Source organism: Streptomyces sp. NPDC002324, assembly GCF_053593335.1.
This window is the reverse complement of sequence record NZ_JBSFCF010000041.1, coordinates 1-57,431: the sequence shown is the minus strand read 5'-3', so window position 1 is coordinate 57,431 and position 57,431 is coordinate 1. Positions and strand designations below refer to the sequence as shown.

The 57,431-nt window shown below is 72.2% G+C and carries 50 protein-coding genes (1 of these 50 running past the window's edge); 24 read left to right on the top strand and 26 right to left on the bottom strand.

All coding sequences use genetic code 11. From position 1 onward, the window contains the following. On the bottom strand, positions 1-747 hold the 5' portion of the coding sequence (locus tag ACWCRJ_RS36590) for a dihydrolipoyl dehydrogenase family protein (protein WP_450943323.1). It extends 714 nt beyond the left edge of the window; the window shows 747 of its 1,461 coding nt (coding positions 1-747); the start codon lies at positions 745-747; its stop codon lies beyond the left edge, outside the window. A gap of 128 nt (positions 748-875) precedes the next feature. On the opposite strand from ACWCRJ_RS36590, the gene trxA reads away from it, so the two are divergent. Next, positions 876-1,262 (top strand): thioredoxin, encoded by a 387-nt coding sequence (gene trxA, locus ACWCRJ_RS36585; RefSeq protein ID WP_028796869.1) that lies wholly within the window; start codon positions 876-878, stop codon positions 1,260-1,262. Positions 1,263-1,271: 9 nt separating this feature from the next. Here the strand turns inward: trxA and ACWCRJ_RS36580 are convergent, their stop codons facing one another. Then, positions 1,272-2,462, bottom strand: coding sequence for a 4-hydroxybenzoate 3-monooxygenase (locus ACWCRJ_RS36580; RefSeq protein WP_450943322.1), 1,191 nt, complete (start codon positions 2,460-2,462; stop codon positions 1,272-1,274). A gap of 142 nt (positions 2,463-2,604) precedes the next feature. Beyond that, complete coding sequence (locus tag ACWCRJ_RS36575) at positions 2,605-3,639, bottom strand: LacI family DNA-binding transcriptional regulator (RefSeq protein WP_450943321.1); 1,035 nt, start codon at positions 3,637-3,639, stop codon at positions 2,605-2,607. Between the two features lie 699 nt (positions 3,640-4,338). Between ACWCRJ_RS36575 and ACWCRJ_RS36570 the strand changes: the two genes are divergently transcribed. From ACWCRJ_RS36570 to ACWCRJ_RS36545, 6 genes are all read left to right on the top strand, one after another. After that, the gene (locus ACWCRJ_RS36570) at positions 4,339-5,313 is read left to right on the top strand and encodes an alpha/beta hydrolase (RefSeq protein ID WP_450943320.1); all 975 of its coding nucleotides are present in this window, start codon (positions 4,339-4,341) and stop codon (positions 5,311-5,313) included. Positions 5,314-5,443: 130 nt separating this feature from the next. Further along, entirely contained in the window at positions 5,444-6,472 is a 1,029-nt protein-coding gene (locus ACWCRJ_RS36565; protein ID WP_450943319.1) for a helix-turn-helix domain-containing protein, read from the top strand. A 181-nt stretch (positions 6,473-6,653) separates the two neighbouring features. Continuing rightward, positions 6,654-8,078, top strand: a complete 1,425-nt coding sequence (locus ACWCRJ_RS36560; RefSeq protein WP_450943318.1) for an amidase — start codon at positions 6,654-6,656, stop codon at positions 8,076-8,078. 90 nt (positions 8,079-8,168) lie between these two features. Next, entirely contained in the window at positions 8,169-8,393 is a 225-nt protein-coding gene (locus ACWCRJ_RS36555) for a hypothetical protein (RefSeq protein WP_012999015.1), read from the top strand. Between the two features lie 160 nt (positions 8,394-8,553). Next, positions 8,554-9,972, top strand: a complete 1,419-nt coding sequence (locus tag ACWCRJ_RS36550; RefSeq protein WP_450943317.1) for a flotillin family protein — start codon at positions 8,554-8,556, stop codon at positions 9,970-9,972. Between the two features lie 92 nt (positions 9,973-10,064). Continuing rightward, a complete protein-coding gene (locus ACWCRJ_RS36545; RefSeq protein ID WP_450943316.1) occupies positions 10,065-10,511 on the top strand; it encodes a type II toxin-antitoxin system PemK/MazF family toxin in 447 nt (148 codons plus the stop codon). A gap of 8 nt (positions 10,512-10,519) precedes the next feature. On the opposite strand, the gene ACWCRJ_RS36540 is transcribed toward ACWCRJ_RS36545, so the two are convergent. Continuing rightward, positions 10,520-11,359, bottom strand: coding sequence for a TIGR02452 family protein (locus tag ACWCRJ_RS36540; RefSeq protein ID WP_450943315.1), 840 nt, complete (start codon positions 11,357-11,359; stop codon positions 10,520-10,522). After that, a complete protein-coding gene (locus tag ACWCRJ_RS36535) occupies positions 11,356-11,538 on the bottom strand; it encodes a hypothetical protein (RefSeq protein ID WP_450943314.1) in 183 nt (60 codons plus the stop codon). Before ACWCRJ_RS36535 ends, ACWCRJ_RS36540 begins: the two co-directional genes overlap by 4 nt. Positions 11,539-11,662: 124 nt before the next feature. Here ACWCRJ_RS36535 and egtA point away from each other — a divergent pair, with 124 nt between their 5' ends. The 5 genes from egtA (at position 11,663) to ACWCRJ_RS36510 (ending at position 16,472) form a co-directional block, all read left to right on the top strand. Continuing rightward, positions 11,663-12,937 (top strand): ergothioneine biosynthesis glutamate--cysteine ligase EgtA, encoded by a 1,275-nt coding sequence (gene egtA, locus ACWCRJ_RS36530; protein WP_450943313.1) that lies wholly within the window; start codon positions 11,663-11,665, stop codon positions 12,935-12,937. Then, the gene (gene egtB, locus ACWCRJ_RS36525) at positions 12,934-14,280 is read left to right on the top strand and encodes an ergothioneine biosynthesis protein EgtB (protein ID WP_450943312.1); all 1,347 of its coding nucleotides are present in this window, start codon (positions 12,934-12,936) and stop codon (positions 14,278-14,280) included. The genes egtA and egtB overlap by 4 nt, the downstream gene beginning before the upstream one ends. Continuing rightward, positions 14,280-15,092, top strand: coding sequence for an ergothioneine biosynthesis protein EgtC (gene egtC / locus ACWCRJ_RS36520; protein WP_450943311.1), 813 nt, complete (start codon positions 14,280-14,282; stop codon positions 15,090-15,092). Before egtB ends, egtC begins: the two co-directional genes overlap by 1 nt. Further along, complete coding sequence (gene egtD, locus ACWCRJ_RS36515; protein WP_450943310.1) at positions 15,089-16,051, top strand: L-histidine N(alpha)-methyltransferase; 963 nt, start codon at positions 15,089-15,091, stop codon at positions 16,049-16,051. The genes egtC and egtD overlap by 4 nt, the downstream gene beginning before the upstream one ends. 205 nt (positions 16,052-16,256) lie before the next feature. Further along, positions 16,257-16,472, top strand: a complete 216-nt coding sequence (locus tag ACWCRJ_RS36510) for a dodecin (protein ID WP_450943309.1) — start codon at positions 16,257-16,259, stop codon at positions 16,470-16,472. Positions 16,473-16,493: 21 nt separating this feature from the next. Here the strand turns inward: ACWCRJ_RS36510 and ACWCRJ_RS36505 are convergent, their stop codons facing one another. Further along, a complete protein-coding gene (locus ACWCRJ_RS36505) occupies positions 16,494-16,982 on the bottom strand; it encodes a phosphatase domain-containing protein (protein ID WP_450943308.1) in 489 nt (162 codons plus the stop codon). Positions 16,983-17,117: 135 nt separating this feature from the next. Between ACWCRJ_RS36505 and ACWCRJ_RS36500 the strand changes: the two genes are divergently transcribed. Beyond that, positions 17,118-18,221: an NAD(P)/FAD-dependent oxidoreductase gene (locus ACWCRJ_RS36500; RefSeq protein WP_450943307.1), complete on the top strand. Its 1,104-nt coding sequence runs from the start codon at positions 17,118-17,120 to the stop codon at positions 18,219-18,221. Positions 18,222-18,283: 62 nt separating this feature from the next. On the opposite strand, the gene ACWCRJ_RS36495 is transcribed toward ACWCRJ_RS36500, so the two are convergent. Next, positions 18,284-18,778, bottom strand: coding sequence for a MarR family winged helix-turn-helix transcriptional regulator (locus tag ACWCRJ_RS36495; RefSeq protein ID WP_450943306.1), 495 nt, complete (start codon positions 18,776-18,778; stop codon positions 18,284-18,286). Positions 18,779-18,858: 80 nt separating this feature from the next. On the opposite strand from ACWCRJ_RS36495, the gene ACWCRJ_RS36490 reads away from it, so the two are divergent. Continuing rightward, positions 18,859-19,797 carry an alpha/beta hydrolase gene (locus ACWCRJ_RS36490; RefSeq protein ID WP_450943305.1) on the top strand — a complete coding sequence of 313 codons (939 nt, stop codon included), beginning with the start codon at positions 18,859-18,861 and terminating at the stop codon, positions 19,795-19,797. A 59-nt stretch (positions 19,798-19,856) separates the two neighbouring features. Here ACWCRJ_RS36490 and ACWCRJ_RS36485 read toward each other — a convergent pair whose 3' ends face one another. The 7 genes from ACWCRJ_RS36485 to ACWCRJ_RS36455 all read right to left on the bottom strand — a co-directional run bounded on the left by ACWCRJ_RS36485 (position 19,857) and on the right by ACWCRJ_RS36455 (position 28,211). After that, entirely contained in the window at positions 19,857-21,557 is a 1,701-nt protein-coding gene (locus ACWCRJ_RS36485) for a hypothetical protein (protein ID WP_450943304.1), read from the bottom strand. 17 nt (positions 21,558-21,574) lie between these two features. After that, positions 21,575-23,407: a flavin-containing monooxygenase gene (locus ACWCRJ_RS36480; protein WP_450943303.1), complete on the bottom strand. Its 1,833-nt coding sequence runs from the start codon at positions 23,405-23,407 to the stop codon at positions 21,575-21,577. A 250-nt stretch (positions 23,408-23,657) separates the two neighbouring features. Next, a complete protein-coding gene (locus ACWCRJ_RS36475; RefSeq protein WP_450943302.1) occupies positions 23,658-24,854 on the bottom strand; it encodes an NAD(P)/FAD-dependent oxidoreductase in 1,197 nt (398 codons plus the stop codon). Continuing rightward, a complete protein-coding gene (locus ACWCRJ_RS36470; protein ID WP_450943301.1) occupies positions 24,851-25,048 on the bottom strand; it encodes a ferredoxin in 198 nt (65 codons plus the stop codon). Before ACWCRJ_RS36470 ends, ACWCRJ_RS36475 begins: the two co-directional genes overlap by 4 nt. Positions 25,049-25,092: 44 nt before the next feature. After that, positions 25,093-26,334, bottom strand: coding sequence for a cytochrome P450 (locus tag ACWCRJ_RS36465; protein WP_450943300.1), 1,242 nt, complete (start codon positions 26,332-26,334; stop codon positions 25,093-25,095). Between the two features lie 365 nt (positions 26,335-26,699). Continuing rightward, a complete protein-coding gene (locus tag ACWCRJ_RS36460; protein WP_450943341.1) occupies positions 26,700-27,422 on the bottom strand; it encodes a response regulator transcription factor in 723 nt (240 codons plus the stop codon). A 243-nt stretch (positions 27,423-27,665) separates the two neighbouring features. Then, positions 27,666-28,211, bottom strand: a complete 546-nt coding sequence (locus ACWCRJ_RS36455; protein ID WP_450943299.1) for a MarR family winged helix-turn-helix transcriptional regulator — start codon at positions 28,209-28,211, stop codon at positions 27,666-27,668. Positions 28,212-28,626: 415 nt separating this feature from the next. Between ACWCRJ_RS36455 and ACWCRJ_RS36450 the strand changes: the two genes are divergently transcribed. After that, entirely contained in the window at positions 28,627-29,394 is a 768-nt protein-coding gene (locus ACWCRJ_RS36450; RefSeq protein ID WP_450943298.1) for an SDR family NAD(P)-dependent oxidoreductase, read from the top strand. A gap of 115 nt (positions 29,395-29,509) precedes the next feature. On the opposite strand, the gene ACWCRJ_RS36445 is transcribed toward ACWCRJ_RS36450, so the two are convergent. From ACWCRJ_RS36445 to ACWCRJ_RS36430, 4 genes are all read right to left on the bottom strand, one after another. Beyond that, a complete protein-coding gene (locus tag ACWCRJ_RS36445) occupies positions 29,510-30,154 on the bottom strand; it encodes a response regulator transcription factor (RefSeq protein WP_450943297.1) in 645 nt (214 codons plus the stop codon). A 70-nt stretch (positions 30,155-30,224) separates the two neighbouring features. Beyond that, a complete protein-coding gene (locus ACWCRJ_RS36440) occupies positions 30,225-31,430 on the bottom strand; it encodes a histidine kinase (protein ID WP_450943296.1) in 1,206 nt (401 codons plus the stop codon). Between the two features lie 75 nt (positions 31,431-31,505). Beyond that, entirely contained in the window at positions 31,506-33,026 is a 1,521-nt protein-coding gene (locus tag ACWCRJ_RS36435) for a sensor histidine kinase (protein WP_450943295.1), read from the bottom strand. Further along, the gene (locus ACWCRJ_RS36430; RefSeq protein ID WP_450943294.1) at positions 33,023-33,712 is read right to left on the bottom strand and encodes a response regulator transcription factor; all 690 of its coding nucleotides are present in this window, start codon (positions 33,710-33,712) and stop codon (positions 33,023-33,025) included. The genes ACWCRJ_RS36435 and ACWCRJ_RS36430 overlap by 4 nt, the downstream gene beginning before the upstream one ends. A gap of 147 nt (positions 33,713-33,859) precedes the next feature. Here ACWCRJ_RS36430 and ACWCRJ_RS36425 point away from each other — a divergent pair, with 147 nt between their 5' ends. From ACWCRJ_RS36425 to ACWCRJ_RS36400, 6 genes are all read left to right on the top strand, one after another. Beyond that, positions 33,860-35,203: a ferredoxin reductase family protein gene (locus ACWCRJ_RS36425; RefSeq protein ID WP_450943293.1), complete on the top strand. Its 1,344-nt coding sequence runs from the start codon at positions 33,860-33,862 to the stop codon at positions 35,201-35,203. Between the two features lie 16 nt (positions 35,204-35,219). Then, entirely contained in the window at positions 35,220-35,966 is a 747-nt protein-coding gene (locus ACWCRJ_RS36420) for an FMN-binding protein (protein ID WP_450943292.1), read from the top strand. A 4-nt stretch (positions 35,967-35,970) separates the two neighbouring features. Then, entirely contained in the window at positions 35,971-36,750 is a 780-nt protein-coding gene (locus ACWCRJ_RS36415) for an FAD:protein FMN transferase (protein WP_450943291.1), read from the top strand. A gap of 291 nt (positions 36,751-37,041) precedes the next feature. Next, on the top strand, positions 37,042-38,001 hold the full coding sequence (locus ACWCRJ_RS36410) for a GNAT family N-acetyltransferase (protein ID WP_450943290.1): 960 nt from the start codon (positions 37,042-37,044) through the stop codon (positions 37,999-38,001). A 249-nt stretch (positions 38,002-38,250) separates the two neighbouring features. Then, complete coding sequence (locus ACWCRJ_RS36405) at positions 38,251-43,440, top strand: family 43 glycosylhydrolase (protein ID WP_450943289.1); 5,190 nt, start codon at positions 38,251-38,253, stop codon at positions 43,438-43,440. Positions 43,441-43,620: 180 nt separating this feature from the next. Continuing rightward, positions 43,621-44,655, top strand: a complete 1,035-nt coding sequence (locus ACWCRJ_RS36400) for an MsnO8 family LLM class oxidoreductase (RefSeq protein ID WP_450943288.1) — start codon at positions 43,621-43,623, stop codon at positions 44,653-44,655. Here the strand turns inward: ACWCRJ_RS36400 and ACWCRJ_RS36395 are convergent. The 5 genes from ACWCRJ_RS36395 to ACWCRJ_RS36375 all read right to left on the bottom strand — a co-directional run bounded on the left by ACWCRJ_RS36395 (position 44,630) and on the right by ACWCRJ_RS36375 (position 50,062). Further along, a complete protein-coding gene (locus ACWCRJ_RS36395; RefSeq protein ID WP_450943287.1) occupies positions 44,630-45,535 on the bottom strand; it encodes a lysophospholipid acyltransferase family protein in 906 nt (301 codons plus the stop codon). The two genes, ACWCRJ_RS36400 and ACWCRJ_RS36395, sit on opposite strands and share 26 nt — an antisense overlap. A gap of 4 nt (positions 45,536-45,539) precedes the next feature. Continuing rightward, positions 45,540-46,310, bottom strand: coding sequence for a GNAT family N-acetyltransferase (locus ACWCRJ_RS36390; RefSeq protein WP_450943286.1), 771 nt, complete (start codon positions 46,308-46,310; stop codon positions 45,540-45,542). A gap of 419 nt (positions 46,311-46,729) precedes the next feature. Continuing rightward, a complete protein-coding gene (locus tag ACWCRJ_RS36385) occupies positions 46,730-47,479 on the bottom strand; it encodes a succinate dehydrogenase/fumarate reductase iron-sulfur subunit (RefSeq protein ID WP_450943285.1) in 750 nt (249 codons plus the stop codon). After that, positions 47,476-49,434, bottom strand: coding sequence for a fumarate reductase/succinate dehydrogenase flavoprotein subunit (locus tag ACWCRJ_RS36380; RefSeq protein WP_450943284.1), 1,959 nt, complete (start codon positions 49,432-49,434; stop codon positions 47,476-47,478). Before ACWCRJ_RS36380 ends, ACWCRJ_RS36385 begins: the two co-directional genes overlap by 4 nt. A gap of 1 nt (position 49,435) precedes the next feature. Next, complete coding sequence (locus tag ACWCRJ_RS36375) at positions 49,436-50,062, bottom strand: succinate dehydrogenase (protein WP_450943340.1); 627 nt, start codon at positions 50,060-50,062, stop codon at positions 49,436-49,438. Between the two features lie 237 nt (positions 50,063-50,299). Between ACWCRJ_RS36375 and ACWCRJ_RS36370 the strand changes: the two genes are divergently transcribed. Further along, positions 50,300-51,184: a LysR family transcriptional regulator gene (locus ACWCRJ_RS36370; protein ID WP_450943283.1), complete on the top strand. Its 885-nt coding sequence runs from the start codon at positions 50,300-50,302 to the stop codon at positions 51,182-51,184. Between the two features lie 138 nt (positions 51,185-51,322). Here ACWCRJ_RS36370 and ACWCRJ_RS36365 read toward each other — a convergent pair whose 3' ends face one another. The 3 genes from ACWCRJ_RS36365 to ACWCRJ_RS36355 all read right to left on the bottom strand — a co-directional run bounded on the left by ACWCRJ_RS36365 (position 51,323) and on the right by ACWCRJ_RS36355 (position 55,664). Continuing rightward, positions 51,323-53,467 carry a putative bifunctional diguanylate cyclase/phosphodiesterase gene (locus ACWCRJ_RS36365; protein WP_450943282.1) on the bottom strand — a complete coding sequence of 715 codons (2,145 nt, stop codon included), beginning with the start codon at positions 53,465-53,467 and terminating at the stop codon, positions 51,323-51,325. Further along, positions 53,464-54,276 carry an SAM-dependent methyltransferase gene (locus tag ACWCRJ_RS36360; RefSeq protein ID WP_450943281.1) on the bottom strand — a complete coding sequence of 271 codons (813 nt, stop codon included), beginning with the start codon at positions 54,274-54,276 and terminating at the stop codon, positions 53,464-53,466. The genes ACWCRJ_RS36365 and ACWCRJ_RS36360 overlap by 4 nt, the downstream gene beginning before the upstream one ends. A gap of 377 nt (positions 54,277-54,653) precedes the next feature. Next, on the bottom strand, positions 54,654-55,664 hold the full coding sequence (locus ACWCRJ_RS36355) for an SCO0930 family lipoprotein (RefSeq protein WP_450943280.1): 1,011 nt from the start codon (positions 55,662-55,664) through the stop codon (positions 54,654-54,656). A 274-nt stretch (positions 55,665-55,938) separates the two neighbouring features. Here ACWCRJ_RS36355 and ACWCRJ_RS36350 point away from each other — a divergent pair, with 274 nt between their 5' ends. Both ACWCRJ_RS36350 and ACWCRJ_RS36345 read left to right on the top strand, forming a co-directional pair. Next, entirely contained in the window at positions 55,939-56,568 is a 630-nt protein-coding gene (locus ACWCRJ_RS36350; protein WP_450943279.1) for a hypothetical protein, read from the top strand. A gap of 16 nt (positions 56,569-56,584) precedes the next feature. Continuing rightward, positions 56,585-57,349, top strand: a complete 765-nt coding sequence (locus ACWCRJ_RS36345; RefSeq protein ID WP_450943278.1) for a bestrophin-like domain — start codon at positions 56,585-56,587, stop codon at positions 57,347-57,349. Positions 57,350-57,431 lie beyond the last annotated feature (82 nt).

Sequence of the window (57,431 nt, the reverse complement as noted above, 5' to 3'; positions counted from 1 at the left end):
ACCCGTCCGCACGTCGACGCCCGACTCGGCGAGCGCCTCGGCGATCAGTTCACCGGCGAAGGGCTCCATCCGGGGCAGCAGGCCCTTGCCGCGCACCAGGACGGTTACCTCGGAGCCGAGGGACCGCCAGGCGGTGGCCATCTCGACGGCCACGACACCGCCGCCGACGACGATCAGGCGGCCGGGGACCGTCTGCGCGCTGGTGGCCTCGCGACTGGTCCAGGGCTTGACCTGCGCGAGTTGCGGCAGGTCGGGCAGGAGGGCGCGGCTGCCGGTGGCGACGACCACCGCGTGGCGGGCGGTGAGGACCTGACGCCCGCCGTCGGGGGTCTCCACGACGACCCGGCGGGGTCCGGCCAGGCGCGCGTGGCCCCGGTACAGGACAGCCCCGACGCTCTCCAGCCAGCCGACCTGGCCGTCGTCCTTCCAGTGCGCGGTCTCGTAGTCGCGGTGGGCGAGCACCTCGGCGGTGTCCAGCGGGCCCTGGACGAGGTGGCGCAGGCCGGGTACGCGGCGGGCGTCGGCGCGGGCGATCGCGGGGCGCAGGAGGGCCTTGCTCGGCATGCACGCCCAGTACGAGCACTCGCCACCGACCAGTTCGCTCTCCACGATCGCCGTGGACAGGCCGGCCGCGCGGGTGCGGTCGGCGACGTTCTCTCCCACGGGTCCGGCACCGAGCACCACGACGTCGTACTCGGCCGGTGTCGCGTCGCCCGCTGTTCCTTCGGTGTTCTCCGTGTCCGTCATGGGGTCAGTCTGGTTGCTGGTGTGCGCGACGGCCAAACGGGTACGCGCGCGGAATACGCCGCCGCGGGGCGGCGTTGTCGAGTGCGGCTCGCCCCCGAGCACCGAGACCAGGAAGAGGGATGCACGCCATGAGCAGCACCGTGGAGCTGACCAAGGAGAACTTCGACCGGACGGTCACCGAGAACGAGTTCGTTCTGATCGACTTCTGGGCGTCCTGGTGCGGGCCTTGCCGGCAGTTCGCCCCGGTCTACGAGAAGGCCGCCGACGACAACCCGGACCTGGTGTTCGGCAAGGTGGACACCGAGGCCCAGCCGGAGCTGGCGCAGGCCTTCGGCATCCAGTCCATCCCGACGCTGATGATCGTCCGTGACCAGGTCGCCGTGTTCGCGCAGCCGGGCGCGCTGCCCGAGGCCGCGCTGACCGACGTCATCGGGCAGGCCCGGAAGCTGGACATGGACGAGGTCCGCAAGGCCGTCGCCGAGCAGCAGGCGCAGGTCGAGCAGAACGGCCAGTAGCCGGCCGTCTCACCAGGCCGGCGGCAGCCCCGTGTAGTGGGCTGCCAGTTCGGCGGCCGCCTGGCGGGAGGCGGTGATCCGGCGCAGCCCGGCGAGCTGGAGGCGGTGGTCGAAGGCGCCGCCGTCCGGCAGCGTGTGCAGCATCCTGGTCATGTCGTACGAGAAGCGGGTCGTCCGCCAGACCCGGTCGAGGCACACCTGTGAGTAACGGTCCAGGAGTTGTGCCGTTCCGTGGGTGTACAGCTCGACGAGGGCGCGGGCGACGGCGCACACCTCGTACACCCCGAGGTTGAGGCCCTCGGCGCCGGTGGGTGCCACGGTGTGGGCGGCTCCCCCGGCGAGCAGCAGCCGGCCGTGCCGCATCGGCTCGTGGACGTGACTGCGCATCGGGGTCACAGACTTGGCGGTGACCGGTCCGCGTTCCAGGGTCCGGTCGGCGTCGATGGCGAAGCGCGCGGCCAGTTCGTCCCATATACGTTCGTCGGGCCAGTCGGCGGGGTCGGTGCCGCTGGGAACCTGGAGGCAGAACCGGGACACCGACGGTGAGCACACGCTGTGCAGGGCGAACCCGTGGTCACCGCGCGCGTAGATCGACTCCTCGCGGGACGGCGGGACTTCGGCCAGGACGCCGAGCCAGGAGAACGGGTGCTCGTGCTCGTACACCCGGCGGGCCGAGGCCGGGAACACATGGCGGGAGATGCCGTGGAAGCCGTCGCAGCCGACCACCCACTCGCAGGACAGCTCCTCCTGGTACCCGTCGTGGACGAAGTGCACCACCGGCCGCTCGCCGAGCGGGCCCTCGACACCGATCGCCTCCGCCTGGAACAACAGCGTCGGCCCGTCCGCGAGTTGGAGGGCGACGAGGTCGTTCACGATCTCCGCCCGGGGATAGATCGTGACGGTACGGCCGTCGGTGAGGGCCGGGAGGTCGAGGCGGTGCCGTTCGCGGTCGAAGCGCAGTTCGATGCCGTGCTGGACCACACCCTCGCTCTCCAGGCGCGCGGCGGCCCCGCACGCGCGCAGCGCGTCGACGGTGCCCTGCTCCAGCACACCTCCGGCCGACGGCACCACCGGCCGCCGCTCCACGTGCGCGCGGGTCCGGCTCTCCAGGACCACGCAGTCGATGTCCGCCCGGTGCAGCAGCCGGGCGAGGAGGAGCCCGGCGGGGCCCGCTCCGATGATGCCGACCTTCGTGCGCATGACGCGCCTCCCGAGGCGGGCGGTCCGTCCCGCCCTGTCCGCCCAGCCTCGCCCGTTCGGCCCCGCCCGTCCAGCCGTGTCCGTACGGCCGTGTGCGTTCAGCCCTGCCCGCTCGGCCGTGTGTGCGTTCAGCCGTGTGCGTTCAGCTCGATTCGCGGTGGACGATCCTCGCGCCCAGGACGTCGTGGGTGGTGGGGACCGAGGCGGGGTCGCGCACCACGCGGTCGACCAGTTCCGCGAGGTGGCGTCCGGACGGCAGCTCCAGGTGGACGGTGCTCAGGCGGGGCCGCAACAGCCGGCCGAGCATCAGGTCGTCGGCCCCGACCACGGCCGTCTCCCCGGGGATGCCGATGCCTTCGTCCTGGAGGGCCCGCATCACCAGCATCGCGTACTCGTCGTTGTACGCGAACACCGCGTCCAGCCCGAGCGAGCGCCAGTCGCGGGCGAGCCGGGCGGCGGCCGCCTCGTCGTAGGCGAGCGGCAGCTCGGTGACCGTGGCCTCGGTGCCCTGCACCGCGCGTCGTACGCCGGCCAGGCGGGGCTGGGAGAAGACCCCGAAGCCGGGCTCGTCGGGCACCACGACACCGATGCGGCGGCGGCCGCTCTCGACCAGGTGCCGGCCGGCGCTGTGGCCGACGCCCGCGTGGTCCAGGATCAACGCGTGGGCGCCCTCGACGGGTTCGGGGGTGAGGGTGACGACGGCCTTGGCGCCGGAGCGCTTGAGCACGGCCACGCCCTGCGGGCCGAGACCGACGCCGGGCATGATGACCGCGACCGGGCGCAGTTCGGCCCAGGCGCGGGCGGCGTCGTCGCCGCGCAGCCCTAGGCCGCCGTGCTGCACGACGGTGTAGTCGAGTCGGCTGAGGGCCCACTGGATCTCGTTGATGAACTGGCTGTAGAGCGGCCCGATGGGAACGTTCGGGGTGGGCATCAGCACCAGGCGGCTGTGGCCGGCGCGCAGGCTGCGGGCCGCCGCGTGGGGTACGTAGCCGAGTTCCTTGGCGGCCTCGTGGACCCGGCGACGGGTCGGCTCGCTGATGCGGACGGCGCTGGTGTTGTTCAGGACGTAGCTGACCGTCGCACGTGAGACACCCGCGAGACGTGCCACGTCGGCGCTCGTGGGCACGGATCGCTGCAGGGGCGAGGGCGGGGCGGGCTCTTTCGGTATCTGCACCATGAGGAGGGCATCCTTGCAGAAGTGGTGAAGGTCGTTCCGGCCGGGGGACCGTCGGCCGTGCGGGGGCTGGGGGTCGGACCACCGATCTTTGTGGCTGGGCAGTTTGGCGAATGTGTTCGAAATCTGTTCAATCGGGCGGCCATTTCACGCCACCTCCACATGAGTACGTGCGCGGGGACTCCACACGCACGTTTGGCCTGCTTTCCGCACCGGACCGGAGTGCGGGCGGACGGCCCGGGTCCCGTCCCCCGGCGGCCTCGTGACGAGACGTCACATCGGGGTTCCGTCGGTGACGGGGTCCGATCCGCTGTTCGGGGTCGGCGGCGGGTGAGCGGTCGCGTGCCTGGCCAGGCCGTGCGACCGGCTCGCGCGGGGGCACGCGCGCGCAGGTCCCCGCCGTCGGTACGGCGACCGCCCGCCGGGGGCACGGCACGGGGTGCCGACACGCGAAAGCTATGGCGTGAACTGTGTGCTCGACGCGGGTGCGTACGCGGGCGCCGCGCCCGCCGGCCGTGCCGCTCCGGGCGACCAGCGGACCACCCGCCGGATGGCGGACAACCACCGCCGTACGACGGCGTCCGCGCGCTTGCCGCGGCGCTCATCATCGCGGTACGAACCGTTGGCACACGTCGCGGTACGCCCCGTCGGCAACGCGTCGCGGTGCGCGCCGTGGATGCGGAACCCGCACGAGGAGAAGCCATGACCATGACCCCGCCCCCGTTCGATCCGGAGCTCGCGGCGGCCCTGGAGGCGATCAAGGACCTGGTGCCGCGCGGGCTGACCATGGAGGACATCCCGGCGATGCGCCAGGGGCCCGGCATCGCGCTGATGGCCCAGCTGGACCTCACCATGGACGGTTTCTTCGAGGTCGAGGACCGGCTGGTGCCGGGGCCCGAGGGGGAGCCGGAGATCTCGCTGCTCATCTGCCGCCCGGCCGCGCCCGCGACACCGGGTCCGCTGCCGGTGATCTACCACGTCCACGGCGGCGGCATGATCGTCGGCAACAACCGGGTCGGTGTGGACGCGCCTCTGGCCTGGGCTCGGGAGCTGGGCGCGGTCGTGGTGTCCGTGGAGTACCGGCTGGCCCCCGAGCATCCGCATCCGGCGCCCGTCGAGGACGTCTACGCGGGTCTGCTGTGGACCGCCGGGCACGCGGACGAGATCGGGGGCGACGCCGAGCGGATCGTCATCGCGGGGGCGAGTGCGGGTGGCGGACTGACCGCCGCACTGGCCTTGCTCACGCGGGACCGGAAGGGCCCCCGGCCGATCGGGCAGGTGCTGCTGTGCCCGATGCTCGACGACCGCAACGACACGCCGTCCGCCCACCAGATGGCGGGGCGGGGGGTGTGGGACCGGACGGCCAACGAGACGGGGTGGACGGCGTTGCTCGGGGAGCGGCGGGGTGGGGCCGATGTGTCCCCCTACGCGGCGCCGGCGCGGGCGGAGGATCTGAGCGGGTTGCCTCCGGCGTTTCTGGATGTGGGGTCGGCGGAGACGTTCCGGGACGAGGTCGTCGCGTACGCGTCCCGGTTGTGGCAGGCGGGCGGGGTCGCGGAGCTGCATGTGTGGCCCGGGGGGTTCCACGGGTTCGACGGGTTCGCGCCTCAGGCGGCGGTGTCGCGGGAGTGCCGGGAGGCGCATGTGCGGTGGGTTCGGCGGTTGCTCGGGGAGTGAGTGGGCCCGGGAGCGGGGGGGGCGAAGCCCCTGCTCCTCAGGGGCGCGGGGAACTGCGCGGCCGGCCCCCACCGGGCCCGCGGACGAACGCCCCTCCCCGCCGGCGGAGACATGTCGCACTATGAGGGGTATGAAAGAGCTGGCGGGGCGGTTGACCGCGGTGGATCCGGATGCGGGGGCCGCCGTGCGGGTCATCGCGTACTTCGACACGCTGGCCGAGGCGCGGGCCGGTCTGGAGGCGATGGTGCGGGGCGCGGCCGTGCTGGCCGGGTGTCCCGCGCGGCTCGTCGACGCGGAGCGGCACGTGCGGGTGCGGGTGGAGCCCGACGGGCGGCGCCACGACAGCGAGGTTCCGCCGGACCCGGCCTGGCCCTCCGCCGCGCTCGTGCCGGACGGTGTGCCCGCGCTGTGGCTGGAGCGGGCCGGGGGCGGTGAGCCGAGCGTGGTGGACGCCGTCATCCTGGAGCGGGCCGCCGGTGCGCTCCGGGTGGTGCTGGACCGGACCCGGGGCCGGGCGCCCCTCTCCCCCGCCGACGACCCGGCACTCGTGGAGACGGTCCTCGACCCCACCGCCACCGAGCAGGCCCGCCTGCGTGCCGCCCGGCGCCTCGGCCTCGACCCCGACGATCCCACCACCCTGGCGCGAGCCCTCGCCCCGCTGGGCGGCCGGCCCCGCATCCTGCGCGTGCGCGCGGCCCGGGTCGGCGAGGAGGGGCTGCCCGCCGGGCGGGTCGGTGTCGGGCCCGCGGTGTCCGTGCAGGAGCTGCCCGAGTCGTGGGCCGGCGCGCGGACCGCGTTGCGGTTCACCGCCGAGGGCACCGCGCAGGACCCCGGTGAGCGTGTGGTCCACGCCGACGACCTCGGCGCGCTCGCCCTCCTCGCCCAGCTGGTCGCACCGGGGGCGGAACCTCCGCCGGACGTACGGGATCTGGAGCGGGCCGCGGCCGACTCGCCCTGGATGCTCGCCACGCTCCACGCGGTCGCCACGACGGCGAGCCTGCGGGCGGCGGCCACCGGCGTCAACGTCCACCACTCCACCCTCCAGGACCGCCTGACCCACGCGGAGGCCCTCCTCGGCTGGCCCGTCCGCACACCACGGGGCCGGCTACGGCTCCACCTGGCCCTCACGCTGCGGCACCTGGCCCGCGGCGGCGGCTGAGCGGGCCTCGCGCCGCACCACCCCCGACGCACCACCCCCGACGCTCCTCGCCCGCCCGCCCCGCGCCCCCGGCGCGCACGCACGAATCGCCGCCCTCGTCAGGCAAGTCGTCCGCTCTGTACCGTCGCGCCCGCGCGGACGTTACCGTTCGGTAGAAATGCTGCTTCCGGAGGTGTTCCGTATGGGTGTCGACCGTGCGCCGGGTCTCGTGGAGTGTGCTCGCGCGCTGGCCGCCGGGGAGGTGACGTCGCGGGCGCTCGTGGAGCGGACGCTCGCCCGCATCGAGGCGAGCCAGACGACCGTGAACGCGTTCCGGCGGGTGCGGGCCGAGGCGGCGCTCATGGAGGCCGACGCGGCGGACAAGGAGCTGGCGGAGGGCGGACGGCGACCGCTGCTCGGCGTGCCGGTGGCCGTGAAGGACGACATGGACGTGGCGGGCGAACCGACCGCGTTCGGCTGCCGGGGTGAGTTCCCCTCGCTGCCGGAGGACGGCGAGGCCGTACGGCGGCTGCGCGCGGCCGGGGCGATCGTCGTCGGCAAGACCAACACGTGCGAGCTGGGACAGTGGCCGTTCACCGAGGGGCCCGCCTTCGGGGCCACCCGCAACCCCTGGCACCCGGACCACACCCCGGGCGGCTCCTCCGGCGGTTCCGCGGCGGCCGTGGCCGCGGGGATCGTCCCGGCCGCGCTGGGCTCGGACGGCGCCGGATCGGTGCGCATCCCCGCCTCCTGGACGCATCTCATCGGCATCAAGCCCCAGCGCGGCCGTATCTCGACCTGGCCGCACGCGGAGTCCTTCCAGGGCATCACCGTCAACGGCACCCTCGCCCGCACGGTCGCCGACGCCGCCCTCCTGCTGGACGCGGCGAGCGGCAACCACGAGGGCGACCTGCACCGGCCGCCCGCCGTCAACGCCTCCGAGGCCGTCGGCCGGGATCCGGGGCGGCTCCGGATCGCCCTGTCCCTGAAGCCGCCGTTCACCGCGCTGCCCGCGCGGCTCGACCCCCGGGTACGGGAACGGGTGCGGGCCGTGGCGGAGCGGCTCGCCGCGCTCGGGCATGTGGTGGAGGAGGCGGAACCCCGGTACGGGCAGATCGGGCTGACCTTCATCCCGCGCGCCACCGCGGGCATCGCCGAACGGGTCGGCGCCGTCGCCGAGCAGGGCCTCCTCGACCGGCGCACCCTCGACGCCGCCCGCCTCGGCCGGCTGCTCGGCGGGGCGCCCCTGCGGCTGGCACGCCGCGCCGAGGTCCCGCTGCACCGGCGGATCGGTGCGCTGTTCCAGTCGTACGACGTGCTGCTGGCGCCGACGACCGCCGCCCCGCCGCCGCGCATCGGCTCCATGCTGAACCTCGGCGGGCTCGGCACCGACCGCGCGATGATCGCGGCCTGCCCCTATGCGTGGCCGTGGAACGTGCTGGGCTGGCCCGGCGTGAACGTCCCCGCGGGGTTCGTGGACGACGGGCTGCCGGTGGGCGCGCAGTTGCTCGGCCCGGCGAACAGCGAGCCCCTTCTGCTGTCGCTGGCCGCGCAGTTGGAGGCGGACCAGCGCTGGCACGAACAGTGGCCGCCGCGGCGGAGCACCGCGGACTCCCCGGCGGTGTAGGCGGGTTGGGCAGGTCGGGCGCGGGCGGGCGGGTTGGGCAGGTCGGGCGCGGGCGGGCGGGTTCGGCGCCCGCGCTCCGACCCGTACGCTGTGACCATGGACGAAGCGTCGATGGTCGGGCTGATGGGACGGGTGACCGGTGCGGTCGGTCCCGGGCTCGTCGGCGAGGTGATCGTCCGGGTACGGGGCGGCGCCGAGCACTTTCTCGCGTACCCCGCCTCCGCGAAGGACCGGATCGCGCCGGGGACGCTCGTGATGGTGATGGAGTACCTGCCGCCGCGCACGGTGTACGTGTCGGCGGCGTACGACAGTTGACGGCTCGTCGGGTCCTGCGAAGGCTCTGTGTCGGTCTTCGGGAACCGGTTCGCATCAGGACTGCAACAACGGTCCCTCCCTCTCTGTACCACCGCCGGACCACGCGGGACACTCCCGACGTTCGGTGCCGATAGGGCACCTGGCCAAAGGGGGTGGGCCGATGTTCGTCGGCCTCATCGCGGGGGCGGCCGTAGCCGTCGTTGTCGTACTGATCAGTATCTTCAAGCTCATGTGGCGCGTCGCCGAGCCGAACGAGGCTCTGATCATCTCCGGCTCCAAGCACAAGATGGAAGGCCTGACGGAGGGCATGAACTTCCGTATCGTCACCGGGCGCGGCACCCTCGTGCTGCCCGGTATGCAGGCGGTGCGCAAGCTCTCGCTCGATCTGAACCAGACCGAGCTGGCCGTGGAGTGCGTGACCTTCCAGGGCATTCCGCTGAAGATCCGGGGCGTCGTCATCTTCAAGGTGGGCGACGACTTCGTGTCCATCGCCAACGCGGCCCGCCGCTTCCTCGGCCAGCAGAAGCGGGTCTCGGAGCGGGTGCACAACGTGTTCGCCGGTCATCTCCGTTCCATCGTGGGCGGGTTGACGGTCGAGGACATGATCCGCGACCGCGAGAAGCTGACCGGCCAGACCCGGGCCGCGTGCGGGACGGAGATGGAGAAACTGGGTCTGATCGTCGACTCGCTGCAGATCCACGAGATCGAGGACCCGACCGGTTACATCAAGAACATGGCGATGCCGCACGCGGCGGCCGTCCAGCGGGACGCCCGTATCGCGCAGGCCGAGGCCAACCGGCTCGCCACCGAGGCCGAGCAGCAGGCCGCGGCGCGCATGGCGGAGGCCACCCGGGACAGCGAGATCCTCCAGGCCGGCTACCAGGCCGAGCGGGACAACGCCTCGGCGAAGGCCAAGCAGGCCGGCCCCCTCGCGGAGGCCGCCGCCCTGCAGGAGGTCGTCGTGCAGGAGACCCGCGTCGCGGAACTGGCGGCGGCCCGGCGCGAGCAGCAGCTCCAGGCCGACGTCCGCAAGCCTGCCGACGCCAAGGCCTACGAGAAACGGACTCTCGCCGAGGCCGAGCGCGACGCCCGTATCTCCGCCGCGCAGGCCAAGGCCAAGGAGACCGAGCTGGCGGCCGCCGCCGAGGCGACCGCGACCCAGCTGACCGGTGAGGCGGAGGCCGCCGCCCGGCAGGCCAAGGGGATCGCCGCCGCCGAGGCCACGCGCGCGAAGGGGCTCGCCGAGGCCGAGGGCATCAAGGCGCGGGCCGCCGCGCTGGCCGAGAACCAGGAGGCGGTGATCGCGCAGCAACTGGCCGAGCAGTGGCCGGAGATCGTGCAGGCGGGCGCCTCCGCCTTCGGCAACGTCGACAACATGGTGCTGCTCAACGGGGCCGACGGCATGGCGGACATGTTCGCCAAGGCACTCACGATGGGCGGGACCGGGCTGGGGCTGGCCCGGCAGTTGCTGTCCTCGATGAACCAGAACGGGGTGCCCGCCGGCGGCCCGTCCGGGGTCAACGGGGTGCCCGTGGAGAAGCCGGCCGTGGAGAAGGTGCAGGTCGACAGGGAGTCGTAACCCCGGGGCTCTCGTGTGTTCGTGGTCGCCCGCGCCCGTTTCCCGCGCCCCTTTCGGGGTGCGGGAAACGGGCGCGGGCTAGCGTGACCCCCGTGACTTCCTTCGCTGATCAAGAAGTGCCGGGGCGCTACGGGCCCACCGCCACCACCGAGGCCGATCCCCGTGACGTCGGGCGCGTGCGGACCGAGTACTCGCCCGCGTACGACGGGGACCCCGATCCCGGCGAGATCGTCTGGACGTGGGTGCCGTTCGAGGAGAACGACGGGCGGGGGAAGGACCGGCCCGTGCTCGTGGTGGCCCGGGAGGCACCAGGGACGCTGCTCGCCGTGCAGTTGTCCAGCAAGCGGCACGACGGGGACCGGGAGTGGGTGCCGATCGGGAGCGGGCCGTGGGACCGGTCGGGGCGGGATTCCTGGGTGGATGTGGACCGGGTGCTGCGGCTGCACGAGACGGGGATGCGGCGGGAGGCCTGTGCGCTGGACCGGATGCGGTTCAACTCCGTCGTGCACCGGCTGCGCGAGCGGTACGGGTGGCGGTAGGCGGCCCCTCAGGAGCCGGTGGCGAACTCCCGCTCGAAGGCGCCGCGGACCACCGCGCCCTTCGTGCGGTCCAGCACCCCGAACACCACGTGCGCGAAGGTTCCCTCGAACCTGCCGCCGTCCCTGAGCAGGGCCCGGAACGCGGCCGCCACCTGGGCCGGGTCGTTGCCGAACACCCCGCAGCCCCAGGCGCCCAGGACCAGTCGGCGGTAGCCGTGCGCCGCCGCCGTCTCCAGGATACGTTCCGCGCGGGTGGCAAGGGCTTGGGGCAGCTCGGCGGCGCGCTCCGGGGCCGTACGCAGGACGACGGAGGCGTTCGGGGCCGCGGAGGTCAGGAAGCCGGTGGTGTACGGGGCGTCGAGGAGGGTGCCGCGGTCGTCCCGGAAGACGGGTACGGCGGGTGAGTGGATGACGCGGTCCGTGTAGAACGGGTCGCGGTGGGCGCGGTGGTGGGCGTAGAAGGCGGGAGCCTCGCGGACGCAGGTGTAGAGCGCGGAGGCCCGGCAGAGGGCTTCCTCCTGGGCCTGGGCGCCGTTCAGATAGCCGCCGCCGGGGTTGCGGGCGGAGGAGAAGTTGAGGACGGCCACCGGGGCGGTGTCGGCCGCCGTCAGCCGGTGGGCGGCTTCCAGGCTACTCTCGCCCGTGACCTCGACGGTGGCCCCGACGGCCGAGCGCACCGGGCCGGCCCGCGGTGTGCTCACCGGGCCGGGGCCGTACAGGCGGGTCGCGGCCCGTGCGGCCGCCACCTCGTCCGCGATGGACACCCGGCGGCCGGAGGGCGCGCGATAGTGCCCGGCCGCGACGATGTCCTCGGTCTCGCGTGCGATTCCCCGCAGGCGGGCGCTCACGCCGCCACCCCCGCGTGCGGCGCGGACGCCCACTTTTCCCCCGTCGTGCTCATGGGCGCATCCTGGGCGATGCTGGTGAAGCGCCGCAACGGAATTTCCTCGTGTGAATGGCCCGGTACCGGAAAGGGAAGGGGTTCCTGAAGATCCCGGAAACGGAGATCGCCGATCCGCATTGCCACGATGTGCCCCCTTGTGCGAAAGCGGCGGGAGGGTTTTGGGTGGGACGAGCGCCATCGGTCCCACTCCATCGGGTGCGGATCGGGGGCTCGGCCGACGAGATTGGCATATCAGGAGGATCCCGACATGTCAGATGCGCTGAGTGACTGTACGGAGCGACGCTCCCCGGTCACCGAGGCGGAGGTGGAAGCCCTGGTACGGGGCATCTGCTTCAAGACCGGTCCACCCCGGACCCTAGGTGTCGAACTGGAATGGCACGTCCACGAGCTGCGTGATCCGCGGCTCCCCGCAACACCCGCACGACTCGAAGCGGCCTACGCCGCACTGCGGACCCTGACCCTGGACTCACCGCTGACCGTCGAACCCGGCGGCCAGCTGGAGCTCAGCTCGGCGCCTGCCGGCTCCCTGATGGAGTGCGTCGGGTCCGTCTCGGCCGACCTCGCCGCCGTACGCGCCACCCTGCGCGAGGCGGATCTCGGCATCAGCGGCTACGGCCACGAACCCTGGAACCCCCCGACCCGCTACCTCCACGAGCCCCGGTACGACGCGATGGAGGTCTACCTCGACCGCTTCGGACCCGAGGGGCGGGCCATGATGTGCTCCACCGCCTCGGTACAGGTGTGCCTCGACGCCGGGTACGAGGAGCCGGGCCCCCTCGGCCACCGGCGGCGCTGGTGGCTGGCCCACCAGCTCGGCGCCGTGCTGGTGGCCTCGTTCGCGCACTCCCCGCTGGCGCGGGGCCGGGCGACGGGCCTGCGTTCGACGCGCCAGGCGCTGTGGGCGGCGATGGACCCCGGCCGGACGAACGCGCCTGCCCTCGACGGCGACCCGCGCGAGGAGTGGGCGCGGCTGGTGCTGGACGCACCGGTGATGTGTGTCCGGGCCGACGAGGGCCCCTGGGGTGTGCCCGGGGCCAGGACGTTCCGGGAGTGGACGCGATCCGACACCCCGCCGAGCCGCGCCGACCTCGACTACCACCTGACGACCCTGTTCCCGCCGGCGCGTCCGCGCGGCCATCTGGAGCTGCGCATGATCGACGCCCAGCCCGGCGAGGACGGGTGGATCGTGCCGCTCGCCGTGACGACGGCGCTGTTCGACGACCCGGAGGCCGCGGAGATCGCGTACCGGACCGTCAAGCCGCTCGCGGAGCGGGCGGGTTCGCGACCGCCACCGCGCAATCCGCTGTGGGAGGCGGCCGTGCGCGACGGTCTGACCGATGCCGAACTGCGGGAGGCCGCGACCGTCTGCTTCGCCGCGGCGGCCGAGGCCCTGCCCCGGCTCGGCGCGAGCACCGAGGTGCTCGACGCGGTCGCGGCGTACACCGACCGCTATGTGGCCCGGGGGCGCTGCCCCGCCGACGATCTGCTCGACGTGTTCCACGGGAAGGACGACCCCGCATGACCGCACCCCGGACGCCGGCCCCGACGGCCGACGCCGACCCCGACATACTCCGGGAGCGCGCGCTGGCGGCGCTGACCACGGCCCGGGCCCGCACCGCACTCCTGACGACCGCCGTCGACGAACCCGATCTCACCGCGCAGCACTCGCCGCTGATGTCCCCGCTGGTGTGGGACCTCGCCCACATCGGCAACCAGGAGGAGCTGTGGCTGCTGCGCAACGTCGCCGGGCGGGAGGCGATGCGGCCCGAGATCGACGGTCTGTACGACGCCTTCGAGCATCCGCGTGCCGCGCGGCCCTCGCTGCCGCTGCTCGCACCGGAGGAGGCCCGGCAGTATCTGCGCGAGGTGCGCGGCCGGGCCCTGGACGTGCTGGAGAGCGCCGACTTCCACGGCACCCGGCTCACCGACGCGGGCTTCGCCTTCGGCATGGTCGCCCAGCACGAACAGCAGCACGACGAGACGATGCTGATCACCCATCAGCTGCGCCAGGGCCCCGCCGTGCTGTCGGCGCCGGATCCCGAGCCCGTCCCGCTGTTCACGGGCCCGTCCGAAGTCCTGGTGCCCGGCGGTGAGTTCACGATGGGCACCTCGACCGAGCCCTGGGCGCTGGACAACGAGCGGCCCGCGCACCGGCGGTTCGTCCCGCCGTTCCACATCGACACCACGCCGGTGACGAACGGCGCGTACCAGGCGTTCATCGCGGACGGCGGCTACGACGACGCCCGCTGGTGGACGGCCGAGGGCTGGGACCACATCCGCGCGCACGGCATCCACGCGCCCCTGTTCTGGCGGCGCGACGGCCGGCAGTGGCTGCGGCGGCGCTTCGGTGTCACCGAGGTCGTGCCGGCCGAGGAGCCGGTGCTGCACGTGTGCTGGTACGAGGCGGACGCGTACGCCCGCTGGGCGGGGCGCCGGCTGCCCACCGAGGCCGAGTGGGAGAAGGCCGCCCGGCACGACCCGGTCACCGGCCGCTCGACCCGCTACCCGTGGGGCGACGCCGATCCGGCGCCCGAGCACGCCAACCTCGGGCAGCGGCATCTGCGCCCGGCACCGGCCGGCAGCCATCCGGCGGGGGAATCGCCGCTGGGCGTACGGCAGTTGATCGGTGACGTGTGGGAGTGGACGTCGAGCGACTTCCTGCCCTATCCGGGGTTCTCGGCGTTCCCGTACAAGGAGTACTCGGAGGTGTTCTTCGGCCCCGAGCACAAGGTGCTGCGCGGCGGTTCGTTCGCCGTGGACCAGGTGGCGTGCCGGGGGACGTTCCGCAACTGGGACTATCCGATCCGGCGGCAGATCTTCAGCGGGTTCCGCACGGCCCGCGACGCCTCCCCGGAGGTCGTCTGATGTGTCGCCACCTCGCTTGTCTCGGCACCGATGTGCCGCTGGGCAGGGTCCTGGTGGACCCGCCGCACAGTCTGTTCCGCCAGTCGTGGGCACCTCGACGGCAGCGGTACGGGACGGTCAACGCCGATGGTTTCGGGGTCGGTTGGTACGCCGAGGGCGATCCGGTTCCGGGGCGGTACCGGCGGGCCGGGCCGATCTGGGGCGACCAGTCCTTCGCGGACCTCGCCCGGGTGGTCCGCACCGGGGCGCTGCTGGCCGCCGTACGGGACGCGACGGTGGCGGGCGCGGACGACGAGGCCGCGGCCGCGCCGTTCTCGGCCGGGCCCTGGCTGTTCAGCCACAACGGGGCGGTCGCCGGATGGCCCGGCTCCCTGGCGCCGCTCGCCGCCGAACTGCCCGCCGTCGAGGTGCTGTCGATGGAGGCCCGCAACGACTCGGCGCTCGTGTGGGCCCTGGTCCTGAACCGGCTGCGGGCAGGCGACACGGAGGGCCAGGCGCTCGCCGACACGGTCCTGGAGGTCGCCCGGGCGGCTCCCGGGTCGCGGCTCAACCTGCTGCTCACCGACGGCGAGACGATCGCCGCGACGGCCTGGGGCGACACGCTCTGGTATCTCACCGAGCCCGGCCGCGGCACGGTCGTGGCGTCCGAGCCGTACGACGACGATCCGCAGTGGGTGGAGGTCCCGGACCGCACGCTGCTCGCGGCGAGCCGTACGGACGTCCTGCTCACCCCGCTCAAGGAGCCGGAGGAAGCCTCCCGCCCGCACGACGACGACCCGTCACCCGCACTGCCGAAGGAGCCCCCCGCGTGAGCCCGTTCCTTCTCACCCGCACCCTGCCGGAGGACGCCACGGAGGCCGCGCTGCGCGCCGACGTCCTGGAGGGTCTGACCCGTACGCCGAAGACGCTGCCGCCCAAGTGGTTCTACGACGCGCGCGGCAGCGAACTGTTCGAGCGGATCACCGAGTTGCCCGAGTACTACCCGACCCGTGCCGAGCGCGAGATCCTCGTCGGCCGGGCGGGCGAGATCGCCGCGGCGAGCGGCGCGCGGACCCTGGTCGAGCTGGGGTCCGGCTCGTCCGACAAGACCCGGCACCTGCTGGACGCGATGCCGGGCCTGCACACGTACGTGCCGGTCGACGTCAGCGAGAGCGCGCTGCGGCAGGCGGGCGAGGCGCTGGCCGCCGAGCGGCCGGGGCTGAACGTGCACGCCCTGATCGCCGACTTCACCGCCGGGCTGGAGCTGCCCGAGACTCCGGGTCCTCGTCTGGTGGCGTTCCTGGGCGGCACGATCGGCAATCTGGTGCCCGGGGAGCGTGCCGCGTTCCTGGCCGCCGTCCGCGCGCTGCTGAGCCCCGGTGACGCGCTGTTGCTGGGCACGGACCTGGTCAAGGACGAGGCGGTGCTGGTCGCCGCGTACGACGACGCGTCCGGGGTGACCGCCGAGTTCAACAAGAACGTGCTGAACGTGATGGACCGGGAGCTGGGGGCGGACTTCGACCCCGACGCCTTCGACCATGTCGCCCTCTGGAACGCCGAGTGCGAGTGGATCGAAATGCGGCTGCGGTCCCGTACGGCCCAGACCGTGAAGGTTCCCGCGCTCGATCTGGCGGTGGACTTCGCGGCCGGGGAGGAGGTGCGGACGGAGGTGTCCGCGAAGTTCAGGAAGGAGGGGGTGCGGGCCGAACTGGGGTCCTCGGGGCTGGAGCTGTCCCACTGGTGGACGGATGCGGAGGGCCGCTTCGCGCTGTCGCTGAGCCGGGTGGGGTAGCGGGGGACCTGGCGGCCTGGAAGGCAAGGGGCGCAGCCCCTGCTTTCCAGGGGCGCGGGGAACAGCGCGACCAGCCCCCACCGAACCCGCGCCCGACGACGCACCCCTCCGCCCCGCATCTCTCGCGAACCGGCGGAGCCTGAGGCACCGTGGAATGGCGTGTGGCGCACCGGCCACGGCGGAGCACGTGACAAGGAGAACCCGTATGACCGACCACGTTTACCGGGTCACCGAGATCGTCGGCAGTTCGGACGAGAGCGTCGACCACGCCATCCGCAACGGCGTCGCCCGCGCCGCCCAGACCCTGCGCAACCTGGACTGGTTCGAGGTGACGCAGGTCCGCGGACACATCGAGGACGGGCAGATCGCGCACTACCAGGTCGGCCTGAAGGTGGGTTTCCGGCTGGACGACACGGACTGACCGGCCGGTTCGGGCCCGCGCTCAGGTCCGCCCCTCCCGCTCCTGCGCCGTCTTCAGTGCGGCGGAGGCGGCGGCCCAGCGCGCCCGTACGACCGTGAAGCCCGCCCGTTCCGCGTCCTCGCAGACGAGTTCGTCGTCGTCCACGAGGACGCGGATCTCGCGGGTCCGGGCGAGGTCACGGAGGATCTCCAGCTTGGTGCGGCGGGCGGGCCTGCGGTCGTTGTCGCGGCGCATCCGGATCCGCCCCTCGGGCAGACCGTGTGCGGCGAGCCAGTCGACGGTGTCGCGGCGGCAGCGCTCGGGCCGCCCCGTCAGGTACAGCACCTCGCACTCCCGTGCGCTCTCCCGCGCCAGCGCGACCCCTTCGGCCAGTGGCGGATCCTGCGGGGCAGCGGCGAAGAACGCGTCCCAGTCACGCGGCTTCCGTTCCAGGTACCGCTGCCGGTGCGCGGTGTCGGCGAGGGTGTTGTCCAGGTCGAAAACGGCGAGGGGCCGGTGGTTGTCGGTCACGGCCCCAGCCTAGGCAGCAGATGACTCGTGTCGTCCGTTGTCGCTTCACACAACAAACACGAACTCCGCCAGCAACTTGATGTTTCAAACGTTACGCTCGTCGCCTCTCCCCCCACACAGCACAGGAGAATCGGCGTGCCTGACGGCGAAATCATCGTGATCGGCGGCGGATACGGGGGCATCCGCCTCGCCAAACAGCTGGACGAGGTCGCACGGGTCACCCTCGTGGACCGCAAGGAGGTCTTCTTCCACCGCATCGCCGCACTGCGCGCGGGCGTGCACGAGGCCTGGACGACGACACCCTTCATCCCGTACGACAGGCTGCTGCGCAACGGCCGTGTCGTGACGGGCAAGGCGGTCGGCATCGACACCGGCGAGCGGCAGGTGGCCCTCTCGACGGGTGAGCGGCTGCCGTACGACGTGGTGGTGATCGCGACCGGGGCGGACTACCCGGAGCCGGCCCGCTTCCTGGGCACCACCACCGAGGAGGCGGGCAAGACGTTCACCGCGCACCAGGAGAGCGTGGCCGCCGCCGAGCACGTCCTGATCGTCGGCGGCGGGCCGGGCGGCGTGGAACTCGCCGCCGAGATCCGGCTGGCCCGGCCGGACGCGCGGGTCACCCTCGCGCACGCCGGGTCCGAACTGCTCAGCTCCACCGGCAGCAAGTGGGCCGGACGGCGGGCCCTGGCGTGGCTGGAGGCACACGACGTGGAGGTGCGGCTCGACTCGTTCGTCTCGCCCGGGCCCGACTTCGGCACCTACCGGGACGGGCGGGGCAACCTCATCGAGGCCGACCTGTCGTTCTGGGCCAACGGAACCACGCCGAACACGCTCTGGCTACGGCTGGCCGGGCACGGGGACTGGCTCAACCCGGCGGGGCAGGTCAAGGTGGACCGGACGCTCCGCGTCGAGGGGCGCCTCGACGTGTTCGCGGTCGGTGACGTGAACGACGCCAGCGAGCTGAAGGTGTCCCCCGTCGCGTTCGCCCAGGCGGACATCGCCGCGCACAACATCCGTGCGTATCTGGGGAGTTCGGGCAGGCATCGCAAGGAGCCGCGGCTGTACCGGCCGATCCGGCGGACTCCGATGATCGTGCCGCTCGGTCCGGCCGACGGAATCACGCTCCTGCCGGTGCCGGGGGGTGAGACGGCGGTGCTCGGGGGCCGTACGTCCACGCTGGCGAAGGCGAAGACGCTGATGACGCCGTACATCAGGAAGCAGCTCGGTTACGCCGGTTGAGTGCCGGGTGCGGGCCCGCGGAGAATCAGAAGCCCCCATCGGACCCGCACCCGAACACCCCGTCAGTCCCCCTGAACCACGTCATTGGCGTGGGTGAGGAAGTCGTCCACCATCCGGTGGAAGAGTCCCGCCAACTGCCGAAGCTCCTCGGGCGACCACTCGGACAGCGCCATCTGCATCCCGCGCACACCCGCCTCGCGGATACGGCCGATCGCCTGCCTGCCGACCGCCGTCAGCTCGATGCGCTGGGCGCGCCGGTCGTCCGGGTCGGGTACGCGGGTGACGTAACCGGCCTTCAGAAGCTGCTGGACCTGGCGGGTGACGTGCGAGGCCTCGACCCCGAGGCGGTTGGCCAGCTCCCCCGGCCGCAACGGCTCGGAATCGGCGATCTGCCGCAGCAGGGCCACGGCGGCGCGGTCGAGCGGCACCCCGGCCAGGCTCATCAGACGCTCGTGCGCCCGGGCCCGGGTGCTGAGGTAGGTGATGCGCGTGAGGGCTCGCTCGATCTCGATCACTTCCGGGGAAGCGGGGTCGGAGGGTGGCGGTGAGGGGGACATGAGCCCTACTTTACCATCTTGTTGCCTAACTCAAGTAAATTGATCGCCCGGGTAGCCCCCGTGTTCCGAACGGAGTCCCCATGTCCCTTCTCGCCCGTCCGGCGGTGGCCGCCCTCGCGGCCAAGGCGATGCAACGTCTCGCGGGTGTGGCAGCCCGCCGGGCCGCCGGGCCCGGGTCCCGTGCCGCCTGGCTCGCCCGACTGCCCGAGTACGCCTGCGCCACCCGCGAGTTGACGATACCGACCGCGTACGGCCCGGCCCGCGCCGTGCTGTACGCACCCGCCGGTGCCGAGGGCGCCCCTCCCCCGCCGGTCCACGTCAACTTCCACGGCGGCGGATACGTCATGCCGCAGATCGAGCTGGACGACGCGCTGTGCCGGTGTCTGGCCGCCGAGGCGGGTGTGGCCGTGCTCAACGTGGACTACGTGGTCGCTCCCCAGCACCCGTTCCCGGCGGCGCCCCGCCAGGCGTTCGAGGTGGTCCGGTGGGCCGCCGGGCACGGGGGCGAGCACGGCTGGGACGGCCGCCGGCTCTCCGTGGGCGGCCAGAGCGCGGGCGGCGGCCTCGCGGCGGCGGTGGCCCGCCAGGCGCTGGAGGAGGGCGGCCCCGCGATCGCCCTCCAGGTCCTGCACTATCCGCCGCTCGACCTCGCGACCGCCGCCCGCGACAAGCGGGCCGCCATCGCCAAACCCCTGCTGCGCCCGTGGATGGCGGACGTGTTCGACAGCTCGTACATCCCGGACCCCACGATGCGCGCCGACCGTCTGGTCTCGCCCGCGCACCCCTCGGACACCGCCGACCTCCGGGGCATCGCGCCGGCCTTCGTCGTCACCGCCGAGTACGACCTCCTCAAGGCCGAGGGCGTGGCCTACGCGGACCGGCTGCGCACGGCCGGGTCCCTCGTGGGCCACCACGACGTGACCGGCGCCGACCACGGCTACGACACCAGCGACGAGGCCAGGGCCCGCGAGGTGTATCCACTGATCGCGGAACAGGTGCGGCGGGCGTTCTCCCTCTGATTCCTCCCTTGATTCCTCCCCTGACAGCGGGCGGTGGGGGCGCGTGGGGACGACGGTGCCTATCCCTCGGGCCGGTCCTCCTGCCTCGGTGTCAGCCGCAGGACCGTGCCCTCGCCATCGGCCGACAGCAGGAGGGTGCCGTCCGGGGCGGTCGCGAGGCCCGCGAAGCGGCGGGCCACGCCGGGCATGATGTCCGCGAACAGGGCCGGTTCCGTGCGGGGGACGACGCCCGGGGGCGGCCCGACGGGCAGTTCCTCCAGCTCGATCCGCGACTCCCCCGTGGTGAGACGGACCGACCGCAGCCTGCGGTGCCCGGTCTCCACCACGAACAGTTCCGCGCCGAGGACCGTCAGGCCCTGCGGGGCGCCGAGCCCGTCCACCACGACGGCCGTCCCGCCGTCCGCCCCGACCCGGAGCACCGCGCCGAGCCGTTCCTCGCTGACGTAGAGCCGGCCCTCCGCGTCGAGGACCACGTCCGTGGGCTGGTCGAGACCCTCCGCGAGGACAGTCACCGAGCCGGCGCCGGATCCGTCCTCGTCCCCGATGACGAGGACCCGGCCCGCGCCCGTCTCCGCGACCACGAGCGCACCGTCGGGCCGGACCGCGATACCGAGGGGACGGTTCAGCCCCCGTGCCCGTTCCCGGATCTCCCCCGTGGTGGTGTCGTAGGTCCGCACCGTGCCGAACTGCGAGGTGTGGTGCAGCAGTTCGCCGTCGGCGGTGATGCCGTGGGCGAAGGGGAGCAGGAGGTGGGTCCGCACTCCGCCCGGCCCCGCCTGCGGGGACGGGCCGAGCGGCTCGCCCTCGTCGGCGGTCGCCGGGCTCGCCAGGCGGTAGTGGTCGGCGGCGTGGACCGTACCGCCGAGGTCGACCGTCACGCCGTAGGGGCCGTCGAAGCCCCGGCGCACGATCTCCCGGGTGCGGCCGTCGGGATGCAGCTCCGTGATGCCGCCGCTGGCGTAGCTGGAGACGAACATGCGGTTCTCGGTGTCGAAGGCCGCGTTGTCGAGGCCTTTCAGCCCGCTGGTGACGCGTGTGCGACCGCCGCCGCCGTGCAGGTCGACGCGGGTGACGATGCCCTCGACGCCCCGGGAGAGGACGTGCAGGACACCGCCCCGGTCGAAGCGGACGGCGACCGGCTCGTGCACGTCCTCGGCGACCACCTCGGGCGTCCCGCCGTCCGGCGGGATCCGCCAGACCTGACCGGTGAGCATGTGCGGGTAGTACAGGTGTCCGTCCGGGCCGAGCTGCATCGCGTTGCCCAGGGCCAGACCGTCCGTGAGGACGACCGGGTCGCCGCCGTCCGGGAACAGCTCCATCAGCCGGCCGCCCGGCTTCATCTCGTTGACGAAGAGACGGTCGCCGACACAGGTGATGCCGTTGGGGTTCGTGACGTCCTCGGAGACGAGGTGGTACTCCCCCGCCGGGCTCCGGCGCCACACCCGGCCCGGCACCAGGTCGGCTATGTACATCGAGCCGTCCGTGCCGAAGGCGAGATCGTCCGGCGACTGCACCGGACCGTCCATCGGGACGACGACGTCCACGTCCCCCGTGGCCGGGTCGACGGCGCCGATCTGCCCGGCGAGGAACTGCGCGACGTACAGCCGCCCGTCGGGGCCGAAGGCGACCCCGTTGGAACCCCACAGCGGGTTGGGCGGGTTGAGCCGCCGCGCCCGCCACCGGGGGCCGGTGGTACGGAGTGCGCCGCTCTCGTCGTACCGGTTGGGCCCCGCGCCCGGTTCCGTTCCCGGAGCCGTCATGTCCTCGTGGGCCCTTCTCACTCGGCACCCACGAGCACGTCGTCCATGCCGCCGTCGGCGCGCCAGCGGCGGAGCAGTTCGTGGAAGGCGACCGGTCCGTCGCCGTACGACTCGCTGCGCTGCCGGGGCCGGCCCTCGTTGTTGTAGTAGCCGGGGGTGCACTCCGCCTGGAACCGGTACAGGTCGGCGGCCTTCTCGCGGATGGTGGCGACCCAGGCGGTCTCGGCCTCGGCGGTCGGTTCGACGTACCGGACTCCGCGCCTGCGGGCCTCGGCGACGACCTCGCCGACGTGGATCGACTGCTGGTCGAGGATGTGGACGTAGTTGACGGCGCTGGCGTTCTGCAGGGGGCCGAGCTGGAAGAGGTTGGGGAAGCCGTGGCTGTAGAAGCCGTGGAGGGTCCTGGGCCCGGCCGTCGTCCAGGTCTCCAGCAGACCGACGCCGCCCCGGCCGTACGCCGGGAGCCGACCGGACAGCAGGCCCGAGACACCGACCTCGAAACCGGTGGCGAAGATGACGCAGTCCACCTCGTACTCGACCCCGCCGACCACCACGGCCCGTTCGGTGATCCGCTCGACCCCGTGGGTGTCGGCCGTGTCGACGAGGGTGACGTTGGGCCGGTTGAAGGTCTGCAGGTACTGGTCGCTGAAGGTGGGCCGCTTGCACATGTAGCGGTACCAGGGCTTCAGCTTCTCGGCGGTCTCCGGGTCCTCGACGATCGCCGCCACACGGTCGCGCAGCTCGTTCATCTTCTGGAAGTCGGCGATCTCGTACGCCCGTTCACGCTCCTCCGCCGGTACGTCCGCGTACGCGTCGGTCGGGATGAGCTTCTCCTGGAGGCGGGCGCTGCTGGTCCAGGCGTCGTTCACCAGGTCCATCCCGGCCCGGACGCCGGTGACGGTCCTGAGGAAGTTGTCCCTGCGCCGCCCCTGCCAGCCGGGGGTGAGCGTCTTCACCCACTCCGGGTCCGTGGGGCCGTTTCCGCGTACGTCGACGGTGGAGGGGGTGCGCTGGAAGACGTACACGTGCGCCGCGTCGGCCCCGAGGTGGGGGACGACCTGGATGGCGGTGGCGCCGGTGCCGATGACGGCCACCCGCTTGTCGGCGAGCCCGGTCAGGCCACCGTTCGCGTCGCCGCCGGTGTAGTCGTAGTCCCAGCGGCTGGTGTGGAAGGTGTGGCCCTGGAAGGTCTCGATGCCGGGGATGCCGGGCAGCTTCGGCTGGCTGAGCGTGCCGCTGGAGACGACGACGTAGCGGGCCCGGACGCGGTCGCCGCGGTCGGTGGCCACGATCCACTCCAACTCGGTGTCGTCCCAGCGCAGTTCGGTGGCGACCGTCTGGAAGCAGGCGTCGCGGTAGAGGTCGAAGTGGCGGCCGATGGCGCGGGTGTGCCGGCGGATCCCCTCGCCCGGCGCGTACTTCCACCTCGGGACGTAGCCCAGCTCTTCGAGCAGCGGCAGATAGATGTACGACTCGATGTCGCAGTGGATGCCGGGGTAGCGGTTCCAGTACCAGGTGCCGCCGAAGTCGCCGCCCTTCTCGATGATCCGGATCGACTCGACGCCCGCCTGCCGCAGCCGGGCCCCGGCGAGCAGCCCGCCGAAGCCGCCGCCGACGACGACCGCCTCGACCCGGTCGTGCAGCGGGTCACGGGTGAACTCCTGGTCGGCGTACGGGTCGTCGTCGTAGGAGACGAACTCGCCGGCGATCCGCTGGTACTGCGCGCCGCCGTCGGGCCGGATGCGGCGTTCGCGCTCGGCCCGGTAGCGGGCGCGGAGGGCTTCGGGGTCGAAGCCCAGCTCCCGCGGGTCGAGGGAGAGGGGGTCGGACGGGGTGTGGGGGGTGGACATCGGTGTCCTCTCTGCGGTCCTGGTGCGTCAGAGGTGGGTGCGCGTCGCTGCGGTGGGGCGAGTGGGCGGAGATGTCGGGCCGGGCGGTGGCGCCCGGGCCGGGCGGCCTGTCCGCCGTCGACGAGAAGGTCCGTGCCGTTGATGTAACGCGCTTCGGGGCCGGCTGGGAATGCCGCGGCAGCGGCCGTCTCCGCCGGTACGGCCCGCGCCGCTCGCCTCCGGTGACGACGTCACGCCTTCGGTGACGACGTCACGCCGTCGGTGGAGCCGCCGCTGCCGGACGCGCGTCGGGCAGCGCCGTGTGCCACGGCGCGCCGGAGGCGACGGCCTGCCGCCACCGCCGGATCGCCTTGGGCGGCATGCCGACCGCGAGGGCGCCGGTGACCCGGTCGCCGGTGCGGTAGACGGCCACGAACCGCCGTTCGGCCAGGTCCCCTTCCACGACCGCGACCTCGTCGTGGCCGCGCGGACGGCCGTAGGCCTGGACCTTCATGTCGTACTGGTCGGACCAGAAGTACGGCACCGGCGCGAAGGGCCGGCGCTCCTCGGGCCGGAGCAGGTTGCGGGCGGCCGCCATGCCCTGCTCGGCGGCGTTCGTACGGTGCTCGACGCGCATCGAGGTGCCGAACAGCGGGTTGTGCCAGCGGGCCACGTCACCGGCCGCGTACACGTTCGGCGCGGCCTCGCAGTACCGGTCGCACAGCACGCCGTCGCCGACGGCCAGGCCGCTGTCCGCGAGCCACTCGGTGTTGGGCAGCGAGCCGATCGCGACCAGCACCTCGTCGGCCTCGACCGTCGCGCCGTCCGCGAGCCGCACCCCGTCCTCGGTCACCTCGGTGACGGTGACCCCGGTGCGCAGGTCCACGCCGTGGTCGAGGTGGGCCCGGGACAGCACCGCGCCGACCTCCCCGCCAACCACGTGCGCCAGTGGCACCGGCGCCGGTTCCAGCAGGGTGACCTGCACACCGAGCCGCCCGGCGACGGCGGCGGCCTCCGCGCCGAGGAACCCGGCGCCGACCACGACCAGCCGCGTCCCCGGTGTCAGCCGCTCCCGCAGGGTCAGCGCGTCGTCCAGGGTGCGCAGCACGTGCGCGTCCGCACCGGGCAGCCGCCGCGGCCGTACGCCGGTGGCGATGACCAGACCGTCGTACGGCACCGTGTCGCCGTCGGCGAGCCGTACCCGGCGCTCCTCCAGGTCGAGGCCGGTCGCGGCGGTCCCGAGGCGCAGGTCCAGGTCGAGCCCGTCGAGGTGGGCCGGGGGGCGCAGGGCCAGCCGGTCGGTGTCCCACTCCGCCGCGAGGAGCTGTTTGGACAACGGGGGCCGGTCGTAGGGGGCGTGGGGTTCGTCGCCGACGAGGGTGAGCGTGCCGTCGTAGCCCTCGCGGCGCAACGTCTCGGCCGCCGCGAGTCCGGCGGCCGAGGCGCCCACGACCACCGTCCGCCTCACAGGTCCACCAGGCGGAGGGCGGCGGCGGGGCAGATGGCGACGGCCTCCCGCACGCCGTCCATGAGGTCGTCGGCGGGGTGCTCCACCAGCAGGATCGCGACACCGTCGTCGTCCCGCTGGTCGAACACCTCGGGGGAGGCCATCACGCACTGGCCGGAGGCCACGCACTTCGGCTCGTCGAGTTCCACACGCATGGGTCGCTCCTCTGTCTCTGGTGCTGGTGCGGGCATGGGGGGTGTCACCAGGCGACCGGCAGGCACTTCACGCCGTACGTGGTGCCGGTGTGGTTGAAGGCCAGCTGCTCCATCGGGGCGGCCGGGCGGAGGGTGGGGACGCGGCGGTAGAGGGTGCCGTAGACGACCTGGAGTTCGAGGCGGGCCAGGTTCTGGCCGAGGCACTGGTGGGGGCCGTAGCCGAAGGCGTTGTGCTGACGGGCGGGGCGGGCGAGGTCGAGTCGGTCGGCCTCGGGGAAGGCGGCCGGGTCCCAGTTGGCGGTCTGGAGGTCGAAGAGGATGCCGTCGCCCTTGCGGATGACCTGGCCGCCGATCTCGATGTCGTCCTTGGCGACCCGGCGCAGGCCCGAGTGGACGATGGACAGATAGCGCAGCAGTTCGTCGACGGCGCCCGCGACGACCTTCGGGTCCTCGGTGTCCCGCAGCACGGCCAGCTGGTCCGGGTGCTCGAACAGGGCGAGCGTGCCGAGGCTGATCATCGTGGCCGTGGTCTCGTGCCCGGCGATCAGCATGGCCACGCCCATGCTGACGGCCTCCTGACGGGTCATCTCCCCCGTCTTGACGCGGGCGCCCATCTCGGACAGCACGTCGTCGCCCGGCTGTTCGAGCTTGGTGCGGAACAGGGCGTCCAGATAGCCGGCGAGGGCACGGCTGGACTCCTGGGCCTCCTCGGCGGTGAGGGAGTTGTCGAGGACGCGGTTGCTGTGCTCCTGGAAGAAGTGGTGGTCCTCGTAGGGCACGCCGAGCAGTTCGGCGATGACCAGTGAGGGCACCGGCAGGGCCAGGGCGGTGAGCAGGTCGGCCGGGTTGGGACCGGCCAGCATGGCGTCGATCAGGTCGTCGACGATTCTCTGCACGGCCGGGCGCATCGCCTCGATCCGCTTGACCAGGAAGGGCGCGTTGACCGAGCGGCGCAGTCGGGTGTGTTCCGGCGCGTCCGTGTTGGTGATCAGCTTCGGGGTGTGCGGGGCGATCGCCGCCCGGTGGGCGTTGACGTGGGGGAAGTCGGGCTCGTGGTCGTCGTTGCTGACACGCGGGTCCGTGAGCAGGGTCCGCTGGTCGGCGTGGCGGGTGATCAGCCACGGGGTGCTGCCGTTCCAGATCCGCACCCGGGTGATCGGCCGGTCGCCGCGCAGCCCGGCCGCTGCCGGGGGCGGTGCGAGGGGGCAGGCCGACGCCCTGGGCATCGGGTGGTCGGGAAGCTGCCCGTGCGGGCCGGACGCGGCGTCGGTCAGTGTGTCGGCCATGGTCTCTCCTCGGTGGTGGGGGCTCCGGTGGGGCGGAGCGCCGGGGGATGCTTCGAGGCCTCGATGAGCACATGCAAACAGAGTGGTCTGACGGCTCGCCGTCAGTTGCCTGACAGGAAGCTGACGTGGCCCGGATCACATCGCGCGCCGCGCCGGCGGACCGTCTGGACCCGGGGTGTGACTCCAAACAGCTTGTCTCGTAGACCAGTTGACGTAGACACAGGAAGCGGGGCGCGCCTGCCGGGAACACGCAAGGGCGACGCCGGAGAGGTCCGGCGTCGCCCTTGTGGCGATGGTGTGGAGTGTCGGATCTTCCGACGCGGTGAGGGTGCGTTTGCTTCTCGGGATGCCCATGAAGGCTTCGTTCAGCACTCCCGGCCATGCGCGCCGCCCAGCCAGTAGCCGAAGCCCCGGCGGGTGTGGATCAGGGGCGGGCCCGCCCCGTCCACCTTGCGACGGAGACGGGAGACGAGCTGCTCGATGGCGTTGTCGCCGTGGAAGTCGCCCCACACATAGCGGCCGATCTGCTCCTTCGACAGCACTGTGTGGGCGTTCACCAGGAGGTGGCGCAGCAAGCGGTACTCCGCCGGGGTGAGGTTCAACGCCCGCCCCGCGCGCAGGGCCTGACAGGCGGGATCGTCCAGGACCAGGTCGCCGTACGACAGTTCATCGTCCCGGCGGACGGGTTCGCGGCCGCGCAACAGGACTTGGGCACGGGCCAGCACCTCGGCGATACGGAAGGGTTTGGTGACGTAGTCCTGGTCCCCCAGCCCGACTTCGGGGAGAAGTCTGCCGAGGGAGTCGTACTGCGTCAGGAACAGCACGGGTGGGCGGTGGGCGACGGGGCGGCGTTCCCTGCCGAGACCCTCCAGGTCCGGGAGCGCCAGGTCGAGCACGACGAGGTCGAAGCGCCGGCCGTTGAGCCGGTGCACGGCATCGGCGCCGGTGTGCGCCGTATGGATCCGGTATCCCGCCAACTCCATGGTCGTGGACAGGAGTTCGGCCGCGTCCGGGTCGTGCACGACGACGAGGACGTGCTGGCCGGCACCTCGGGGGAGCGACGGTTTGTCACTGGCACTGCCGTGCATGGTCGAGACCATCCGTGTCGGGCTCTTTCGTGGGGAGGGCGTGCTCCGGGAGGGGGCGACCGCCTGCTCGCCGTCCGCCTGCCCGCCTCATCGCCGTCAGGGTGTCGCTGTGCGGGCGGAGCGTTGTTCGTCGTGGTTGTTCGGGCGGAGCGTTGTTCGTCGTGGCTGTGCGGGCGGAGCGTCGTTCGTCGTGGCTGTTCGCGCGGTCCCGACGGCCTCTTGGGGCGCGGAGGGCGAGGCATGTCACCGTGACACGGCCCGGGAATCACCGGCGGCGGGGGCCGGCGATCCCGTGCCGGGGCCGTGGCCCTCGTCGACGGGGTGGGTCAGGAACGCGTCGACCAGGCGGTTGACGAGTGCGGCGAGTTGACGGATCTGGTCCGGGGGCCAGTCGGCGAGGGCCAGACACATGCCGATCGCGCCGGCCTCGCGAATGCGGTCGACGGCCTGCCGGCCGGCGGGGGTCAGGCGGACGCGCAGGGCGCGACGATCGCCGGGATCGGCGACACGGGTCAGGTGGCCGGACCTCTCCAACCGCTGCACCTGGCGGGTGACATGGGAGGCCTCGACGTCGAGCCGGTCCGCCAGCTCCCCCGGGCGCAGCGGTTCGGAGTCGGCCACCTGCCGCAGCAGGGCGACGGCGGCCCGGTCCAGCGGCACTCCGGCGAGGGCCATCAGTCGCTCGTGCCGGCGGGCCCTGGTGCTCAGATAGGTGATCCGCGTCAGAGCCCGTTCGATCTCGATCACTTCCGGGGAGGCGGAACCGGCCGTCGGCGGCGATGAGGACATGGGCCCCACCTTACCCCTCTCGTTGCCTAACTCAAGCAATCCCGCCATGCTCGATCGATTGACTCAAGCGAGCCGCATATGCTTGCCTAACTCAAGCAAGACGACGCCGAGCCGGGCGTCGTTCACAGGATGTCGCCCGAGGCTTCCCGGCCGCGGGCGACCTGGGGCCGGGCCCGTTCGAGCGGATCGGACCCGGCGCGCCGCACCCGTGGGGACGGGGCCCGGCGCCGTCCCCGGGCCCGGTCGCCGATCACCTCCCCCCGAACGGCGCCGGGTCCGGGGACGCTCGCTCGCGCCTCCGCGTCCCGCACGCGCGCGGGACGCGACGAGCCACCGGACCACTGATCGTGGGCCGTTCGCGGGGCGGACATCCCCCGCCCGGCAAGCGGCCCGCCCGACGAAAGAGGAACAGTTCATGAGCGACAACGGTCTGGACGGCCGCGGTGTCGTCGTCACGGGTGCCGGTTCCGGCATCGGCCGGGCCGCGGCCCTGAAGTTCGCCGCGGCGGGCGCGAAGGTACTGGTCGCCGACCTCGACGAGGGGGCCGCCGAGGAGACCGTCGCGACGATCGGGACAGCCGGCGGCACCGCCCTCCCGGTGGTCGGCGATCTCAGCGAGCAAACGGTCGTGGACGAGGTCGTCACGCGGGCCGTCAGGGCCTTCGGCGGGCTGGACGTCCTGGTGAACAACGCCGGGATCATGGACCGGATGTCGGCCCTCGCGGACGTCACCGACGCCGAGTGGGAGCGGGTCGTCCGGGTCAACCTGACCGCGCCGTTCCTGCTCACCCGGGCCGCCCTGCCGCACATGCTGGAGGCGGGGCGCGGAGCGATCGTCTTCACCGCCTCCGAGGCCGGACTGCGCGGCAGCGCGGCCGGTGCCGCCTACACCGCGTCCAAGCACGGAGTCGTCGGCCTGGTGAAAAACCTGTCGGTGATGTACCGCAAGCAGGGCATCCGGGCCAACGCGATAGCCCCCGGCCCCACGATGACCAACATCCACGTGGACGCCGACCGGCAGGCCCACGGGCCCTCCGTCATCGGCGGGCTGATCGGCGCGAACATCGGCCGGCTCGGCACGGCCGAGGAACAGGCCGACGCCATCCTCTTCCTCGCCTCCGACGCGGCCGCCTTCGTCAACGGCGTGGTCCTGCCGGTGGACGACGCCTGGGCCGCCGTCTGACGAGCCACGCCCCGGCCGGGACCGTCGGCCGACGCCGGCCGGGTCGTCGTTCCCGGGGCCCTCCGGGGCCGGGCCCGACCGGCGCTCCCTCTCCCCCGCCCGCCTCGGGGGCCGGCTACCTGTGGTTCAGGTACGCCAGCACGGCCAGAACCCTGCGATGACCGGTGTCGCCCGTCGGGAGGCCGAGCTTCAGGAAGACGTTGCCGATGTGCTTGCTGACGGCGCGTTCGGTGACGACCAGGGTCCTGGCGATGGTGGCGTTGTCGTGTCCCTCGGCCATCAGCGTCAGCACCTCCCGCTCGCGCGGGGTGAGCGAGTCGAGCGGCGAGTCCCGGCGGCGGGTCAGCAGTTCGGTCACCACCTCGGGGTCGAGCGCGGTGCCGCCGGCCGCGACCCGGTCCAGGGCGTCCAGGAACTCGTCGACCCGGCCGACCCGGTCCTTGAGCAGATAGCCGACCCCGCCCGCGCCCCCGCCGAGCAGTTCGACGGCGTACGACTCCTCCACGTACTGCGAGAGGACCAGCACCGGCAGGCCGGGGAGCGCCCGGCGGGCCTCCAGGGCGGCGCGCAGTCCCTCGTCGCGGAAGCCGGGCGGCATCCGGACGTCCAGGACGGCGACGTCCGGGCGGTGTTCCAGCAGCGCGGGCAGGACCTCGGGGCCGCTGCCCGCGACGGCCGCCACCTCGTGCCCGGCCGAGGTCAGGAGCAGGACCAGGCCTTCTCTCAGCAGGGCGTTGTCCTCGGCGATCACCACGCGCACGGCAGCTGCACCTCTGTCCCCGGCCGCCGCGCAACCTCTGTCGTCGGGCAGGCCGATCATTCCGTTTCGCTCACCATACGCAGGGCAGCTCGACCTCGATCACGGTGGGACCGCCGACAGGGCTGGTCACGGACGTGTGCCCGTCCAGGGCGGCGACCCGCCGCCGCATCCCGAGCAGTCCGGATCCGCCCACCACCCGCACGCCCTCGGCCGGCGCCTGCGGGCGATCCGGAGGGGAAGCCGTGTCGGCGCCGCCCCGGCCGTCGTCGCGCACCAGGACCCGGACGCCCCGGGCCGTGCGGGCGAGGCGGACCTCGGCGTGGTCGCCGCCGCTGTGCTTGGCCGCGTTGGTGAGGGCCTCGGCGACGACGAAGTAGGCGGCCGCCTCCACGGCGGCGGGCGGGCGCGGCCCGTCGGCGTCCTCCAGCCCGTGCACGTCCACGGTGACGTCGAGCCCGCTGCTCGCCGCCAGGGCGCGCACGGCCCCGGCGAGTCCCCGGTCGGTGAGGATCGGCGGGTGGATGCCGCGCACGACGTGCCGCAGTTCGGCCAGCGCGGCCTCGGCCTGTTCCTGCGCGTCGAGCAGGAGCCGACGCGCGGCTTCCGGGTCGCGGTCGTACGCCCGCTGGGCCAGCCCGATCCGCAGGGACAGCGAGACCAGACGGGCCTGGGCACCGTCGTGCAGGTCGCGTTCGATACGGCGGAGTTCGGCGGCGTGGGCGGCGATCGCGTCGGCGCGGGTCGCCGCCAGCGCCTCCACCCTCTCCGCCAGGCGGGCCCTGGGTGAAGGCCTGAGGAGGACCTCGGACCAGTGGGCGTCCAGGTCGGCGAGACGGCTGATCAACGGCAGCACGAGAGGGGCACGGCGGAGCAGCCCGCACCACACGCCGTCGACGACCAGCCCCAGCGGCCACAGGGGTACGGCGAGGGCGAGGAGGGCTCCGTAGACGTAGTACGCGAGCATCCAGCGGGCGTCGGTGCGGGTGCCGGGGTCGCGGACGGAGATGCGCAGGCGTTCGCGGAGGGTGCCCTCGATGGGCTGGTAGGCCTCGGGGACGGGCCGGCCGGTCCAGGCGGCGGCCTGATGGCGTTTCGCGCCGGCGATCCGGCGGATCAGCGTCACGGTCTCGGGCAGCATCCAGGCGCCCACCACGGCCAGCGTGGCGACCGCGGTGATCAGCAGCACCGTGACGAAGAGGTACAGGCCGAAGGCCATCGCGGCGGCGACGACCAGGTGGAGCGTGGCTCGCGCGGCCTGCCGCAGCGTCTTGCCCATGCCGGTCAGCGTAGGCGACGGGGCGGGGCGGGGCAGGAGCGGCCCGAGCCGGCCGCTCTCCTCGGTCAACGCCCCCTACGCCTTGGCCTTGCCCTTGGCCTTGCCCGCGCCGGCGCCGTCGCCGCTTTCGGCTGTGCCTGCGCCTGCGCCTGCCGCGTCTGCGTCCCCCGTCGGCAGGCTCACCGTGAACGTCGTCGTGCCCGGTTCGCCGGCCAGGGTGATGGTGCCGCCGTGGGCGCGGACCAGGGAGCGGGCCACGGCGAGGCCGAGGCCGCTGCCGCCCCGGTCACGGCTGCGGGCCTTGTCGACGCGGTAGAAGCGGTCGAAGATCCGCTCCTGGTCGTCGGCCGGGATACCGGGCCCGAAGTCGGTGATCCGCACCTCGGCCGTACCGGACCCGACGCGCACCTCCAGACGGACCTTCGTGCCGCGCGGGGTGTGCACGGCGGCGTTGGTGAGCAGGTTGTCGAGGACCTGACGCAGTCGCAGGGGGTCCAGGCGCAGGCGTACGGGGTCGGAGCCGGTCGTCACGGTCAGCGGGTGGCCGGGGTGGCCCGCGCGGAAGGCGTCCGCCGCCTGGAGCGCCAGCTGTACCAGGTCGGCCTCCTCCAGCCGCAGCGGCGTCTCCACGTCGGCGGCGTCGAGGCGGGCGAGCATCAGCAGGTCGTCCAGCAGGTACCCCATGCGGGCTGCCTCGGCGCGCAGCCGGGCCAGGTGCTTGTCACGTTCCTCGGGGCTGTGGGCGGCGGCGTACTGGAAGAGGTCGGCGTAGCCGCGTACCGACATCAGCGGGGTGCGCAGTTCGTGGGAGGCGTCGGCGACGAAGCGGCGCAGCCGCTGTTCGGCCTCGGTGCGGACGGCGAGCGCGTCGTCGATGTGCTCCAGCATGGTGTTGAAGGCGGTGCGCAGTTCCTCCACCTCGAAGCCGCCGTCGCGGCTGTCGTGGCGGACCGGCAGCCGCGCCGAGTCCGTCAGGTCGTGCGAGGTGATGCCGCGGGCGGTGTGCGCCATGTCGCTCAGCGGTTTCAGCCCGCGCCGCAGCATGGCCCGGCCGAACACCACCAGCGCCAGCAGGGCGAGGGCGAACGTGACGACCTGGACCGTGATCAGCCGGGCCACTGTGTCGTCGATGTCCTCCATCGGCGCGGCGCTGACGAGGACCACGCCGGGTTCGACCTCGCAGGCCCGCAACCGGTACTGGCCCGCGCCCCTGAGGTGCTCGGTGCGGGTGACCTCCGTGCCCTCGACGGTGAGCGCCTTGGCCACGAGGGTGAAGTCCTCGATGTCCTTGGGGAGGTCGGCGGGGTCCTCGGGCTTGCGGAGCACCGGGGTGCCGCCCGAGGTGTCGTACACCGCGTAGTACCAGCCCCAGTACTTCTTGCCCTTGAGCGTGCCGTCGTCCGCGATGCTCTTGGACTGGGCGATCTGGGCGATCCTCAGCTGTTCGGTGAGCTGTGCGGAGAGGTAGTCGCGCATGTACATGGTCAGCGCGTTGCCGACGACGGCGAACACGACGAGCGCCAGGGCACCGAGGCCGAGGGCCAGCCGGGTGCCGAGGCGCGTGGAGCGGTAACTCTGCCTGAGCCGGGCGATCACTCCGTGGCCTGCCGCAGTACGTAGCCGAAGCCCCGGACGGTGTGGATGAGGGGTTCGCCGGTGTCGTCGAGCTTGCGGCGCAGCCGGCTGACGACCAGTTCCACGACGTTGGAGCGGCCGCCGAAGCCGTATTCCCAGACGTGGTCGAGGATCTGTGCCTTGGTGAGGACGGTCGGGGACTTGCGCATGAGGTAGCGCAGGACCTCGTACTCGGTGGGGGTGAGCGTCAGCAGCTTGTCGCCGCGCCGGACCTCGCGGGTGTCCTCGTCCATCGACAGGTCCGCGACGAGGAGCACGGACCGCTGGAAGGCGGGCCCGGCGCTGCGGCGCAGCACGGTGCGCAGCCGGGCCATGAGTTCCTCCACGGCGAAGGGCTTGACCAGGTAGTCGTCGCCGCCCCGGGTGAGGCCGGCCACGCGGTCGGCGACGCCGTCGCGGGCGGTCAGGAACACCACGGGCACCATCGTGCCGGACTGGCGCAGCCGGTCGAGCACGCCGAATCCGTCCACGCCCGGCAGCATCAGGTCCAGGACCACGATGTCGGGACGGAACGCGGCCGCCTGTCTGAGCGCCTCCTCACCGGAGTGTGCCGTGACCGCGTCCCAGCCCTCGTAGCGGGCGACGGTCGCCACCAGGTCAGCGATCGGCGGGTCGTCGTCCACCACGAGAAGTCGCACTTTTTCCACGCCCTCATACTGCGGCACCGATCGCTTCACGCCATAGCCGCTCACGGTTTGGAAGCCGATCGATAAAAACTTGAAAGTTGTCCGACAGGAAAACGACAGCGCGGACCGGCGAAGCTCGTATCCCCACCTGATCAAGGAGCTGTCCCCGTGACCACTGTCCAGCAACCCCCCGCGGCGGTCGGCCGCTCGGGAGCACGCCCCAAGGTGGTCGCCCGCACCGGTCTGTACACGGTGCTGGCGGCGAACGTGGCCCTGGTGACCTTCTTCTTCGTCCAGGGGGGCTTCGCCTCGAACGCCCTCATCGTGCTGGGCCGCCTCACCGGTCTGTACGGCGCGCTGCTGATGGCCTTCCAGCTGCTGCTGGTGGCCCGGCTGCCGTGGTTCGACCGGCGTATCGGCATGGACCGGCTGACCTCCTGGCACCGCTGGACCGGGTTCTCGGTGCTCTGGCTGCTGGTCGCGCACGGCACGTTCATCAGCTTCGGGTACGCCCAGTCCTCGGACATGGACCCGGTCAGCCAGCTGGTCGACCTCGCCGAGACCGTCGAGGGCGTACTGCGCGCGATCGTCGCGCTCGGCATCATCATGGTGATCGGCGTCGTCTCGGCCCGCTTCGCCCGCCGCAGGCTGGCCTACGAGACCTGGCACTTCATCCACCTCTACACCTACGTCGCGGTGGTGCTGGCCTTCACGCACCAGGTCACGGCGGGTACGTCCTTCGCCTCGTCGAAGACCGCGACGGCCTACTGGTACGTGCTGTGGGGCGTGGCCCTTGCCTCCGTGTTCCTGGGCCGGCTGGTGCTGCCGCTGTGGCGCAACTGGCGTCACCAGCTCCGGGTCACCGCCGTCGTCCCCGAGGCGGACAACGTCGTGTCGATCTACATGAGCGGCCGTGATCTGGACCGGATGCCCGCGCGGGCCGGCCAGTTCTTCCTGTGGCGCTTCCTGACCCGGGACCGCTGGTGGCAGGCCAACCCCTTCTCGCTGTCGGCCGCGCCCGACGGCAAGCAGTTGCGGCTGACCGCGAAGGCGGCCGGCGAGGGCTCCGCCTCCCTGCGCCACGTGAAGGTCGGCACCCGCGTCTTCGCCGAGGGCCCGTACGGCGCCTTCACCGCGATGCACCGCACCCGGCCGGAGTCCGTCCTCATCGCCGGCGGCGTCGGCGTCACCCCCATCCGGGCCCTGCTGGAGGAGATCGAGGGCCACGCCGTGGTCATCTACCGGGTGGGCGCGAAGCAGGACGCGGTCCTCTACGGCGAGCTCCAGCAGCTCGCGTTCGACAAGGGCGCCGAACTGCACCTGCTCTCCGGCCCGGTCAGTCCCGACCTGCTGACGCCGGGCGAGCTGCGGCGCATGGTGCCGGACATCACCGACCGGGACGTGTTCCTGTGCGGGCCCCCGCCGATGATGAACGCGGTGCTGGGCAGCCTGCGCGAACTGGACGTACCCAAGCCGCAGATCCACTTCGAACGCTTCAGCCTGGCCGGCTGAGGGACAGGAACGCACTGTGAAACGAGTCATCCCCGCCCTGGTCCTGAGCGCCGCCGCCCTGGTGCCCGTCTGGCGTTACTCCCCCTCGACCGCGACGACCACGACGGTGACCGCCGAGCCCGCTCCGTCCGCGTCCGCCGCGGCGGGCTCCACCGTGGTCAAGGGCCCGACCGTCGACACGGAGAAGGGTCCCGTGCAGGTCCAGGCGACCTTCCGGGGCGAGAAGATCACGGCCGTGAGCATGCTCCAGCAGCCGAACCACCCGCAGACGGAAGCGGCGGTTCCGGTGCTGATCGAGGAGACGCTGGAGGCGCAGAGCGCCGACATCGACACCGTCTCCGGCGCCACCATCACCAGCGACGCCTACCGGGAGTCCCTCCAGGCGACGATCGACGAGAACGGGAAGTCGGCGTCCTCGACCGACTCCGGCTCCGGCTCCGATTCCGCCTCCGACTCCGCGGCGGGCTCCGCTTCGGAGGACTCGGAGGCGTCCGGGGAGACCACGAACCGGACCGTCGCCGGACCGACCGTCGGGACCTCCAAGGGTGACGTCCAGGTCCAGGTGACCTTCGAGGGCGACGCGATCGCCTCGGTGAAGATGCTGAAGCAGCCGAACCACCCCCAGACCGAGGCGGCCGTCCCGGTACTGATCAAGGAGACGCTGGCGGCACAGAACGCCGACATCGACACCGTCTCCGGCGCCACGATCACCAGTGACGGCTACCGGGAGTCCCTCCAGGCCGCCCTCGACGCGAAGGCCTGATCCGGTGCGCCGCGTCGAACACATCATGGGGTTCCCGATCTCGCTGCTCGTCGAGGACGGCGAGCACGAGGCCGGGAACGGCGGAACGGACACGGGCGGGAACGTCGGCCGCGAGGGGCCGGTGACCGCCGAGTCCGTGGAGCCGGCGTTCGCCTGGCTGCGCGAGGTCGACGCCCGGTTCAGCCCGTTCCGCGAGGACAGCGAGGTCTCGCGGCTGGACCGGGGCGAACTGGCACCGGACGAGGTCAGCCAGGACCTGGCCGAGGTGCTGGCCCTCTGCGAGGAGTACCGGGTGGCGACCGGCGGCGCGTTCGACGTACGGCTGCCGGGGCGCGGGCTCGACCCCTGCGCGATGGTGAAGGGGTGGGCCGTGCAGCGGGCGGCGGAGCTGCTGACGGGCCTGGGCGCGCGGCGGCTCTGCCTCAACGCCGGTGGTGACGTGGCGGCGACCGGCGGTCCGTGGAGGGTGGGCGTACGCCATCCCGAGCGGGCCGACCGCCTCTGCACGGTCCTGTCCGTCACCGACGGCGCGGTAGCCACCTCCGCCCGCTACGAGCGCGGCGACCACATCCTCGACGGCCGCACCGGCCGCCCCGCGACGGGCCTGCTGAGCCTCACGGTCGTGGCCCCGTCCCTCACCGAGGCCGACGCGACCGCGACGGCTGCCTTCGCGATGGGCGCGGAGGGCATCGAGTGGGCCGCGTCCCGGGAGGGCTGCGAGGTGTTCGCGGTCGACGCGGAGCGACGGGTCTTCCGCACCCCGGGGCTGCCGGTGGCGGCGTGACGGGCCGTACGGGACGCACGTACCGCGGGTGATCGGCCCCGTGTCTTTCCGGCCCGCAGGTCCTGATGCTTCCAGGGGCGCGCGGAACTGCGCGACCAGCCCCCAGCGGCCCCGCACCGGGCAACGCACGTCAGGCGCGGCGGAAGCAACCCCTGCTCTTCAGGCGCGGGGAACCGCGCGAGAAGCCCACCGGGCCCGCAGCCGACGAACGCACGCCGCCGCACCGTCCCCACCCCCGCCGCCCCCGAAATCCCGTTGCGGCACACGCCCCCGCCCCCCGACAGTGACCCCATGACGACGACGCACCCCACCCCCCTGCCGCCCGGCCTGACCGTGCGCCCGGCGACGCTCGACGACGCGGAGGCGGTGTGCGCGCTGCTCAACGAGATCGACGTGCTGGAGATCGGCCGCGCCGAGACCGAGCTGGGCGAGGTACGGGCCGACCTGAAGCATCCCGAGGCGGACCTGGCGCGTGACTCCTGGCTGCTGTTCGACGGCGACCGGCTGGTGGCGTACGGGCTGCAGTGGGACGAGTCCGGCGGCGAGCGCATCGACATGGACCACTACACGCTGCCGGACCAACAGCTCGGCGCGCTGCACCTGTTCGACCTGATGGAGACCCGCGCGGCGGAGCGCGCGGCGGCCAACGGCGCGGACCGGGCCGTCGTGCACATGCACCTCAACATCGCGCCCACGATGGACCTGGACGCCCTGCGCGAGCGCGGCTGGCGTGCGGTCCGCCGCTACAACGTCCTGGCCCGCCCGCTGTCCCCCACCGAGCCGCCGGCGACACCCCCGCCCGGCGTCACCCTGCGCGCCTGTGCCGCCGAGCCGGACCGCAGGAAGGCCCACGAGCTGCTGCAGGCGTCCTTCGCCGACCACTTCGACTTCCAGCCGCGTACCTACGAGCAGTGGCTCGACGACATCGACGCCGAGCACGTCGACTGGTCCCTGATCTGGATCGCGCACGTCGACGGTCTCGGTGACGTGGCGGCCGTGCGGTGCCGCAACGACCGTTCCGCCATGGCCTGGATCACCAGTCTCGGCGTCCTGCGCGAGGCCCGGGGCCGTGGGCTCGGCAGTCTGCTGCTCGGCCACGCCTTCGGTCACTTCGCGGCGCTGGGCCGCGACCGTATCGGCCTGGGCGTCGACACCGACAACAGCACCGGTGCCCTCGCCCTCTACGAACGGCACGGCATGAAGCTGGACTTCGCGGTCGACACCTGGGAACTGATACGCCCCGTCAGGTAGGCGCGGTACCCACAGCCCCCGTTCTCCCCGGAGAACGGGGGCTTTCTGTTCGGCCTGTCGGACGTTGTTCGAAACCTCTTGACGCCCCACCACACTCCGATTGACACTCTCGCAACACGACGTCACATGGTCGAAACAGCGGGAAGCCCGGGGCGAGGGCTCCCGCCCCTTCCCGACCCCGTTCCCCTTGCGTTCCCCTTGCCTTCGCCACCCCTTCATCAGCCGTGCTCTCAGCAGGGATAACTCGATATGACGTACATCGAACGTCTGCGCGGCCGCGCCAGACGCTGGGCGGGTCCGCTCGCCGGACTGACGGCCGCGTCACTCCTCCTGGGCCTGGCCGGGCCCGCCGCCCCGGCCGCCGCGGACGACGCCGACCTCACCGACGGGCTGGCCCTCTGGTACAAGCTCGACGCCACCTCCGGCACCACGGCCGTCGACGCCTCCGGCCACGGCCGCAACGGCACGGTGAACGGCACGGCCGGCTGGACGGGTGACGGCCAGGGCCTCTCCTTCAACGGATCGGACACCTACATCAAGGTGCCGAACGACATCATGAAGGGCATGAACTCCATCAGCGTCTCCATGGACGTGCTGATGGACGAGTCGCAGGTCGGCCCGTACTTCATCTACGGCTTCGGCAACACCAGCAGCGGCACGGGCAACGGCTATCTCTTCGCCACCGGCAACTCGCTGCGCACGGCCATCGCGTCGGGCAACTGGTCGACCGAGCAGAACACCCGGCCCGGCGACTCGCACAACCTGAGCCGTTCGGTGTGGAAGCAGCTCACCTACACCCAGACCGGCACCACGGGCGTGCTGTACGAGGACGGTGTGGAGGTCGGCCGCAACACCTCGGTCACCACCACTCCCGGTTCCATCGGCTCGGGCACCACGACCGCCAACTACATAGGCAAGTCGGTCTACACGAGCGACAAGCTCTTCAAGGGCAAGATCCGTGACTTCCGGGTCTACGACCGCGCCCTCGCCGGCTCCGAGGTCGAGCAGCTCTCGCTCCCCATCGCCGAACAGGGCCTCGCCGCCGACAAGGCCGCCCTCACCCTGGGCGACACCAGCGCGGTCACCACCGACCTGGACCTGCCGAAGACCGGTACGGCCGGTGGCTCCTCGATCACCTGGAAGAGCGACAACACCGGCGTGGTCTCCGACTCCGGCGCGGTGACCCGTCCCGCCGCCGGTGAGCCGAACGGCCACGCCACGCTGACGGCGACCCTCAAGAAGGGTCCCGCGAGCGCCACCAAGTCCTTCGAGGTCACGGTCCTGCCGACCTTCGACGACACCACCGCCGTCAAGCAGGCCGCCGAGGCGCTGACGGTGCACAACCTCGACGACGTCCGCGGCAACCTGACGCTCCCGGGCAGCGGCGACTTCGGCACCAAGGTCTCCTGGGCGTCGGCGAACGCCGCCGTCGTCTCCGCCGAGGGCGAGGTCCACCGTCCCGCGCACGGCGACGGCACCACGACCGTCGCGCTGACCGCGACGGTCACCAAGGGCGACGCGAAGACCACCCGCGCCTTCACGGCGAAGGTGCCGGAACTGCCCAAGAAGGAAGCCCTCAAGGGCTACATGTTCAGCTACTTCACCGGCGAGGGCACCTCGGACGGCGAGCAGCTGTACGCGGCGCTCAGCAAGGGCAACGACCCGCTGAAGTGGCGGGAGCTGAACGACGGCAAGCCCGTCCTGACCTCGACGCTCGGTGAGAAGGGCCTGCGCGACCCGTTCATCATCCGCTCCCCCGAGGGCGACAAGTTCTACCAGATCGCCACGGACCTCAGGATCTACGGCAACGGCGACTGGGACGCCTCGCAGCGCACCGGCAGCAAGTCCATCATGGTCTGGGAGTCCACCGACCTGGTGCACTGGACCAACCAGCGCCTGGTGAAGGTCTCCCCCGACTCGGCCGGCAACACCTGGGCCCCGGAGGCGTACTACGACGACCAGCTCGGCGAGTACGTCGTGTTCTGGGCGTCGAAGCTGTACGACAACGAGGCCCACTCCGGCGACACGTACAACCGCATGATGTACGCGACGACCCGTGACTTCTACACGTTCAGCGAGCCCAAGGTCTGGGTCGACCGCGGCTACTCCGTCATCGACTCCACCGTCATCCAGCACGACGGCGAGTACTACCGCCTCTCCAAGGACGAGCGGAACAACTCCTCCTCCACGCCCAACAGCAAGTTCATCTTCGAGGAGAAGAGCGACTCGCTGCGCAACCTCTCCTGGACGTCCGTCGCCGAGGGCATCGGCAAGGGCGCGATGAACGCCGCCGAGGGACCGCTGGTGTTCAAGTCGAACACCGAGGAGAAGTGGTACGCGTTCCTCGACGAGTTCGGCGGCCGCGGCTACATCCCCTTCGAGACGAAGGACCTGGATTCCGGCGTCTGGACCCCGTCCACCGGCTACGACCTGCCGTCCAAGCCCCGGCACGGCACCGTGCTCCCGGTCACCCAGGACGAGTACGACCGGCTGCTGAAGACCTACCAGCCCGACGGGATCGTCACGAGCGTCGAGGACGTCAAGGTCAAGACGCGCGTCGGTGACGCCCCGGTCCTGCCGGCCACCGTCATCGCGGAGTTCGCCGACGGCGCCGAGCGGCCCGTCGCCGTCACCTGGGAGGACGTGGACGCCTCGAAGTACGCGCAGGCCGGCACCTTCACGGTGAAGGGCGACCTGCCCGGCGACTCGGCGATCCAGGTCACCGCCGAGGTCACGGTCTCCACCGAGGGCCCGGACGTCCCGGCCGACCTGCTCGTGCACTACGGCTTCGACGAGAGCGGCGGCAACATCGCCCGTGACTCCAGCGGCCACGGCTACCACGGCACCTATGTCCGCACGCCCGACTTCGCCACCGGCGTCGACGGCGGCTCCTTCAAGATGTCCGGCGGCGACAGCGGCTCCAGCTCGCCGTACGTCAAGATCCCGAACGGCGTGCTGAAGGGCGCCGACAGCGTCACCGTCTCCACGTACGCGAAGTGGAAGGGCGGCGACAACTGGCAGTGGCTGTTCGGCCTCGGCCCGGACAGCAACAAGTACCTGTTCGCCAGCCCCTCCAACGGCTCCTCGTCCCTCTACTCGGCCATCACGGCGGCGAGTTGGGGTGCGGAGAAGAAGCTGTCCGGCGCCCGGCTCACCCCCGGCAAGTGGCAGCACGTCACCGTCACCGTCGACGGCGGCGCCAAGACGGCGATCCTCTACGCCGACGGCGTCGAGGTCTCCCGCGCCACCGACGTCACCGTCAAGCCGTCCGACCTGTACGACGCGAACAAGGACTACAGCGGCTACATCGGCCGGTCCATGTACTCCCCCGACCCGTACTTCGGCGGTGAGGTCGACGACTTCCGGATCTACGACCGGGCCCTGACGCCCGCCGAGGTCCTGGAGATCAGCGGCAACACCACGGGCATCGCCAAGGTGACCCACCCGGCGCAGAAGACGGACGCCGTCATCGACGACGCCGACAGCCGCGTCACGCTGCCGATGAAGCCGGGTACCGATCTCACCAAGCTGGCACCGGAGTTCACCCTCGCCCACGGCGCGACGATCAGCCCCGCCTCCGGCAGTGTGCAGAACTTCAGCAAGCCGGTGAAGTACGAGGTCACCGGTTCCGACGGCAAGAAGCGCACCTGGACGGTGTCGGCACGCGAGCTCAAGAGCCCCGTGCTGCCCGGCCTCAACGCGGACCCGAACATCGTGCGCTTCGGCGACACCTTCTACATCTACCCGACCACCGACGGCTTCGAGGGCTGGAGCGGTACGCAGTTCAAGGCGTACTCCTCCAAGGACCTGGTCCACTGGAAGGACCACGGCGTCATCCTGGACCTCGGTCCGGACGTCTCCTGGGCGGACAGCAGGGCCTGGGCGCCGGCGATGGAGGAGCGGAACGGCAAGTACTACTTCTACTTCTGCGCCGACGCGAACATCGGTGTCGCGGTCTCCGACTCGCCCACCGGCCCGTTCAAGGACGCGCTCGGCAAGCCGCTGCTGAAGGCCGGTACCCTCCCGGGCCAGATGATCGACCCGGCGGTCTTCACCGACGACGACGGCACCTCGTACCTGTACTGGGGCAACGGCCGTGCCTACGTGGTCCCGCTGAAGGACGACATGGTGTCGTTCGACGCGGCCAAGGTCACGGACATCACCCCGAGCGGCTACAACGAGGGCACCTTCGTCATCAAGCGCAAGGGCACCTACTACTTCATGTGGTCGGAGAACGACACACGTGACGAGAACTACCGGGTCGCCTACGCCACCGGCTCCTCGCCCACCGGTCCCTGGACCAAGCGGGGCGTCATCCTGGAGAAGGACCTCTCGCTCGGCATCAAGGGCCCCGGCCACCACTCCGTGGTCCACGTCCCCGGCACCGACGACTGGTACATCGCCTACCACCGCTTCGCCATCCCCGGCGGAGACGGCACCCACCGCGAAACCACCATCGACAAGCTGGAGTTCGACGCCGACGGCCTGATCAAGAAGGTCGTCCCCACCCTGGAGAGCATCGACCCGGTCACCATCGCCCGGGCCGGCGCGGACGTCTCCGGCAAGGAAGGCGCCAAGATCCAGCTGAACGGCACGGTCTCCGGCGCGGGCACCGCCAAGTGGACGGCCGAGAAGGGCGCGCCCTGCGTCTTCGCCGACGCGGGCTCCGCGAGGACCACGCTCACCTGCGCCGACAACGGCACCTTCGAGGTCACCCTCACCGGTGGCCGCAGCTCGGACACGGTCACCGTCACCGTCGGCAACGCGGCCCCGGAGATCACCTCGGTGACCAGCAAGAAGACCTCGGAGACGGGCAAGGTCACCAGGGTCCGGGTCAAGTTCACCGACGCGGGCACCCGTGACACCCACACCTGCAGCATCGACTGGAAGGACGGCGGCAAGCCGGCGGCCGGCAAGGTCACGGCAGGCAGCTGCAAGGCGGAGCACACCTACCGCACGGCCGGCATCTTCGCCCCGGTGATCACCGTCACCGACGACGACGGCGCCTCGGCGAGCAGCACGATCGACGAGCTGGTCGTCTTCGACCGCAAGGCCGGTTCCGCGACCGGTGACGGCGGCTTCACCTCCCCCGCCGGGGCGTACCCGGCAGGCCCGAAGCTGACCGGCAAGGCGGACTTCTCCTTCACCGCCACGTACGGCAAGAGCGACACCAAGCCGTCGGGGAAGGTCGCGTTCGACTTCGCCGGGGCCAAGCTGAAGTTCCGCTCCACCAGCATCGAATGGCTCGTGGTCAGCGGCTCCGAGGCGGTCCTCCAGGGCTACGGCACCGTCAACGGCAAGGGCGGCTACCTCTTCCGCGTCACGGCCGGCGACAGCCCGGACACCTTCAAGATCAAGATCTGGAAGAAGTCCACCGGCACGGTCGTCTACGAGAACAAGACGGCCGCGACGAAGGGCATCACCATCGGCCGCAAGTAGCACCACCGCACGACCCCAACCAGACCGAGCCGCGCCCGGATTCATCCGGGCGCGGCTCGGCGCTTTCAGGGGCGCGGCCCCGTGACCTTCAGGGGCGCGGGGAACCGCGCGAGCGACCACGACGAACCCGCGGCCCGCGACGTCAGGGAATCCCCCCACCCCCAGAACGTTGAACATCATGTGACCCCCGAGACCTCCGTACTCTCCGCCACCCGCTTCTCCGTCCTCGACCGCTCCCGCACCCGCGAGGGCCACAGCGCCCCCGAAGCCCTGCGGGACACCGTGCGCCTGGCCCGGTACGCGGAGCACCTCGGCTTCCACCGCTTCTGGGTGTCGGAGCACCACGGCGTGCCCGGGGTGGCCAGCTCGGCCCCCACCGTCCTGGCCGCGGCCGTCGCCGCGGCCACGCACACCATTCGGGTGGGCACCGGCGGGATGATGCTGCCCAACCACCGCCCGCTGGTCGTGGCCGAGCAGTTCGGTGTACTGGAGTCGCTGTTCCCGGGGCGGATCGACATGGGGCTCGGCCGTTCCGTCGGCTTCACGGACGGCGTACGCACAGCGCTGGGCCGGGACAAGGACGCCGCCGACACCGCGGACTTCGCCGAGCAGCTCGACGAACTGCTCGGCTGGTTCGCGGGCACCTCCCCGACCGGGGTGCACGCGCGCCCTCCGGAGGGTTTGGCCGTGCCCCCGTTCGTGCTCGCGATGGGCGAGGGCGCCGAGATCGCGGCGCGGGCGGGCCTGCCGATGGTGATCGGCGACCTCCGCGACCGCGACAGGATACGGCGCGGCATCGACCGCTACCGCGCCGGGTTCCGCCCGTCCGCATGGGCCGAGGAGCCGTACGTCGTCGTCTCCGGCACGATCGCCGTCGCCGACACCCCGGAGAACGCGCACCGCGTCCTCCTCCCGGAGGCCTGGGCCATGGCGTACTCCCGCACCCACGGCACGTTCCCGCCGCTGTCCCCGGCGGCGGAGGTCGAACGGCGGACGATGACGGCCAGGGAGCGGGGCCTGTACGAGTCCGGGCTGATGGGCCAGGTGTACGGCACCGAGGAGCAGGTCGCGCACGAACTGGAGTCGGTGATCAAGGAGACCGGTGCCCAGGAGGTCCTGGTCACGACGAGCACGTACGACCGGCAGGCCCTGTTCGACTCGTACCGCCGGCTGTCCCGGATCGCGGGTCTCAGCGGCCTCCCGGCCGAAGGCTGACCCCACCTCTCCGCAGAAGCTTCAGCGGGTCACCGGTCGCGGGCCTCGGCCCGGCTCCCCGGCGGCCGCCGCGCGCCCGCGGCGTGTGCTCGACCATCGCCGCCACGTCGATCACCGCCATCTGCGCGGCCTGCGCCAGGGCTCGCCGGTCGAGGGGGCCGGCCGGGGCGATGACGGGCCGCACGTCCACCTCGGCGACGACGTCACGCGCCGACACCACCCGCCACACCGACGCGAGCAGCGAGTCGTCCCCGACGTAGGCGGGCGCGGTGCTCGCCCCGCCGCCGGTGAAGCGGTAGCGGACGCGCACCGGCTGCACGGGGACGCCCGCGTCGAGCGCGGCCTGGAACACGGCCCGCCGGAAGCGGCCCTGCGCCCGGCCGCACCAGGTGCTCCCCTCCGGGAAGGCCACGACGGCCGCACCGCCCCGCAGGGTGTCGGCGATACGGGCGACCGTCTCCGGCAGGGCGCGGATCCGGTCCCGTTCGATGAACAGCACGCCGCTCCGCGCGACGAGCGCGCCCGCCACCGGCCACGTCCGGATGTCCGCCTTGGCCAGCATCCGCGCCGGACGGACCGCTCCGAGCAGCGGTATGTCCAGCCAGGAGACGTGGTTGGCGACGAGCAGCAGTCCGCCGGTGGGCGGGGCGGTGCCGGCGATCCGTACCCGTACCCCCGAGGCCCGTACGACCCACCGGCACCAGCGCCGCACGACGTCGGCCGGGAGTCGCAGGCCGACGGCACTCACCAGGACCCCGGCCGCGACCAGGGCCACGACCGCCGCGAACCGGGCGGCGGCCCGGGGGACGGTGACGGCCGGCCCGGCCGCCTCCACGCACGCCCGGGGGCTGCAGGGCGCGCTGGGCAGCCACACGCTCATCGGTTCACGCCGCCGGGACGAGGGAGAGGAAGTGGCGCAGGTACCGGGCGTCGACCCGGCGCATCGACAGCAGCACGTACAGGTCCGCGACCCCGAAGTCCGGGTCGTGCGCGGGCTCGCCGCACACCCAGGCGCCGAGCCGCAGATAGCCGCGCAGCAGCGGCGGCAGCTCGGTACGGCTCTGCGCCGCCCCCTCCTTCGGCACCCACGGCAGCAGCGGACGTACCCGGAACTCCTCCGGCGCCAGGTTCCTGCCCCGGACCCGGTCCCAGGTGCCCGTGGCGAGGGCGCCGCCGTCGGCCAGCGGAATGGAGCAGCAGCCGGCCAGCCACTCGTGGCCGCCCTGGACCATGTAGCGGGCGATCCCGGCCCAGATCAGGCCGATCACCGTGCCGTCGCGGTGGTCGGGGTGCACGCAGGACCGGCCGACCTCGACCAGCGAGGGGCGGAGCGCGTCGAGCGCGCCGAGGTCGAACTCGCTCTCCGAGTACAGCCGCCCGGCGACCGCGGCCCGCTCGGGCGGCAGCAGCCGGTAGGTGCCGACGACCTCGCCGGTGCGTGTGTCCCGCACGAGCAGGTGGTCGCAGTAGGCGTCGAAGGGATCGGCGTCCAGCCCCGGCTGCGGACCGGCCAGCAGGGCACCCATCTCCCCGGCGAACACGTCGTGGCGCAGCCGCTGGGCGGCACGGACGTCCTCCTCGCTGCGGGCCAGGGTGACGGTGTAGCGGGTGGGGGCCGTCGACTGGGGCGGGCTGTCGAGGGTGGAGGCGGTCATGGCATCTCCTGGTCACGGGCCGACTCGGCGGCGTCAGGGCGGACCTGGGGACGTGCGGCCCGCCGCCCTAGTTCTGCCGACGCCGGCTGACACTGGCGTGACCGGTCGCGAGAGCCCGGATGTGGGGAGGTTGAACGGCTCGGACCAGGTGGCCGGTGTGTCCGACTCCGTCGACCGGCGGGTGTCGCGACGGTGACCGGCGCACGGCGACGACCGGCGGCGCTCCCGAACGAGTCGTTCCGCGCTCGATCGACGCGGCACCGACCGGAGAAACCTTGGCGGGGCCGGGATCGAGCACCACACCCGGCCCCGCCCGTTCGCACCTCTCGGCGAACGTCCTGTGCCCCTACAGGGGCGCGGGGAGCCGAGCGGCCGGGCCCGCTCCGGCCCGCACCCGTTCGATCAGGCCCCGCACGGGGCTACCGCTTCCCGCCCTTCCGCGTGGCCCGCAGCCATTCCTTGTTCATGCTGGTGATGGACATCAGCGGGATCCCCTTGGGGCACGCGGTCGCGCACTCACCCGCCAGCGTGCACCCCCCGAATCCCTCCTCGTCCATCCGCTCCACCATGTCCAGCACCCGCGTCTCCCGCTCGGGCGCCCCCTGCGGCAGCACGTTCAGATGGTTGATCTTGGCCGAGGTGAAGAGCATCGCCGCCCCGTTGGGACACGCGGCCACACAGGCCCCGCACCCGATGCATTCCGCGTGCTCGAACGCGAGGTCGGCGTCCGGCTTCGGGACGGCCGTGGCGTGTGCCTCCGGCGCGGCGCCGGTCGGCGCGGTGATGTACCCGCCGGCCTGGATGATCCGGTCGAACGCCGTCCGGTCCACCACCAGGTCCTTGATCACCGGGAAGGCCGACGCACGCCAGGGTTCCACGTCGATCGTGTCGCCGTCCGCGAACGACCGCATGTGCAGCTGGCAGGTCGTGGTCCGCTCCGGTCCGTGCGCGTCCCCGTTGATGACCAGCGAGCACGCCCCGCAGATGCCCTCACGGCAGTCGTGGTCGAAGGCCACCGGGTCGTCACCGCGCAGGATGAGGTCCTCGTTGAGCGTGTCGAGCATCTCCAGGAAGGACATGTCGGGCGAGATCCCGTCCACCTCGTACGTGGACATGGCGCCGTCGGCGTCGGCGGCCCGCTGCCGCCATACGCGCAGGGTGAGCTTCATGCGTAGCTCCGCTGGGTGGGGTGGACGTACTCGAAGACGAGGTCTTCCTTGTGCAGGACGGGCGCCGTGCCGGTCCTCGTGAACTCCCAGGCGGCGGCGTACGAGAACTCCTCGTCCCGGCGCTCCGCCTCGCCGTCGGCCGTCTGGGACTCCTCGCGGAAGTGACCGCCGCAGGACTCGGCGCGGTGCAGCGCGTCGAGGCACATCAGCTCGGCCAGTTCGAGGTAGTCGACGACCCGGTTGGCCTTCTCCAGGGACTGGTTGAACTCCTCGCCCGTCCCCGGCACCCTGATCCGCCGCCAGAACTCCTCCCGGATCTGCGGAATCCGCTCCAGGGCCTTCCGCAGCCCGCTGTCGGTGCGGGCCATGCCGCAGAACTCCCACATCAGCTCGCCGAGTTCGCGGTGGAAGGAGTCGGGCGTACGGTCCCCGTCGACGGCGAGCAGCAGGTTCAGCCGGTCCTCGGTCTCGGCCAGCACCTCCTGGACGACGGGGTGGTCGCGGCCGATCCCGTCCTGCCTCGGATGCCGGGCGAGGTAGTCGTTGATGGTGGCCGGCAGCACGAAGTACCCGTCGGCGAGCCCCTGCATCAGCGCGGACGCGCCGAGCCGGTTGGCCCCGTGGTCGGAGAAGTTGGCCTCGCCGATCGCGAACAGGCCGGGGACGGTGGTCTGCAGGTCGTAGTCCACCCACAGCCCGCCCATCGTGTAGTGCACGGCGGGATAGATGCGCATCGGCACCTCGTACGGATCCTCGTCGGTGATCCGCTGGTACATGTCGAAGAGGTTGCCGTACCTGGCCTCGACGGCCTCCCGCCCCATGCGCGCGATGGCGTCGGCGAAGTCCAGGTAGACGCCCTGCCCGCCGGGCCCGACTCCCCGGCCCTCGTCGCAGACGTTCTTCGCGGCGCGGGAGGCGATGTCACGGGGGACGAGGTTGCCGAAGGAGGGGTAGATCCGCTCCAGGTAGTAGTCGCGCTCGTCCTCGGGGATCTGGTTCGCCGGGCGCCGGTCGCCGCGCGCCCTGGGCACCCAGATCCGGCCGTCGTTGCGCAGCGACTCGCTCATCAGCGTCAGCTTGGACTGGTGGTCACCCGTGCGCGGGATGCACGTGGGATGGATCTGGGTGAAGCAGGGGTTCGCGAACAGCGCGCCCCGCCGGTGCGCCCGCCATACGGCCGTCGCGTTCGAGTTCATGGCGTTGGTCGAGAGGTAGAAGACGTTGCCGTACCCACCGCTCGCCAGCACCACGGCATCCGCGAAGTACGTGTCGATCTTCCCCGTGATCAGATCCCGCGCCACGATCCCGCGCGCCCGCCCGTCGACCACGATCAGGTCGAGCATCTCGGTGCGCGGGTGCATCTCCACGTTCCCGGCCGCGATCTGCCTGCTGAGGGCCTGGTAGGCCCCCAGGAGCAGTTGCTGCCCCGTCTGCCCCCGGGCGTAGAACGTCCGTGACACCTGGACGCCGCCGAAGGAGCGGGTGTCGAGCAGACCGCCGTACTCCCGGGCGAAGGGCACGCCCTGGGCGACGCACTGGTCGATGATCTCGACGGAGATCTGCGCGAGCCGGTGGACGTTCGACTCCCGCGCCCGGAAGTCGCCGCCCTTGACGGTGTCGTAGAACAGCCGGTGGACGGAGTCGCCGTCGTTGCGGTAGTTCTTCGCGGCGTTGATGCCGCCCTGGGCGGCGATCGAGTGGGCGCGGCGGGGGGAGTCCTGGTAGCAGAACTGGACCACGTGGTAGCCCTGTTCGGCGAGTGTGGCGCCCGCCGAGCCGCCCGCGAGTCCCGTGCCGACGACGATCACCGTGTGCTTGCGGCGGTTGGCGGGGTTGACCAGCCTGGCCTCGAAACGGCGCTTGTCCCAGCGCTCGGCGACCGGGCCGCCGGGTGCCTTGCCGTCGACGACCGGTTCACCGGTCGCGTATTCCGTGTAGGCGGAGGACGTAGTCATGTCAGCTCACCACTCCGGTCATGACGGCGAGGGGTACGGAGACGAAACCCAGGGTCAGTACCAGGGCGAGGACGTTCGCGGTGACCTTCAGGGCGCGGTCGCGGGTGCGGCTGCCGGCGCCGAGGGTCTGGGCGGCGCTCCAGAAGCCGTGCCGGACGTGCAGGCCGAGCGCGAGCATCGCGACGAGGTAGACGGTGTTTCCGTACCAGGTGGAGAAGGTGTCGATCACGTTCTGGTACGGGTGTCCGGCCTGGAAGCCGCCCGGATGGACGGTACCGGTCGTCAGGTCGAGGATGTGCCAGACGATGAACAGGCCGAGGATGACGCCACCCCAGCGCATGGTGCGGGTCGCGTAGCTCGCCCGGCGCTTCTTGTGGACGTACTTGTCCGGCCGGGCCCGGAGGTCCCGGCGGCTGAGCTGGTAGGCGGCGGTGGCGTGGGCGACGACCGCGGCGACGAGGACCACGCGGATGATCCACAGCGCCCACTCGTGGTGAAGGAAGGGCTCACCGAGGGTGCGCAGCCAGTGGGCGTAGCCGTTGAACTCGTCCGAGCCGAAGAAGATCTTGAGGTTGCCGAGCATGTGGACGACCAGGTACGCCAGCATGATCAGTCCGCTGACGGCCATCACCGTCTTCTTGCCGAGGGAGCTGTCCCACACCGAGCGCACCCGGGACGGTTTCCGTCCCGACCGTCCCGGTCGTCCCGTCCGTTTCGAACGTTCCGCCGGTCCCGGACCTTTCGCCCGTTCCGTCCGCGTTGCCAGAGCCATACCCACGACGGTAGAGCGGCATCACCCCATCGGTCCAAGACATGGAACAGCTCGATTCGATAGCCGGAAGCTATCGTCCCGTATCGTGGAGGGATGCAGTTCCAGCAGCTCCAGTACTTCGTCGCGGTGGCCGAGACCCGGCATTTCACCCGGGCCGCCGAGCTGGTCCACGTGGCGCAGCCCTCGCTCTCGCAGCAGATCAAGGCGCTGGAGCGGGAGCTGGGGGCGGACCTCTTCCGGCGGGCGCGAGGCAACATCACGCTGACGGACGCCGGTGAGGCGCTGCTGCCGCTGGCCCGGCGCATCCTCGCCGACACCGACACCGCCCGGCACGAGGTGCAGGAGCTGGTCCAGCTGCGCCGGGGCCGGGTCCGGCTCGGCGCGACCCCGAGCCTGTGCACGGGGCTGCTGCCCGACGTGCTGCGCGCCTTCCACGACCGCTACCCCGGCATCCGGCTGCTGATCGAGGAGGGCGGCTCCCACGACCTGGTCCGCCAGCTCGCGCGCGGCGCCCTGGACCTGGCTCTGGTGGTCCTGCCGCTCCCCACGCCCTCCCCGGCCCTGACCACGGCGGAGCTGCTGCGGGAGGATCTGGTCGTGGTCTCCTCGCCGGACGCGCCGAGGCCCGGCGACGGTCGCCGTACCGTCCGTGTGTCCGACCTGGAGGGCGAGCGTCTGGTCATGTTCCGTCACGGCTACGACCTGCGGGAACTCACCGTCGCCGCGTGTCGCTCCGCGGGGTTCGAGCCGGATTTCGCGGTGGAGGGCGGAGAGATGGACGCGGTCCTGGGGTTCGTCCGGGCGGGGCTGGGTGTGGCCGTGGTCCCGCGGATGGTCGCGACGCGCTCGGGGCGGGGCCTACGGGTCACCCCCTTGGCCCGCCCCGGTCTGCACCGGACCATCGCGCTGGCTCACCGCAGCGATGTGGCTCCGCCTCGGGCCGCGCGGGAGTTGCAGCGGATGCTGGTCGAGCGGTGAGGGTGGGCCGGCGAGTCCGTTCGCTCCGTCGGCGGGGAGCGTCGTCGCGGTCCGCGGGCTCGTCGTGGCTGATCGCGCAGTTCCCCGCGCCCCGGGAGGGGCGCGCTGCACGCGCCGGCGGCTGGGAAGGAACCTCTCCTACCCCGTCGCGTCCACCAGCGCCAGTTCGTGGAGCCGCTCCGGCGGCCCCGGACGGGCGTAGTACCAGCCCTGGGCCGTGTCGCAACCGAGAATCCGCAACTGTTCGGCCTGGGCGCCCGTCTCCACACCCTCGACCGTGACCGCCAGATCGAGGCTGTGGGCCAGGGAGACGATCCCCTCGACGATCTTCAGGTCGACGGGGTCGGCCGGGAAGCGCTGCATGCTCTGGGTGAAGGACCGGTCCAGCTTCAGGACACGGACCGGCAGCCGACGGAGGTTGGCGAGGTTGGAGTAGCCGGTGCCGAAGTCGTCGAGGGCGATGTCGACGCCCATCTCGGAGAGCCTGCGCAGCGGTTTGAGCAGGTCGTCGTCGGCGCCGATCAGGGCGGACTCGGTGACCTCCAGGCAGAGGGCGTCCGGTTCGAGGCCGGCGCGCTCCAGGATGTCCACCGTGTCCTGGACCAGCCCGGGGTGGGTCAGCTGGCACGGGGAGAGGTTGACGTTGACGCGCAGCGGTTCGCTCGCCCCCGTCCCGCCGTTGCGTTCCTGCCATGCGCGGGCCTGACGCACCGACTGCTCCAGGACCCAGCGGCCGAGCGGCACGATCAGGCCGGTGCGCTCGGCGAGCGGGATGAAGCGGTCGGGGCCGAGGACGCCGTGCTGCGGATGCAGCCAGCGGACCAGGGCCTCCGCGCCGCGCACGGTGCCGTCGCCGAGGTGGACCAGGGGCTGGTACTCGATGAAGAACTCGCCCCGGTCCAGGGCCGCGGGCAGCGCCGTCGTCAGCCCGTGCCGGGTGATGGCGCGGGCGTCGGCCTCCGCGTCGGCGACCTCGTAGCGGTTGCCGCCCGCCGACTTGGCCCGGTACATCGTGATGTCGGCGCTGCGCAGCACCTCCGCCGGGCCCCGCTCCCCCGCCGGGCCCTCGACGATGCCGATACTGCCGCGGACCAGCAGTTCCCGGCCCTCGATGCGCACCGGGGTGACCAGCGCGTTCATGATGCGGTCGGCGAGTTCGTCGACCTCGTGCTCCGTGTCGGTGCCGGTGGTCAGCGCCACGAACTCGTCGCCGCCGAGCCGGGCGACCATCTCACCGGGCGCGGTCGCGCAGGACTGCAGCCGGTCGGCGACCTCGACGAGCAGCCGGTCGCCGGCCGCGTGCCCGAGGCTGTCGTTGATGGTCTTGAAGCCGTCGAGGTCGAGGTAGCACAGGCCGAAGCGCTGACCGTCGCCCGCCGCGAGGGCCTTCTCCAGGCGTTCGAAGAACAGGGTGCGGTTGGGCAGTCCGGTGAGCGCGTCGTGCGTGGCCTCGTAGCGGAGGCGGAGGTTGAGCAGCCGGCGCTCGGTGGTGTCCTCCATGAGGGCCAGCTGGTACTGCGGCCGGCCGTCCGCGTCCCGCAGCAGGGACACCGTCAGGTTGGTCCACAGGACCGTCCCGTCCGGCCGGTGGAAAGCCTTTTCGGTGTGGTAGTGCTCGCGCTCGCCGCCGACCAGTTCGTCGTACAGGCGCCACACCTGGGGCGCGTCCTCGGCGTGTTTCCACTCGGGGACCCGGCGCCCGCGCATCGCCTGCTCGGTGAGCCCGAACATGCGCAGCAGTGCCCCGTTGACCTGGAGGATGTTGCCGTCGAGGTCGGCGATGCCGATGCCTATGGCGGCGCCCTCGAACACCGCGCGGAACCGGGCCTCGGTGGCGTGCAGCGCCAGGGCGACCGCGCCCTGTGCCTCCAGCGCGGCGCGGGCGATGGCCTCCTGCTCGGCCAGCGTCCGCTGCCTGAGCGCCTCGGCGAATCCGGCGGCCATCGAGGACTGCAGCCGCCCGGCACGGGCCCGCAGGTCCTCCTGGGGGCCCTCGCCACCGCAGTAGAGCACCAGATAGGCGTCGACGCAGTCCAGGGTCTGGCCGAGCGCCTCGGGTTCGGTGCAGTGCGCCTCGACGAGGGCGGCGCCGACGGCCCTGCCCGCCTCGGCGTCGTACGTCCTCGCCCGCAGTGCCTCGCTCAGCCTGCGGGCGAGCGGCAGCAGTCGTTCCTCGAACTCGGGCCGGGTCAGCGACGTGGAGGTGGCGGGGAAGACCGCGCGGCTCCAGATGGTCGCGAACCGGCGGAGTCTGTCCTCCGGCCCGTCCGGCTCCGCCCTCACGCCTTGGTCCCCACGCCGGCGAACTGCGCGTAGGCGTACGGATCCTCGTCCTCGGAAGCCGTGTCGGGCCGCCACTCAGCCATCGGCACCACTCCGGGTTCCACCATGTCGTACCCCTCGAAGAACCGCGCGACCTCGTCGGACGTGCGCATGGTCAGCGGATTGCGAATGTTCCGGTACACGTCCACCACGCCCGCCGCCCGCTCCGCGGGCAACGGGATTCCCTCACGGCAGGCGTGCGAGACGATCATCAGGCTGCCGGGCGCGAGGGCGTCGCGCAGCTCCGCCACCGCTCCGTACGGGTCGTCCGTGTCCTCCACGAAGTGCAGTATGGCAACCAGGAGCAGCGCCACCGGCCGGTTCAGGTCGATCAGTCGCCGGACCGGGGGGCTTTCGAGGATTTCCCGGGGCTTGCGGAGGTCGGCCGCGACCACGTCCACGTCGTCGTTCCCCTTCAGAACCTCCTGGCTGTGTGCTACGGCGACGGGGTCGTGGTCGACGTAGACGACCCGTGCGCCGGGGCCGGCCTCCTGGGCGACCTCGTGCACGTTTCCGAAGGTGGGGATCCCGGATCCGATGTCCAGGAACTGGGTGATGCCCGCGCCGGCCGCGTACCGCACGGCGCGGCGCATGAACGCCCGGTTCGCCTGCATGATCTTGGGCAGGCCCGGCACGTGCTCCATGGCCCTGCGGGCCGCTTCCCGGTCGACCTCGAAATTGTGCGAACCACCCAGGTAGTAGTCGTAGATGCGTGCCACGGACGGCATCGAGATGTCGATGCTCCGCGGCGCCCAGGCGGGACGCTCCATCTGTGTACTCCAGCGCTTCGGGGGTGGCGTGGGCGATCCGGTGTTCGAGCTGAGGCTACTGATCGCCCGCCGAAGGGGCGAGTAAAAACGGAAATTGACCGTCCGTTCAACGTCGCCGCCGATGCCACCTGCCCAACCACCGCCCCTGCCATGCCCGTTCACCCGTGGAGGTTGCGCCTGCCGGAGAACACCGAACCCGGACCGCCCGGTTCGGGCGGGTCCGGGCATGCGAAGCGGTCCGCCCCCTCCGTGCGGTGCGGAGGGGGCGGACCTGATCGGCCGCGCTGATGTGGTGCGTCCGGCACTCTCTTCTCGTCCACTCCCTTCCGCGTGCGGTGATGTGAATGGCGAGGCGGTCCACCCTGGGGAAGGTGTCCTTACTTCTGCGCGCCGATCGGCTCTCCGTCGCCGTTGATGGCGAACCAGGTACCGCCGACACCCTGGCCGTTGGTGTCGCCGGGCGACTTGTCGTTGGCGAAGGTGTAGAGCGGGATGCAGTTGATGGTCTGCTGCTTGAAACCGTCAGGACGGTCGAAGACGGTGTAGCCCTTCAGCAGGATGCCCTTGGTGTCGTTCTTGTCGACCGGGGCGACGACGGGCCACTTGTCGAGGCAGGCGCCGGTGCACTTGGTGGACATCGGCCACTGCTTGTCCTTGAGGAACCGGTAGACCGTCATGCCGTTCTTGTCGACGACGATCTCGCCCAGCTTGGCGTCGTTGCGGGTGGTCAGGCCGGCCTGCTCGACCGCCTCGCCACCGCCGCCACCGGTGCCGCCCGTGCCGCCGCCGGTGCCGCCGCCCTTGGTGGAGGCCTTCTTGCCGTTGGGCGCCGAGGCGAACCAGGAGCCCTTGACGCCCTGGCCCTTGATGTCACCGGCCTTGGTGTCCTTGGCGAAGTAGTACAGCGGCCAGCCGCCGACCGTCAGCTGCTTGGTCCCGTCGGGACGGCTGACCTCACCGAGCAGGGCCTTGTCGACACCCTCGGCGGCGGTGGCGCCCGAGGCGGGAACCGGCGGCCAGGTGGTGGCGCACTCGCCCTCACAGGTCGTCTTCGGCGGCTCGAACGAGTCCTTGTCGAAGCGGTACAGGGTGCGTCCGGCGCTGTCGGTGAGGACCTTGCCGTACTCGTCGCTGTTCCACACCGTCAGCTGGCCCGCGGAGGCCGCCGTGGTGGACTGGGCCTGGTCCGAGGTACCGGAACCGGCCGCGCCGACGCCGGCCGTACCGGTTCCGGTGCCCGCTATGGTGCCGGCACCGAGCGTCGGGGAGGAAGCGGCGCCCACGTTCTGCGAGGACGTCGACCCCTGTTCCTGACCGCACGCCGTCGTCAGCACCAGTACAGCCGCAGCTGTCGCTACGAGTGAGGCGCTCCGCCAGGAGGTCTTCATTCCAACTCCCCGTGTATCCGGTGGGTGTTGCAGCGCCCTGTTGCGCCGCTTGCTGGTCCTAGGTACGGGCGGGAGTGGCCGAAGTGTTCAACGCGGCCGGATTTTCTTTCCGGAGTCTGTGGCGCGGTGCCGTCCGTCAGCCCGCGAAGACGTCGAACGAAGGGTCAGCGTCGGGCATCCGCGCTCAAACCTTCGGGGCCCGTTCTTCCCCCATCCGGAGCAATCCGCCCGTGCTCCCGCGTACGCGGGCGCGCGAGCCCGGATGATCTGCGACGTGCAAGGACCCCAGCGGACCCGATCCGCTCTCGCCCTACGGCTGTCGGCCCTGCTCGCACTGACCTGGCTCCTCGGCGGAGCACCGAGCGGCACGGCGGTCGCCGACGCCTGCGCGTACGCCACCGTCGGCCCGGACAGCTCCGGCGCGGTCGCCGTGGCGATCGGGGGAACCGACTCCTGCGAGCCGCCCCCGTCGCCCACGTCCACGCCCACGCCCCCTCCCCCGCCGACCCCGTCGTGCCCGCCGGAGCCGACCCCCACCCCGACACCTCCGCCGCGACCGAGACCGCCGTCGCCGACGCCCACCCCGGACCCCGCTCCGGACCCCCCGCCCGCCCCGAAGCCGACGCCCACCCCGCCCCCGAGGCCCGCGCCACCGCCTCCCCCGCCGCCCGTCACCGAGGCGCCCCGGCCCGCCCCCACCCCGACTCCCGTGCCGAGGACGAAGGCTCGGCCGGACCCCGCGCCCAGCGTCCGCCCCGAGGTCTCGCCGACCCCGGTGAGCTATCCGCCGTACCGGGCCCCGGCCCACTCCGCGGCCAAGCGCTCCGGTCCGTCCCTCGTCTCGCTCGCCCTGCTCGTCACCGTGCCCGCGGTGTTCGCCGCCGCCGCACTGCGTCCGCGCTGATCCCTGGAGGAACCTCTTGTCGGAATGGCTTGTTCTCACCCTCGCGATGGGGGCGGCCTGTCTGGTCGTCCTCATCGTGGCCGTAGTACGGCATCACGCCGCACCGGCGGACGAGGACCCGTCCGAGACCCCGGACGTCATCGAGTACATCACCATGATGATCGGCGTGGTGTACGCCATCGTGCTGGGCCTGGCCATCGCCGGAGTGTGGGAGGCCCGCAGCGCCGCCCAGGACCAGGTCCAGGCGGAGGCACAGGCCCTGCACGAGATCAGTGAGCGGGTGCGGGTGTATCCGCAGGACGTGCGCGACCGCATCCGCGGCGACATCGACGCGTACGTCGGCCATGTCGTGTCCACCGAGTGGAAGGTCATGGCGGAGAAGGGCGAGGTGACCGAGCGCGGCGCCGAGCTGTTCGAGACCGTCCGGCACGACGTCACCGACTACGAGCCGCGCAGCGACTTCGAGGCGCAGGCCTATCAGCCGCTGCTCGACCAGGTGGCGACGGCCGACGCCGCGCGCGGCAGCCGCGCCGACTCCACCGGCGAGACGATGCCCGGCGTGGTGTGGTTCGGCCTGATCATCGGTGCCGTGGTGACGGTCGGCATGGTCTTCGCCCTGCAGATCCGGCGTACGCCGCGCGAGCTGATCCTGGCCGGACTGTTCTCCGCCCTCATCGCGTTCCTGCTGTTCCTCGTCTGGGACTTCGACGCGCCCTACAGCCGAGGTCTTTCGGCCACGGCCGATCCGTTCCTGAGCCTGTTCCCGAACGCGGGCGGGTGACGGCACGTCGATCCCGGTCCCGCGGCCGGGGGGCGGGGGGGGGGCCGCGCCCCCCCCCCCCCGCGGGGACACCCCAGTAAAC

Bases quoted from the DNA above. Each gene is read 5' to 3' on its own strand.
- trxA (WP_028796869.1), top strand. From the start codon at position 876: ATGAGCAGCACCGTGGAGCTGACCAAGGAGAACTTCGACCGGACGGTC.
- ACWCRJ_RS36580 (WP_450943322.1), bottom strand. From the start codon at position 2,462: ATGCGCACGAAGGTCGGCATCATCGGAGCGGGCCCCGCCGGGCTCCTC.
- ACWCRJ_RS36575 (WP_450943321.1), bottom strand. From the start codon at position 3,639: ATGGTGCAGATACCGAAAGAGCCCGCCCCGCCCTCGCCCCTGCAGCGA.
- ACWCRJ_RS36570 (WP_450943320.1), top strand. From the start codon at position 4,339: ATGACCATGACCCCGCCCCCGTTCGATCCGGAGCTCGCGGCGGCCCTG.
- ACWCRJ_RS36565 (WP_450943319.1), top strand. From the start codon at position 5,444: ATGAAAGAGCTGGCGGGGCGGTTGACCGCGGTGGATCCGGATGCGGGG.
- ACWCRJ_RS36560 (WP_450943318.1), top strand. From the start codon at position 6,654: ATGGGTGTCGACCGTGCGCCGGGTCTCGTGGAGTGTGCTCGCGCGCTG.
- ACWCRJ_RS36550 (WP_450943317.1), top strand. From the start codon at position 8,554: ATGTTCGTCGGCCTCATCGCGGGGGCGGCCGTAGCCGTCGTTGTCGTA.
- egtA (WP_450943313.1), top strand. From the start codon at position 11,663: ATGTCAGATGCGCTGAGTGACTGTACGGAGCGACGCTCCCCGGTCACC.
- egtB (WP_450943312.1), top strand. From the start codon at position 12,934: ATGACCGCACCCCGGACGCCGGCCCCGACGGCCGACGCCGACCCCGAC.
- egtC (WP_450943311.1), top strand. From the start codon at position 14,280: ATGTGTCGCCACCTCGCTTGTCTCGGCACCGATGTGCCGCTGGGCAGG.
- ACWCRJ_RS36510 (WP_450943309.1), top strand. From the start codon at position 16,257: ATGACCGACCACGTTTACCGGGTCACCGAGATCGTCGGCAGTTCGGAC.
- ACWCRJ_RS36495 (WP_450943306.1), bottom strand. From the start codon at position 18,778: ATGTCCCCCTCACCGCCACCCTCCGACCCCGCTTCCCCGGAAGTGATC.
- ACWCRJ_RS36490 (WP_450943305.1), top strand. From the start codon at position 18,859: ATGTCCCTTCTCGCCCGTCCGGCGGTGGCCGCCCTCGCGGCCAAGGCG.
- ACWCRJ_RS36485 (WP_450943304.1), bottom strand. From the start codon at position 21,557: ATGACGGCTCCGGGAACGGAACCGGGCGCGGGGCCCAACCGGTACGAC.
- ACWCRJ_RS36480 (WP_450943303.1), bottom strand. From the start codon at position 23,407: ATGTCCACCCCCCACACCCCGTCCGACCCCCTCTCCCTCGACCCGCGG.
- ACWCRJ_RS36470 (WP_450943301.1), bottom strand. From the start codon at position 25,048: ATGCGTGTGGAACTCGACGAGCCGAAGTGCGTGGCCTCCGGCCAGTGC.
- ACWCRJ_RS36465 (WP_450943300.1), bottom strand. From the start codon at position 26,334: ATGGCCGACACACTGACCGACGCCGCGTCCGGCCCGCACGGGCAGCTT.
- ACWCRJ_RS36460 (WP_450943341.1), bottom strand. From the start codon at position 27,422: ATGCACGGCAGTGCCAGTGACAAACCGTCGCTCCCCCGAGGTGCCGGC.
- ACWCRJ_RS36455 (WP_450943299.1), bottom strand. From the start codon at position 28,211: ATGTCCTCATCGCCGCCGACGGCCGGTTCCGCCTCCCCGGAAGTGATC.
- ACWCRJ_RS36450 (WP_450943298.1), top strand. From the start codon at position 28,627: ATGAGCGACAACGGTCTGGACGGCCGCGGTGTCGTCGTCACGGGTGCC.
- ACWCRJ_RS36440 (WP_450943296.1), bottom strand. From the start codon at position 31,430: ATGGGCAAGACGCTGCGGCAGGCCGCGCGAGCCACGCTCCACCTGGTC.
- ACWCRJ_RS36410 (WP_450943290.1), top strand. From the start codon at position 37,042: ATGACGACGACGCACCCCACCCCCCTGCCGCCCGGCCTGACCGTGCGC.
- ACWCRJ_RS36405 (WP_450943289.1), top strand. From the start codon at position 38,251: ATGACGTACATCGAACGTCTGCGCGGCCGCGCCAGACGCTGGGCGGGT.
- ACWCRJ_RS36395 (WP_450943287.1), bottom strand. From the start codon at position 45,535: ATGAGCGTGTGGCTGCCCAGCGCGCCCTGCAGCCCCCGGGCGTGCGTG.
- ACWCRJ_RS36390 (WP_450943286.1), bottom strand. From the start codon at position 46,310: ATGACCGCCTCCACCCTCGACAGCCCGCCCCAGTCGACGGCCCCCACC.
- ACWCRJ_RS36385 (WP_450943285.1), bottom strand. From the start codon at position 47,479: ATGAAGCTCACCCTGCGCGTATGGCGGCAGCGGGCCGCCGACGCCGAC.
- ACWCRJ_RS36380 (WP_450943284.1), bottom strand. From the start codon at position 49,434: ATGACTACGTCCTCCGCCTACACGGAATACGCGACCGGTGAACCGGTC.
- ACWCRJ_RS36375 (WP_450943340.1), bottom strand. From the start codon at position 50,062: ATGGCCGTCAGCGGACTGATCATGCTGGCGTACCTGGTCGTCCACATG.
- ACWCRJ_RS36370 (WP_450943283.1), top strand. From the start codon at position 50,300: ATGCAGTTCCAGCAGCTCCAGTACTTCGTCGCGGTGGCCGAGACCCGG.
- ACWCRJ_RS36360 (WP_450943281.1), bottom strand. From the start codon at position 54,276: ATGGAGCGTCCCGCCTGGGCGCCGCGGAGCATCGACATCTCGATGCCG.
- ACWCRJ_RS36355 (WP_450943280.1), bottom strand. From the start codon at position 55,664: ATGAAGACCTCCTGGCGGAGCGCCTCACTCGTAGCGACAGCTGCGGCT.